Origin of the sequence: Paenibacillus sp. AD87 (assembly GCF_001659845.1) — a bacterium.
Lineage (GTDB): Bacteria > Bacillota > Bacilli > Paenibacillales > Paenibacillaceae > Paenibacillus > Paenibacillus marchantiae.
The window spans coordinates 1-57,671 of record NZ_LXQN01000021.1 but is presented as its reverse complement, the minus strand read 5'-3'; the positions used below and the strand labels follow the sequence as shown (position 1 = coordinate 57,671).

Below are 57,671 nucleotides of genomic sequence, written 5' to 3'. Positions count from 1 at the left end.
TTACCAGGTCACGGAACAAAGCTTTACGTGCGCTGGAATTACGGCCCAACTTTTGGTATGCCATTGTTTTCCCTCCTTCACTTCAAGCACTCGGCTGTCTATTCTTCTGTACGGAGTCCCAAACCAAGTTCCTCAAGCTTCTCTTGAACTTCTTCCAAAGACTTGCGTCCGAGGTTACGGACTTTCATCATGTCTTCTTCTGTTTTCGTAGTCAGCTCTTGTACGGTATTAATACCGGCACGTTTGAGGCAGTTGTAGGAACGAACAGAGAGATCCAGCTCTTCGATCGTCATTTCGAGTACTTTTTCTTTTTTGTCTTCTTCTTTTTCGACCATAATCTCTGCATCTTTCGCTTCGTCTGTAAGACCCACGAAGAGCATCAGATGCTCGGTCAAAATTTTAGCGCCAAGGCTTACAGCCTCTTCAGGACGAATACTTCCGTCAGTCCAAACTTCCAACGTGAGCTTGTCATAGTTGGTTACTTGGCCGACACGCGTATTTTCCACAGCGTAGTTAACGCGGCTGATCGGGGTGAAGATGGAATCGACTGGGATGACGCCGATCGGCTGGTCATCGCGTTTATTCCGATCTGCCTGGACGTAGCCGCGACCGCGATTGGCAAAAATACGCATGTGAAGTCTCGAACCTGGTCCGAGCGTAGCAATGTGCAAATCCGGGTTAAGGATTTCCACATCGGAATCAGCACGGATATCTCCAGCCGTAATTGCTCCTTCGCCTTCAGCATCAATCTCGAGCACTTTCTCCTCATCAGAATGAATTTTAAGCGACAAAGCTTTCAGGTTAAGAATGACCTCCGTAACATCTTCCATTACGCCAGGAACTGTAGCAAATTCATGCAGAACGCCATCGATTTGAACCGAAGACACTGCCGCACCCGGCAGTGACGAGAGCAAGATTCGGCGAAGCGAGTTTCCAAGCGTCGTACCGTATCCGCGCTCCAGCGGTTCTACTACGAATTTCCCATAGGTGCCATCATCGTTGACGTCTACCGTCTCAATTTTCGGCTTTTCGATTTCAATCACTGCAATACCCCTCCTTCAAAACGTCGGTCCTCTATGAAACATTTACCTTCTCTTGCGAAAACATGTAGTAGTATGCCTAAACAACCATTATTAGCAGATTGTGCCGGAAATATACCACACGCAGGGGCAAATCTCATTAGACACGACGACGTTTTGGAGGACGGCATCCGTTATGCGGGACTGGAGTTACGTCTTTGATCAGGTTAACTTCAAGACCAGCAGCTTGCAAAGAGCGGATCGCTGCTTCACGGCCTGCGCCTGGTCCTTTAACCATAACCTCAACGGCTTTCATCCCATGTTCCATTGCAGCTTTGGCAGCAGTCTCAGCAGCCATTTGTGCAGCAAACGGAGTCGATTTACGGGAACCTCTGAATCCGAGGCCGCCGGAGCTTGCCCACGAAATTGCGTTTCCGTGAGGGTCCGTAATGGTAACGATAGTGTTATTGAACGTGGAGCGGATATGTGCCACGCCAGATTCAATATTTTTACGGTCACGACGTTTAGTACGTACGACTTTTTTCGGTTTAGCCATTTTCTCTTATCCCCCCTTATTATTTCTTCTTGTTCGCTACAGTACGACGAGGACCTTTACGAGTACGAGCATTCGTTTTCGTACGTTGTCCACGAACAGGCAGACCACGACGATGACGAACTCCACGGTAACAACCGATCTCCGTCAAACGTTTAATATTCAAAGAGATTTCACGACGCAGGTCACCTTCTACTTTGACCTCTTTGTCGATACTTTCACGCAATTTGCTGACTTCATCTTCCGTCAAATCACGGACACGAGTGTCCCGATTGATGCCTGTTGTGCTCAGAATTTTCTGGGAAGTCGTTTTACCGATTCCGAAAATATAAGTCAAGGCGATCTCAACGCGCTTATCACGTGGCAAATCCACACCAGCTATACGTGCCATTTTACGCTACACCCCCTTCTTTAACCTTGTTTTTGTTTGTGTTTCGGATTTTCACAGATAACCATAACATTCCCTTTGCGGCGAATGACTTTGCATTTTTCGCAAATCGGCTTGACCGAAGGTCTTACCTTCATGTGAATTACCTCCTCAAAGTTTTGCTAAGCAAAACCCTCTTCGTAAGCATTGACCTTGTTTTACCATTGTAAAACCGGCTTCGAAGCTTTCGCAAGTTTTGCCGGGCAAAACCCGCTTCATAAGCTTCACAGTTCATTGCAACTGTCTACTACTATTTACGGTAAGTTATACGACCTTTTGTCAAATCATAAGGTGATAACTGAACAACTACTTTGTCTCCAGTCAGGATACGGATAAAGTGCATCCGCAACTTGCCGGAAACGTGAGCGAGAATTTGATGACCGTTCTCAAGCTCAACCTTGAACGTTGCATTCGGTAGCGGTTCGAGAACCGTACCTTCCACTTCAATGACATCTTCCTTGGCCATTAGTCAGTCTCCTTTCTCTTCAGCTTGAATGTTGGTGGATTCCAGAAACGAATGAACCGCATAGCGGAGCTTTCCGTTTGTCACCCGACCACTCTCGTTTAAACTGTTTACAACCTCGCTGCTAATCATCGGCTGGAGTTCAAGATGAAGGATATTCTTCTTCTTGGGTTGATCAAACTTACGTTTGTCCCCATCCGCAATATATACGAACTTACTGTCCGCTATAGCAACAATTACTGCGGCTTGGTCCGCATTGCGGCCTTTACGGATCTTCACAAGTTGACCGAGCTGCGGATTAGACTGATTGTTCATGCCTTATCACCTACGCATTCAGTTTTGTGAAAATTTCCATGCCTTCATGTGTAACTGCTACGGTGTGTTCAAAGTGGGCGCATAACGATCCATCAACAGTGACGACAGTCCAGTTATCTTCCAACGTTTTCACATACCGTCTACCTGCGTTAACCATCGGCTCTATGGCCAGCACCATGCCCGCTTTAAGCCGTGGTCCCCGATCAGGAAGACCATAGTTCGGAATCTGTGGTTCTTCGTGCAGATCCGCTCCTATACCGTGACCGACATATTCACGTACTACCGAGAACCCTTCATCTTCAATATATTTCTGAATCGCATGAGATATTGTAAACAAGCGAACGTCCGGTTTTACCAGCGCCAGACCTGCGTATAACGAAGCCTCGGTAACGTCCAGAAGACGACGGGCTTCTTCGGAAATACGGCCGACTGGATAAGTCCAGGCGGAATCTCCGTGATAACCCTGGTACTGCGCGCCAATGTCAAACGTAACGATATCGCCCTCGTTCAACTTTCGTTTGCCGGGAAATCCATGCACCAACTCTTCATTCACTGAAGCGCACACACTGGCAGGGAAACCGTTATAACCTTTGAAAGACGGCACAGCTCCTTGACTGCGGATGTATTGATCGGCCATATGGTCAAGTTCTCCAGTCGTAATACCGGGAGCGATATGCTCTGCCAAGAGACGATGCGTTTCCGCAACAATTCTCCCTGCTTCCCTCATCAAGCCCAGTTCCGTTTCGGACTTACCAATGATCATTCAATTAACCTCGCAGCAGGGACACGATTTCATGAGAAACTTGATCGATATCCTGCTCTCCGTCCATTTGACGAAGAAGGCCTTTGTTCTCATAAAATGTGAGGAGTGGTGCTGTTTTGTTGATATATTCGTCGAGACGTGTGCCTACGCTCTCTTCATTATCATCAGAGCGCTGGTACAAGTCACCGCCGCATTTATCACAAATACCTTCCTGCTTGGGCGGATTGAACACGACATGATATGTGGCGCCACAGTTCTTACAAATACGACGACCCGTCAAACGGGCGAGCAATTTGTTGCGGTCCACTTTCAGGTTGATTACATGATCGAGACCTGAGTTCAGTCGATCCAGAATACCATCGAGCGCTTCTGCTTGAGACAGGGTTCTTGGAAATCCATCCAAGAGGAATCCTTCTCTGCAATCAGGCTGCTGCAAACGTTCTTCAACAATGCCGATGGTTACATCATCTGGTACGAGCAATCCTTGATCCATATATTCTTTGGCTTTCAGGCCAATGGGAGTTCCCTGCTTAATCGCCAGACGAAATGCATCGCCTGTTGAAATGTGGGGAATACCGAACTCTTTCACAATGACGTCTGCTTGCGTTCCTTTTCCTGCCCCCGGAGGGCCCATGAATAGGATGTTCACGTTATGTCACTCCCTCCAAGACTACCCTACATCAACAAACAGCACAATAGGTGCCGGCAAGTAAATCTTAGCTTGACCGGTACCTATTGCCTATTTATTGATAAAACCTTTGTAGTGGCGTTTGATCAATTGGCTTTCGATTTGCTTCATGGTATCCAGCGCAACACCGATAACGATCAGGAGAGAAGTTCCTCCAATTTGCGCTGATTGAGGCAAACCAGAAAGTGCCCCCAAGATTACAGGCAGAACGGAAATTACTGCCAAGAAGATGGCACCTGCCGTTGTCAAACGAGTCATGACACGGGTCAGATATTTCTCGGTTGCTTTACCCGGACGAATGCCTGGGATGTAACCGCCGTTCTTTTTCATGTTGTCAGCCATCTGCTGTGGATTCATCTGTACAAAAGTATAGAAGAATGTGAACCCGAAAATCATCACTACATAGAGTAACATACCCAGAGGTTTGTGAGTAGTGAGATTGGCTCCGATCCACTGTGCCCACGTACGATCAGCCCAGAAGTTTGCGATGATCGATGGGAACATCAACAGAGATGAAGCAAAGATGACAGGGATAACACCTGCTGCATTAATCTTCAGCGGGATATGTGTGTTCTGTCCACCGTACATTTTGTTACCTACGACACGTTTAGCGTACTGTACAGGAATTTTCCGAATCGCCTGCTGGATGTAAATGACACCTATGATAATCAGCACAATAACAATTGCGACGATTACCCCTTTAAGAATGTTCATGAACAGTTGATCAGCTTGGATGAAGTCGGATTCGATCGTTTGTTTGATAATATTAGGTACCGTTGATAGGATACCCGCAAAGATCAAAATCGAAATCCCGTTTCCTATGCCCTTTTCGGTGATCTGCTCACCAAGCCACATTAGGAATGAAGTACCGGCCGTAAGTACAATTGCGATCAAGATATAATCTGCAAATGTTGCGTTAGGCACCATTTCTGTATTGTACAAGCGGTTGAATCCGATCGACGTACCAAACGCTTGAATCAATGCCAGACCTACCGTTAAATAACGGGTCAGTTGTGCAGATTTCTTCTTACCTTGTTCACCCTGCTTTGCCCACTCCGCTAATTTAGGAATAACGTCCATGGAAAGCAGCTGCACTATGATAGACGCAGTGATGTAAGGCACGATCCCGAGCGCAAATATCGAGAACTGGAAGAGCGCTCCACCCGAGAACGTATTGAGAAGTCCAAAAACTTCTTTACCCGCAGAATTTGTCGCTTCGAACACATCTTTGTTAACTCCCGGTACGGGAACAAAGGAGCCGATGCGGTAAATGATCAGTACAAAAAGGGTAAATAATACCCTTTTGCGCAGATCTTCAACCCGCCAGATATTCTTTAGGGTCTTGAACATTAAATCACCTCAGTTGTACCGCCGGCAGCTTCAATTTTCTCAATAGCAGATTGAGAAAACTTGTTAGCTTTAACAGTCAGCTTCACAGTGACATCACCGTTACCCAGGATTTTGATTCCGGATTTAGCGTTTTTAACTACGCCGTTCGTCATCAAGAATTCTGGAGTTACTTCAGTACCCGCAGCAAAACTGTTCAGGTCTTCAGTATTCACAACTGCATATTCTTTGCGAGTTGGGTTTACAAAACCACGTTTTGGCAAGCGACGATACAATGGATTTTGTCCACCTTCGAAGCCTGGACGTACTCCACCGCCAGAACGAGCGTTTTGTCCTTTGTGACCGCGACCTGATGTTTTACCTGTACCACTACTTGGACCGCGACCAAGACGTTTACGTTCTTTGCGGGATCCAGGAGATGGTGAAAGCTCATGTAACTTCATCGTTCGTTGCACCTCCTTAAAGATTTGTGGGATTAACCCGTTTTTAAGCTTCTACTTCTTTAACAGCAACCAAGTGGCTTACTTTGTTAATCATACCACGGATGGCAGGATTATCGTTTTGTACCACTTTGCTATTGATTTTGCGCAAACCCAATGTTTTCACAGTTGTTCTTTGCGTCTCCGGACGTCCGATCAAGCTGCGGACGAGGGTAATTTCTAATTTAGCCATGAGAATTCCCTCCTTAACCCAGAAGCTCTTCGACGGATTTTCCGCGCAGTTTAGCCACGTCTTCAGCACGCTTCAAACGGGACAAACCTTCCAAAGTCGCATTGACCATGTTCATGGAATTCGAAGAACCCAGAGATTTTGTCAAAATGTCACCTACACCAGCAAGTTCGAGAACCGCACGTACAGGACCACCAGCGATAACACCAGTACCTTCAGATGCTGGTTTCAACAGCACGCGTCCTGCGCCGAACTTACCTGTTACCAAGTGAGGAATCGATGTTCCTACGAGTGGAACGTGTACAAGGTTTTTCTTAGCGTCTTCAATACCTTTGCGAATTGCATCAGGTACTTCGCCCGCTTTACCGATACCAGCTCCAACCCAGCCGTTGCCGTCGCCGACTACAACCAGTGCGCTAAAGCTGAAACGGCGTCCGCCTTTTACTACTTTAGCTACGCGATTAATATTTACAACTCTTTCAGTCAGTTCCAAAGTATTCGGATCTACACGCAAGTCGTTAACCTCCTTTTGAAAAATATCTTAAAACTCAAGTCCTGCTTCACGAGCCGCTTCAGCCAATGCTGCGATACGACCATGGTACAGATAACCGCTACGGTCAAATACGATGTTGGAAACACCTTTGTCTTTAGCACGTTTAGCAACGAGTTCGCCAACTTTACGAGCTGATTCAACAGATGCACCATTTTTGATGTCAGTGCTCAATTCTTTGTCTACGGTAGACGCGGAAGCGATTGTTACACCAGCAACATCATCGATGATTTGAGCATACATATGTTTACCAGAACGGAATACGTTCAAACGAGGACGTGCTGCCGTTCCTTGGATTTTCTTACGAACACGCAGGTGTCTTTTCAGACGTGCCTTGTTTTTATCTGTTTTCGTAATCATCTCAGGGATTCACTCCTTTCAGGTTACCTCGCTGGCTTCAAACCGGAAGCCACGGGGTATATTAGAAACACAAGAAGCAAGCAAGCCGAAAACCGCGCAAAGGCGGTAAGAAAAATCTTATTTCTTCTTACCGGCTTTACCTTCCTTACGGATGATACGCTCGCCTTCATATTTAATACCTTTACCTTTGTACGGCTCAGGTTCACGAACGGAACGGATTTTAGCAGCGTAAGCACCTACACGCTCTTTATCGATTCCGCGAACGATGATTTTCGTATTCGAAGGAACTTCGAATTCGATTCCCGCTTCCGGTGTAATTTCAACCGGGTGAGAGTAGCCAACGTTCAGAACGATTTTATCTCCGGATTTGCTTGCACGATATCCGACCCCAACCAGCTCCAGAGATTTTGCGAATCCTTCAGTAACACCACTCACCATGTTGTTTACAACGCTACGCGTTGTGCCGTGCAAAGAACGGTGAGTTTTGTTATCGGAAGGACGCACAACTGTAATTTCGTTGTTTTCAACTGTTACCTTCATATCTTTATGAAGTTCACGAGTCAAAGATCCTTTTGGTCCTTTTACCGTAATAACGGTGTTGTCCAGTGTGATGTCCACACCACTTGGTACTGTAATTGGTTTGCGACCAATACGAGACATATGTTGCACCTCCTATCTTGTGACGTTATATTACCATACGTAGCAGACGACTTCTCCGCCGGATTTTGATTGACGAGCTTCTTTGTCCGTCATGATACCTTTGGATGTCGAGATGATAGCGATACCCAGACCACCAAGTACACGAGGTACTTCGTTGCTTTTCGTGTAAACACGAAGACCAGGTTTACTGATTCTTTTCAGACCAGTAATAACACGCTCGTTATTTTGACCGTATTTCAGGAAAACACGGATAATCCCTTGTTTGTTATCATCGATAACTTCAGCGTCACGGATGAAACCTTCACGCTTCAGGATATCGGCGATTTGTTTTTTCATTGTCGAAGCAGGCATTTCTACCGTTTCGTGACGAACTGTGTTCGCGTTACGAATACGAGTAAGCATATCTGCAATTGGATCAGACATAGTCATTGTGAGTTAACCTCCTTCCCGTTCAGGACTTTTTACCAGCTTGCTTTTTTCACGCCAGGGATCTGGCCTTTATAAGCTAATTCACGGAAGCAAATTCTGCAAATTTTGAACTTTTGCAGGACCGAATGTGGACGTCCGCAACGCTCACAGCGTGTATAAGCACGTACTTTAAACTTTGGTGTACGTTGTTGTTTAACTTTCATCGAAGTTTTTGCCACTTAGCCTGACACCTCCTAAATAATTTCGGAGAAAAGGGAGTCTTTCCAGACACCCGGAAACGTTATAGCAACATTATTTTACGAAAGGCATTCCGAGTTGCGTGAGCAATTCACGGGATTCTTCGTCTGTTTTCGCCGTTGTTACGATGACAATATCCATACCGCGGACTTTGTCTACTTTATCATACTCGATCTCTGGGAAGATCAATTGTTCTTTCAGACCCAGTGTGTAGTTACCACGTCCGTCGAAAGCTTTGCTCGATACACCGCGGAAGTCGCGGACACGAGGAAGCGTAACGTTGAGCAGTTTATCGAGGAAGAAGTACATGCGCTCGCCGCGCAATGTTACTTTCACACCGATAGGCATGTTCTCACGCAGTTTGAAACCTGCGATAGATTTTTTAGCACGAGTGATTACAGGTTTTTGACCTGCGATCAATTGCAAATCGTTTACTGCGGAATCCAACACTTTGGAGTTTTGGACAGCGTCGCCCACACCCATGTTGATAACGATTTTCTCGATTTTCGGCACTTGCATTACCGTTGTATAGTTAAACTTCTGCATCAAAGCAGGAGCAATTTCGTTCAGGTAACGTTCTTTCATTCTTGCTGCCATGAATCATAGACCTCCTTTCTCATTCGGTTCAATTAGTCGATAATTTCTCCGGAACGTTTAGCAACGCGCACTTTCTTTCCGTTATCCAACACTTTGTAACCTACACGGGTTACTTTTCCGCTCTTTGGATCGATGTGCATTACGTTGGAAACGTGAATCGGAGCTTCCTTCTCGATAATGCCGCCTTGCGGATTTTGCTGGTTAGGCTTCTGGTGTTTTTTAATCATGTTAACACCTTCCACAAGGACGCGGTTCTCACGAGGATAAGCAGCGATGACACGGCCTTTTTTACCTTTGTCTTTACCGCTGATCACCATAACTGTATCTTCTTTTTTAACATGAAGTTTATTGTTATGGGATTCCAGAACTTTTTTCACTCTTGGCATTTCGTACACCTCCTGTTTCTAACATCACGAGATTAAGCTTTAGATAACTTCTGGGGCCAAGGAAACGATTTTCATGAAGTCTTTCTCGCGAAGTTCACGAGCAACAGGTCCGAAAATACGTGTTCCACGTGGGCTTCTGTCGTCTTTTACAACAACCGCTGCATTTTCATCAAAACCGATGTAGGAACCGTCTTTACGACGTACAGAACGCTTCGTACGAACGACAACCGCTCTAACTACATCACCTTTTTTGACAACGCCGCCTGGTGTTGCTTGTTTTACAGAACAAACGATCAGATCACCGATTTGAGCTGTACGACGTCCCGTACCGCCGAGTACGCGGATACACATCAGTTCCTTCGCACCGGAGTTGTCAGCCACAGTCAAACGTGTAAATGGTTGAATCATTTAGTATTCCTCCTTTCAGCTATGCTGCTGATGCATTAGATGATAACCGCTTTTTCTACGATTTCAGTAAGTCTCCAGCGTTTATCTTTCGAAAGCGGACGAGTCTCCATGATTTTCACCGTGTCACCGATTTTCGCAGTGTTTTCTTCGTCATGCGCTTTGAATTTTTTAGTAACCTTAATGCGTTTATGGTACAAGTTGTGTTTTTTGTAAGTTTCTACAGCAACAACAATCGTTTTGTCCATTTTATCGCTGACCACTTTACCGGTTTGCACTTTACGTGCGTTACGTTCTTCGCTCATTGTTGGCCTCCTTCCTGATTACGGACGGATTATACATCCGATCCCTAATTAACCGATTCCCAATTCTCTTTCACGGATAATGGTTTTAGCACGAGCTATTTCTTTCCGCACATCACGGATTCGAGTCGGGTTATCCAGCTGACCGGTAGCGAGTTGAAAGCGGAGGTTAAAGAGTTCTTCTTTAAATCCGGCAATCTTTTGCTCGATTTCAGCAGAGGTTAGGTTGCGAAATTCACTAGCTTTCATTTGCTTCACCACCCAATTCTTCACGTTTCACAAACTTCGTTTTGATTGGCAGTTTATGAGCGGCAAGACGCATTGCTTCACGAGCAACATCCTCCGGTACACCAGCAAGTTCAAACATGATCTTACCTGGTTTCACAACTGCAACCCATTTTTCTACGTTACCTTTACCGCTACCCATCCGAACCTCGAGAGGCTTTTGAGTGATTGGTTTGTCTGGGAAGATCTTGATCCAAACTTTACCACCACGTTTGATGTAACGAGTCATCGCAATACGAGCCGCTTCGATTTGACGGTTCGTAATCCAAGCCGGTTCCGTAGCTTGCAGACCATATTCACCAAAGTTCAGCGTAGTTCCGCCTTTAGCTTGGCCCTTCATATGTCCACGTTGTTGCTTACGGTGTTTTACACGTTTTGGTACCAACATGATTAGTTGCCTCCTTCCTTAGCAGCTTGTTTCTTAGCCGTAGGAAGAACCTCTCCACGATAGATCCATACTTTCACGCCGATACGGCCGTAAGTAGTATGAGCCTCTGCTGTACCGTAGTCGATGTCGGCACGAAGCGTGTGCAGTGGAACAGTTCCTTCGCTGTAGCCTTCCGAACGAGCAATCTCAGCACCGCCAAGACGTCCGCCCACTTGAGTTTTAATACCTTTTGCACCAGAGCGCATTGTTCTTTGAATAGCTTGTTTCAGAGCACGACGGAAAGAAACACGACGTTCCAATTGTTGTGCGATGCTTTCAGCTACCAGGATTGCGTCCAGGTCTTGGTTCTTAATTTCAGAAATGTTGATGTGTACTTTTTTACCGCCTGCGATTTTCGTAATTTGATTACGCAGATTTTCAACTTCCGAACCACCCTTACCGATAACCATACCTGGTTTCGCAGTGTGAATCGTTACGTTTACGCGGTTAGCCGCTCTCTCGATTTCAACACGAGACATAGCGGAGTCTTTCAATTTATTTTTCAGGAATTCACGAATTTTCACGTCTTCCATCAAAAGATCGCCGAAGTCTTTACCTGCATACCACTTAGATTCCCAGTCACGGATAATTCCGACACGGAGTCCGACTGGATTTACCTTTTGGCCCACACATTTCCCCTCCTTCTACTTTTCAGATACCACCAAAGTGATGTGGCTAGTACGTTTGTTAATACGACTTGCACGTCCCATTGCACGAGGGCGGAAACGTTTCATTGTCGGTCCTTGGTTCACGTAAGCTTGCGAGATAACCAAGTTATTAACATCCAAAGAATAGTTATGTTCCGCATTCGCAATAGCGGAATTAAGCAACTTCTCAACGATAGGAGAAGCGGATTTCGGAGTGTGACGGAGAATGGCAACCGCCTCACCTACTTGCTTGCCGCGAATCAAGTCAACAACGAGTTGAACTTTACGAGGAGCAATCCGGATAAACTTAGCATGTGCTTTTGCTTCCATTGTGTAACCTCCTCTCAAACATTAAAGATATTCATTTATCTTCTTGTTTTCTTATCATCATCAGTATGGCCTTTGTACGTACGGGTTGGAGCGAACTCACCCAATTTGTGTCCGACCATGTCCTCAGTTACGTATACTGGTACGTGTTTACGACCGTCATATACGCCAAATGTGTGTCCGATGAATTGCGGGAAAATTGTAGAACGACGGGACCAGGTTTTAATAACAAGCTTTTTACCGGATGCTTCCATGTCTTCTACTTTTTTCAGCATGTAGCCATCAATGAATGGCCCTTTTTTCAAACTGCGACCCATGTGGAGATCCTCCCTTCAAACGTAGCTATTATGCATCCGCAGATGCCTCACGAAGTTATGCACAATGTGTATTACTTCGTGCGGCGGCGAATGATGTATTTATCAGAAGCTTTATTTTTCTTACGCGTTTTGTAACCAAGAGTAGGTTTACCCCATGGTGACATTGGCGATTTACGTCCGATTGGAGCACGACCTTCACCACCACCGTGTGGGTGATCGTTAGGGTTCATTACTACACCACGAACTTCAGGACGTTTACCCAACCAACGGCTACGACCGGCTTTACCGATTTTGATGAGCTCGTGGTCTTGGTTACCAACAGATCCAATTGTTGCGCGGCAAACTTTCAAAATACGACGAACTTCTCCGGAAGAGAGACGAACAGAAACGTATTTTTCTTCTTTACCAAGCAATTGAGCTTCTGTACCAGCAGCACGAACCAATTGTCCGCCTTTACCTGGTTTCAACTCGATGTTGTGGATAACAGTACCTACTGGAATATTTTCAAGTGGCAATGCGTTTCCGATTTTGATGTCTGATTCAGGTCCGGAGAATACTTGATCTCCAACTTTCAAACCTTTAGGAGCGATGATATAACGTTTTTCACCATCAGCATAGTGAATCAGAGCGATGTTAGATGTACGGTTCGGGTCATACTCAATCGTAGCAACGCGGCCCGGTATTCCATCTTTAGTACGTTTGAAGTCGATGATACGGTATTTACGTTTGTGTCCACCACCATGGTGACGAACTGTAATTTTACCTTGGTTGTTGCGGCCTGCTTGTTTGCTCAATGGGGCCAACAACGATTTCTCCGGCTGATCTGTGGTGATTTCCTCAAATGTAGAAACGGACATGTTCCGTCTTGCCGGGGATGTTGGTTTATACTTTTTGATTGGCACTGGGTTTCCCTCCTTACTTCAAAAATTCAATTATACAGTTTCAAAGAACTCAAGCGTTTTGCTGTCTTGTGTCAGCGTTACAAACGCTTTTTTCCATTCGCTAGTATATCCGGAATAACGTCCATACCGTTTTGGCTTAGCTGGAACACGAAGCGTGTTCACGTTTTTCACTTTTACGTTGAAAATAGCTTCCACGGCTTTCTTGATCTCGGTTTTGTTTGCACGGATATCGACTTCAAATACATATTTCAAGTCATTCATCATGTCAGCAGTACGTTCCGTAATAATCGGACGTTTTACAATATCACGAGGATCCTTCATTACGCGAGCACCTCCTCTACCTTCTGAACTGCTTCTTTCGTAATGATCAGTTTGTCGTGCGAAAGCACGTCAAGAACATTAATGCCGTCAGCAGCTACGAATTTCACGCCTGGAATATTCCGTGCGGAAAGAGCCACATTATCATCATAGCTAGGAGCTACGATCAAAGCTTTGCGTCCAACTTTCAAGTTATTCAAGATGGCTGCAAATTCTTTCGTTTTAGGTGAGCTCAGCGTGAGAGCGTCCAGAACGATAATGTCATTGTCGATCACTTTGGATGAAAGAGCTGATTTGATCGCCAAACGGCGAACTTTCTTAGGCAGTTTATACGCATAGCTCCGTGGTGTTGGACCAAATACGATACCGCCGCCTTTCCATTGTGGTGAACGAATTGAACCTTGACGAGCGCGACCTGTACCTTTTTGTTTCCAAGGCTTACGTCCACCGCCACGTACTTCAGAACGTCCTTTTACTTTGTGGGTACCTTGACGAAGGGATGCGCGTTGCATAAGAACTGCATCGTACAGAACGTGTTGGTTCGGCTCAATTCCGAAAACCGCATCGTTCAATTCAACTTCGCCTACTTGGCTACCATCTACATTGTAAACTGATACTTTTGGCATTTTGTGTTCCTCCTTTCTTCAGTGGTTATTTTTTCACTGTTTCTTTAACTTTAATGAGACTGTTTTTCGGTCCAGGAATGGAACCTTTCACGAGCAACACATTACGTTCAGCGTCTACTTTAACTACTTCAAGACGTTGGATTGTAACAGTATCATGTCCCATGTGTCCTGGCAGGCGTTTGCCTTTAGGAACGCGGTTAGCTTGGATCGAACCCATTGAACCAGGGCCACGGTGGTAACGCGAACCGTGTGACATAGGTCCAGTGCTTTGTCCCCAACGTTTGATAACGCCGGCAAAACCTTTACCTTTAGAAATACCCGTTACGTCAACGAATTCGCCTTCAGCGAAAATGTCAGCTTTCAGTTCTTGGCCAACTTCATATTCTGCGATGTTGATACCGCGAACTTCACGAACGTAGCGCTTAGGGGCAGTGTTCGCTTTTTTAGCGTGACCTGCTTCTGGCTTGTTAGCATTTTTCTCTTTCTTATCGGAATAACCGATTTGAATTGCTTCGTAGCCATCATTCTCAATGTCTTTCTTTTGCAAAACAACACAAGGGCCTGCTTCGATAACCGTTACTGGTACAACGTTACCCTCAGGTGTAAATACTTGAGTCATTCCGAGTTTTTTTCCTAAGATTGCTTTCATGTTGACACCTCTTTTCCTTTATACATGGTCTTTGTTGTAGCTTGTATTACAATTTAATTTCGATATCTACACCGGACGGCAGATCCAAGCGCATCAAGGCATCCACAGTTTGTGGAGTCGGGTTAACGATGTCGATCAAACGCTTATGTGTGCGTTGTTCGAATTGTTCCCGAGAATCCTTGTACTTGTGCACCGCACGAAGAATAGTAATGATTTGTTTTTCAGTAGGAAGCGGAATCGGACCGGATACACCTGCACCCGAACGTTTTGCTGTTTCAACAATTTTCTCCGCGGATTGATCAAGAATTCTGTGGTCGTAAGCTTTCAAACGAATACGAATTTTTTGCTTTGCCATTTTAGTCCCTCCTTCTATCGCCCAATTTTTTATCGGACATACTCCGTGAAAATTTTCTAGCCACTGTCCCATGGCAAAGGGGCCGGGTGTGCCAGTAACCTCTCACATCATCGCAACGTCACAGAACAACATTCATTATTATATAGAAAAGATGGGCATATTGCAAGCATATTTAAGAAAAACATTTAAACTTATCTTTTCTGATGAAATGACTTCGTTTAGTGCAGTGTTTATCTTCAATATACATGCTGCCTTACCAATCCATCTACATTCGTAAATGATGTTCATTTCGTATGACGCAGGTTCCGAAACTATTACATAATAAAAGAGTTCTTTATCCGATGTCGGATAAAGAACTCTTCCGAAGCTTCGTTACAATACAATGTTACTCGTTCCAGTACACTGTTGCATATGCTTTATTCAGCGTTAAGCCGAATTATTTTTGGATCGATGCTACGGAACCTGCACCTACTGTACGTCCGCCTTCACGAATGGAGAACTTAGTTCCTTCTTCAATCGCGATTGGGGAGATCAAGGAAACAGTAACCGTGATGTTATCACCAGGCATTACCATTTCAGTACCTTCAGGCAAGTTGATGATGCCTGTTACGTCAGTTGTACGGAAGTAGAACTGTGGACGGTATCCAGTGAAGAAAGGCTTGTGACGGCCACCCTCTTCTTTAGTCAAAACGTAGATTTGTGCAGTAAATTCTGTGTGTGGCTTAACAGAACCTGGTTTTGCAAGTACTTGACCGCGCTCGATTTGAGTACGATCAACACCACGCAACAATGCACCGATGTTGTCGCCCGCTTGAGCGGAGTCCAACAATTTACGGAACATTTCTACGCCCGTAACTACGGATTTTTTAGTTTCTTCAGTAATACCAACGATTTCGATCTCTTCGCCGACTTTAACAGTACCACGCTCTACACGGCCAGTAGCAACAGTACCACGACCAGTGATGGAGAATACGTCCTCGACAGGCATCAAGAAAGGTTTGTCAGTTTGACGCTCAGGCAATGGGATGTACGTATCGATCTCTTTGAACATCTCAACGATTTTTTGAGCCCACTCACCATCAGGGTTTTGCAGAGCTTCACGAGCGGATCCACGAGTGATTGGAGTATCATCACCTGGGAACTCATATTCGTTAAGAAGGTCGCGAACTTCCATCTCAACCAATTCCAACAACTCTTCGTCTTCAACCATGTCACATTTGTTCAAGAAAACAACAATGTAAGGTACGCCTACTTGACGGGAGAGCAAGATGTGCTCACGAGTTTGTGGCATTGGGCCGTCAGCTGCGGATACTACCAAAATAGCTCCGTCCATTTGTGCCGCGCCAGTGATCATGTTTTTAACATAGTCGGCGTGACCTGGGCAGTCTACGTGAGCGTAGTGACGAGTGTCAGTTTCATACTCAACGTGTGATGTTGAGATTGTGATACCGCGCTCGCGCTCTTCTGGAGCTTTATCGATTTGATCGAATGCAATTGCTGCGCCACCGTAAGTTTTAGACAATACAGTAGTGATTGCAGCAGTCAGAGTTGTTTTACCATGGTCGACGTGACCAATAGTACCAATGTTAACGTGGGGTTTATTACGTTCGTATTTAGCCTTTGCCATTTGAACGTGGCCTCCTTAAAATTATAATTTTATGTTTTCACTAAATGAAGTGCAAAGAATACATGACTCTTATGCACTTTCATTCAATGAGAGAAAACTACTCGGTTCCTTTTGTTTTGGCAACAATCTCTTCAGCGATGCTCTTAGGAACTTCTTCATAGTGAGAAAGCTCCATGGAGAATACGCCGCGTCCTTGAGTACCGGAACGAAGAGTTGTAGAGTATCCGAACATTTCAGACAAAGGTACTTTAGCACGGATGATTTGGGCTCCACTACGGGAATCCATACCTTCGATGCGGCCACGACGGGAGTTAAGCATACCCATAACGTCACCCATATACTCTTCTGGAACGGTTACTTCTACTTTCATGATTGGCTCAAGCAGAACCGGCTTACATTTGTCTTTCGCAGCTTTTAGCGCCATCGATCCGGCAATTTTAAATGCCATCTCGTTGGAATCGACATCATGGTAAGATCCGTCTACGATTGTAGCCTTAACGTCAACAAGCGGGAAGCCTGCGATAACGCCGTTTTTCATTTGCTCTTCGATACCTGCAAGAGCTGGTTGAATGTATTCTCTTGGAACAGAACCACCGACAACCTTACTTTCGAACTGGCTGCCTGTACCCGCTTCGAGAGGTTCGAACTCAACCCATACGTGACCGTATTGACCACGACCACCGGATTGACGAACGAATTTACCTTCAACACGCGCTGGTGCACGGAAAGTTTCACGGTAAGCTACTTGTGGTTTACCCACAGTAGTTTCAACCTTGAATTCACGACGCATACGGTCAATGATGATATCAAGGTGAAGCTCCCCCATACCTGCCAAGATCGTTTGGCCTGTTTCTTCATCAGTATGAGCACGAAGAGTAGGATCCTCTTCAGTCAACTTACCGAGAGCAACACCCATTTTATCTTGGTCAGCTTTGGTTTTAGGTTCAACGGCGATTTCGATAACCGGATCAGGGAAGTTCATTGACTCCAGGATAACCGGATTTTTCTCATCACACAGTGTATCACCTGTACCCGTATCTTTCAAACCTACAGCAGCTGCAATGTCACCGGAGTAAACTTCAGTGATTTCTTGACGGCTGTTTGCATGCATTTGAAGGATACGACCGATACGCTCACGTTTGTTTTTAGTTGCGTTCAATACGTAAGATCCGGATTGAAGAACACCGGAGTATACGCGGAAGAATGTCAATTTACCAACGTAAGGGTCAGTCATGATTTTGAATGCCAATGCGGAGAAAGGCTCTTCATCGGATGACTTACGAATTGCTTCAGTTCCATCTTCAAGATGACCAGTGATAGATGGAACATCTGTTGGAGCCGGCAAGTAGTCGATAACAGCATCCAACATCAGTTGAACACCTTTGTTACGATACGAGGATCCACAGATAACCGGGAAGATCTTAACATCAACAACACCTTTACGGAGGGCCGCTTTGATCTCATCAATAGTGATCTCTTCGCCTTCCAGGTATTTCATTGTCAAATCTTCGTCGAGTTCTGCAACACGCTCAACCAATTCGTTACGAAGTTCTGCAACTTGCTCAACAAATTCCGCAGGAATTTCGGTTTCTTCGATATCTTGTCCAAGGTCATCTTTGTACATATGAGCCTTTTGTGCAACGATATCAATGATACCTTTGAAATCATTTTCAGCGCCGATAGGAAGTTGAATCGCAACTGCGTTCGCTTGAAGGCGATCACGCATGTCAGATACAACGTTCAGGAAGTCAGCACCGATGATATCCATTTTGTTTACATAAGCGATACGAGGTACGCCGTACTTGTCAGCCTGTCTCCATACGGTTTCGGACTGAGGCTCAACGCCTTCTTTCGCACTGAATACACCAACTGCTCCGTCCAATACACGAAGGGAACGTTCAACTTCAACAGTGAAGTCAACGTGTCCCGGGGTATCAATGATGTTAACGCGGTGGCCTTTCCAAGCAGCGGTAGTCGCAGCGGAAGTAATTGTAATTCCGCGCTCCTGTTCCTGTTCCATCCAGTCCATTGTCGCAGCGCCTTCGTGTACTTCACCGATTTTGTGCGTACGTCCTGTGTAGAACAAGATCCGCTCAGTTGTCGTGGTTTTACCCGCATCAATATGAGCCATGATCCCGATATTACGTGTATTTTTCAAGGAGAACTCTCTTGCCATGAAATGGGTCTCCCTTCAAAATTGAAGTTATTATTGTGAACCGAATCCTACCAACGGTAGTGAGCAAACGCTTTGTTCGCTTCAGCCATTTTATGCGTATCTTCACGTTTTTTAACGGAAGCGCCTGTGTTGTTGGAAGCGTCGATGATCTCAGCCGCCAAACGCTCTTCCATTGTTTTCTCACCGCGGTTGCGGGAGTAGTTCACGAGCCAACGTAATCCCAAAGCAGTACGTCTCTCTGGTTTTACCTCGATTGGTACTTGGTAGTTGGCACCGCCGACACGGCGAGCTTTAACTTCCAGGACTGGCATGATATTTTTGATTGCTGCTTCAAATACTTCCATAGGGTCATTACCCGTACGTTCTTGAATCAACTTAAACGCATTATACAGAATGCTTTGAGCAACACCGCGTTTTCCGTCGAGCATGATGCGATTGATCAAACGAGTAACCAGCTTGCTGCTGTATACCGGATCTGGCAACACGTCTCTTTTCGTAACTGGACCTTTGCGTGGCATGGATATCCCCCTTTCTTTCTTCATGAGCACATCCTACACCTCCTGGGATTAACCCAGAAGATATTCAGGACTGCTACTTATAATATTTTAGGCTTTTTTAGCTTTTGGACGTTTAGCACCGTATTTCGAACGAGCTTGCATACGGTTGTTCACGCCTGCAGTATCAAGAGCTCCGCGAACGATGTGATAACGAACCCCTGCAAGGTCTTTAACTTTACCTCCACGGATCAACACAACACTGTGCTCTTGAAGGTTATGTCCGATACCCGGGATATAAGCTGTTACCTCGAGACGGTTCGTCAAACGAACACGGGCATACTTACGAAGTGCAGAGTTTGGTTTACGTGGAGTCATTGTACCTACACGAGTGCAGACACCACGTTTTTGTGGGGCACTGATGTTAGTTGATTCACGTTTCAAAGCATTGAACCCTTTTTGCAAAGCTGGTGATTTGGACTTATCAACTTTAGCTTGACGTCCTTTACGTACCAGTTGGTTAATAGTTGGCATGTGATTGCCACCCCCTTCCTCAATTTTTCATGTTTCTTTATAAACCTCTTACGCTAAGTCCACAGACCCAGGCGGTTCATAAAAAGACAAATGAAAAGTTTTTGCCTTGGAGAATCCCTAAAAGTTCTCGGACAAAAACGTTCCTTACCGTATTATTTTACGACAGCAGCCATTGCTGCTCCTACTCCAATCCCGCAAGCTTTGCCGAGATTTTTCATTGTGTCCACTTTCGTGCACTTCACATTGTGTTGTTCACACAAAGCAATGATTTTGGAAGTAAGCTGCGGATCACAATCTTCAGCCACATAAACTTCAGAAGCCATACCTGTCTGAACCATCCGCGTGGTCTGTTTGGTACCTATTTTGACATGAGCATCTTGCAGACCTTTTTCATTAGACATTGTTCATTCCTCCGAATAGGACCAAATACAATCAGCTACTCACGCACCTTTGATATATTAGCATCTAGCGCAAGCAATGTCAATGCTAATCCTAAAATATTTCATTTAAAGTTTTGCCTCGCCGGGAACGTCCTTCTGTATAAAACAGCCGTCGCCTCCCGGCGTACAAAACTTTAGTTCACCCTAATAATAAGGATGAATCTAGTGAAATATCTTAATCAACCGAAACTGGCTCAAGTTCTTCTACCGAAGATTGGCCATCTTCCGGCTCAGCAAATTTGATGCTGCGGTAACGGTGCATACCTGTACCTGCAGGAATCAGTTTACCGATGATTACATTCTCTTTCAGACCGAGCAACTGATCGACTTTACCTTTGATCGCTGCATCTGTCAGTACACGTGTAGTCTCTTGGAACGAAGCCGCCGAGAGGAAGGAGTCTGTTTCCAGGGATGCTTTCGTAATACCGAGCAGAATTGGTTTTGCAACCGCTGGCTCTTTATCACTCAGAATCGCTGTCTTGTTAGCTCTTTCGTACTCATGCGTATCCACGAACGATCCTGGCAACAATGTAGTGTCCCCTGCATCGACGATACGGATTTTACGCAACATTTGACGGATCATAACTTCAACGTGTTTGTCATTGATTTCTACGCCTTGGTTACGGTATACGCGTTGTACTTCCTGCAAAATGTAGTTCTGTACGCCACGTACGCCTTTAATGCGCAGCATTTCTTTTGGATCGATAGAACCATCTGTCAACTCGTCGCCTGCTTCAATTTCCATGCCTTCGCTAACGCGTACACGAGAACCGTAGGTAACAGAGTAAACTTTGGATTCTGCTTCACCTTGAATTTCAATTTCGCGACGATCTTTCGCTTCGCGAATTTCTTTAACAACACCGTCGATCTCACTGATTGTTGCTTGACCCTTAGGATTACGAGCCTCGAACAACTCCTGGATACGCGGCAAACCTTGCGTAATATCGTCTCCGGCTACACCACCGGTGTGGAATGTACGCATTGTCAGCTGTGTTCCTGGCTCACCAATGGATTGTGCTGCGATAATACCAACTGCTTCACCGATCTCCACGTGTTTACCAGTCGCCAAGTTGCGACCATAACACTTCTTGCAGACACCGTGACGTGCACGGCAGCTAAGTACGGAGCGGATTTGTAGTTTGGTTACGCCAGCTTCGATGATTGCCTCAGCTTTATCAGAGTCAATCAGTTCATTACGGTGTGCAATAATTTCTTTTGTTTCCGGATGACGAACAGTCTCGAAGCAGTATCTGCCTTCAATACGGTCGTAGAGATCCTCAATAACCTCTTTACCATCCTGGATACGACTTACGGTAAAGCCTTTATCTGTACCACAATCATCTTCACGCACGATCACGTCTTGTGCCACGTCTACGAGACGACGGGTCAGGTAACCTGAATCCGCTGTACGCAGGGCCGTATCGGCCAAACCTTTACGGGCACCGTGAGTCGAGATAAAGTACTCGAGTACCGTCAGACCTTCACGGAAGTTCGATTTGATTGGGAGTTCAATGATTCGACCGGATGGGTTGGCCATCAGACCACGCATACCGCCCAATTGGGTGATTTGCGATTTGTTACCCCGTGCTTTGGAGTCAACCATCATCATGATGGAATTGTAGCGATCCATCGATTTCATCAGAATCTCGGTGATATCATCTTTCGATTTCGACCAGATATCAATGATGCGGTCATAGCGCTCTTCGTTCGTAATCAGACCACGACGGTATTGGTTCGTAACGATTTGTGCTTTTTCCTCAGACTGTCTAAGAATTTCAAATTTCTCAGGTGGAACGATAACATCCGACACCGCTACAGTGATACCAGCGCGAGTGGAGTATGTGAATCCGAGTTGTTTGATTTTATCCAAAATAACGGCTGTTTCCGTTGTATGATAAATTTCAAAACAACGTGCGATGATAGAACCGAGATATTCTTTACCGACACCACCAGCCAAAGGAGCGTTCATAATCGCTTCTCTAAGGTCAGCACCCTTCTCATAAACAAATGAATGCTCAGCGGTACCCTGGTAGAGGTTCGCACGAGTTGCATCATTGATGTAAGGGAAGCTTGCCGGGAAGATTTCATTAAAGATGATTTTGCCGACCGTAGTCAACATCATTGCATCTTGTTGCTTATCGGTGAAGACTGTTTTGCCAAGCGCTCTAACCGGAATCGCTACACGTGCATGTAAACCTGCAGTACCACGTTGGTACGCGGATACAGCTTCATTAACCGTGCGCAAGATCATACCTGTTCCCTTTTCTTCCTTGTTGTCCATGGTCAAGTAGTAAGAACCAAGCACCATATCCTGGGAAGGGGTAACAACCGGTTTACCGTCTTTCGGGTTCAAAATGTTACCTGATGCAAGCATCAGGATACGTGCTTCTGCTTGAGCTTCAGCAGACAATGGAACGTGCACGGCCATTTGGTCACCGTCAAAGTCGGCATTGTATGCCGTACATACGAGCGGGTGAAGACGGATCGCTTTACCTTCAACGAGAATCGGTTCAAACGCTTGAATACCGAGTCTGTGAAGTGTAGGGGCACGGTTCAGCAGAACCGGGTGCTCCTTAATTACTTCTTCAAGAACATCCCATACTTCAGGACTTACACGCTCAACTTTACGTTTAGCGCTCTTGATGTTGTGGGCAAGCCCTTTATTTACAAGCTCTTTCATAACAAAAGGCTTGAACAGTTCAAGCGCCATATCTTTAGGCAGACCACACTGATACATTTTCAGGTAAGGTCCAACTACGATAACGGAACGACCGGAATAGTCAACCCGTTTACCGAGCAAGTTCTGACGGAAACGTCCTTGTTTACCTTTCAGCATGTGGCTGAGAGATTTCAAAGGACGGTTACCAGGACCCGTTACAGGGCGTCCACGACGGCCGTTGTCGATCAATGCGTCAACAGCTTCCTGCAGCATCCGTTTTTCATTTTGCACGATAATGTCTGGCGCGCCCAAGTCAAGCAAACGTTTCAGACGATTGTTCCGGTTGATTACACGGCGATACAGGTCATTCAGGTCAGACGTTGCAAAACGTCCACCATCCAGCTGTACCATTGGACGAAGTTCCGGTGGGATAACAGGAAGTACATCCATGATCATCCACTCAGGTTTATTACCCGAATTGCGGAACGCTTCGATAACTTCCAAACGTTTGATTGCACGGTTACGACGTTGTCCTTGTGCAGTGCGGAGCTCTTCCTTCAGGAATTCAAGCTCTTTATCCACATCAATGTCTTGAAGCAGTTTCTTAACCGCTTCTGCACCCATGCCAGCGTGGAATCCATATCCGTATTTCTCACGGTAGCTGCGGTATTCTTTCTCGGACAACAGCTGTTTTTTCTCCAGTGGAGTTTCTCCTGGATCAGTTACTACATATGATGCAAAATAAATAATCTCCTCGAGAGATCTTGGAGACATATCCAGAGCGAGACCCATGCGGCTCGGAATACCTTTGAAGTACCAGATATGCGATACCGGAGCAGCGAGCTCAATATGGCCCATCCGTTCGCGGCGTACTTTCGCACGTGTGACTTCAACGCCACAACGATCACAGACAACGCCTTTATAACGCACGCGTTTGTATTTACCGCAATGACATTCCCAGTCTTTTGTAGGGCCAAAAATCTTTTCGCAGAACAGCCCTTCTTTTTCCGGTTTCAACGTACGATAGTTGATCGTTTCCGGTTTTTTCACTTCTCCGCGGGACCAAGAACGAATTTTTTCTGGGGAAGCAAGCCCGATCTTCATGTATTCGAAATTGTTGACGTCCAACAAGGAGCAACCCTCCTTAACCAAGTCCTGTATTCTAGGTTACGCCCCCTCCGGCCGAAGCCGGAGCAAGACGCGAGCCTGATGAAAAACGCCGGTCATCATGCGCCCGAAGCGGTTACTCCGCTCCGACCTCTGTACCCTCAAGGTTGAGGCTGAGCTTATCGCTCGCAGCGTCATCTTCATCGTCCATTTCTTTCATTTCAATCTCTTGCTCATCTTCGCTCAAAATCTTAACGTCCATACCCAAGCTTTGCAGCTCTTTGATCAATACTTTGAATGATTCAGGAACACCTGGTTCAGGAACATTCTCGCCTTTGACGATGGATTCATACGTTTTCACCCGACCTACAACATCATCGGACTTAACAGTCAAGATTTCTTGCAGAGTATAAGCAGCACCGTATGCCTCAAGCGCCCATACTTCCATCTCCCCGAAACGCTGTCCACCAAATTGGGCTTTACCACCCAATGGCTGTTGCGTAACAAGTGAGTAAGGACCTGTGGAACGAGCATGGATTTTATCGTCAACCATGTGCGCCAGCTTGATCATATGCATGACGCCCACAGTAACTTCACGTTCGAACTCTTCTCCCGTACGACCGTCGTACAGAACGGTTTTACCATTTCGCTGCATACCTGCTTCTTCCATCGTATCGAAGACGTCATACTCCTTCGCTCCGTCGAATACAGGAGTAGCTACGTGAATACCGAGCTGCATGGCTGCCATACCCAAGTGAACTTCAAGCACTTGACCGATGTTCATCCGGGAAGGTACGCCCAGCGGGTTAAGAACGATTTGAACTGGTGTTCCGTCCGGCAGGAAAGGCATATCTTCTTCCGGCAGGATACGGGCCACGACCCCTTTGTTACCGTGACGTCCGGCCATTTTATCACCCTCGGAAATTTTCCGTTTTTGAGCGATATAGACACGAACGAGTTGGTTAACACCTGGAGGCAGTTCATCACCGTTTTCACGGGTAAAGACTTTTACATCAACTACGATACCGTCAGTACCGTGAGGTACACGCAGGGAAGTATCACGTACTTCACGCGCTTTCTCACCGAAGATCGCATGCAGGAGACGTTCTTCTGCAGTCAGTTCCGTTACACCTTTTGGTGTTACTTTACCAACCAGAATGTCACCAGCACTGATTTCAGCACCGATACGGATAATACCACGCTCATCCAGATTACGCAGCGCTTCTTCCCCTACGTTCGGGATATCACGTGTGATCTCTTCAGGTCCGAGCTTAGTATCACGTGCTTCAGACTCATATTCCTCGATATGAATGGATGTATACACATCTTCTTTAACGAGTTTTTCGCTGAGCAAGATCGCATCCTCGTAGTTGTAACCTTCCCAAGTCATGAAGGCAACCACTACGTTACGTCCCAGTGCCAATTCACCCATTTCCGTCGAAGGACCGTCTGCAAGGATGTCGCCAGCTTTGACAACAGCACCTCTTTTGACAATCGGACGTTGGTTAATGCATGTTCCTTGGTTCGAACGCATAAATTTGTGTAATTTATATTTAACGATATCGCCTTTGACTTCTTGACCATCAACTTCTTCAATACGACGCAACCAAATCTCATTCGCAGAAGAACGTTCAATAATCCCGTCATATTTGGAGACAATACATACACCGGAATCTTTCGCGGCTTTATGTTCCATACCTGTTCCGACCAGCGGAGCTTTAGGAATCAAGAGTGGAACGGCTTGCCGCTGCATGTTCGATCCCATGAGCGCACGGTTGGAGTCATCGTTCTCAAGGAACGGAATGAGCGCTGTAGCGACAGATACAACTTGCTTAGGAGATACGTCCATGTAGTCAACACGTTCACTCGGCATCGTAAGGATGTTATCCGACTGTTTGTTGTAACGTACAATGATCGCTTCTTCAGCAAAAGTACTGTCTTCATTCAGCTTCGCATTCGCTTGAGCAATTACATAGTTGTCCTCTTCGTCTGCTGTCAGGTAATCGATTTGCTCGGTTACGACACCAGTCTTCGGATCTACCCAGCGATAAGGTGCTTCAATGAATCCATATTCGTTCACACGGGCAAATGTCGACAAGGAGTTGATCAAACCAATGTTTGGTCCCTCTGGTGTCTCGATTGGACACATCCGGCCATAGTGGGATGGATGCACGTCACGGACTTCCATGCCGGCACGCTCACGTGTCAAACCACCCGGTCCGAGTGCGGACAGACGGCGTTTATGTGTCAACTCACCCAGTGGGTTTGTTTGATCCATAAACTGCGACAATTGGGAGCTACCGAAGAACTCTTTAATGGATGCGATAACAGGACGTATGTTAATCAAAGCCTGAGGCGTGATTACGTTAGCATCCTGAATGGACATTCTCTCACGAACCACACGTTCCATACGGGATAAACCGATACGGAATTGGTTTTGCAAGAGTTCACCCACCGAGCGGAGACGACGGTTACCCAGGTGATCGATATCATCTGTGCTTCCGATGCCATGCAGAAGGTTAATGAAATAACTGATGGAGGAAATGATATCAGCTGGTGTAACGTTCTTCACTGATTTATCAATGTTAGCATTGGCAATCAGTTTAACGACCTTACCATCCTCAATCGGTGAAAATACATCAATTGTTTGCATCGGGATATCATTGGCATCCAAAACGCCGTTAGCGACGTGATATGTGCGGAAACCAACACTCTTCTCCAGTTGCGGCATGATTTCATCCAACAGACGACGGTCTATCATTTGACCTGCTTCAGCGATAATTTCACCGGTTTCGGTGTCCACAAGAGACTCAGCCAAACGTTGGTTGAACAAACGGTTCTTGATGTGAAGCTTTTTGTTGATTTTGTAACGACCCACATTAGCCAGGTCATAACGTTTTGGATCAAAGAAACGCGCTACGAGCAAGCTTTTCGCATTATCCAGCGTTGGTGGCTCGCCCGGACGAAGACGCTCATAAATTTCAATCAGCGCTTTCTCCGTGGAATCCGTATTGTCTTTGTCCAGCGTATTGCGAATATATTCGTCATTACCGAGCAGATCCAGAATCTCAGCGTCTGTGCCAAAACCAAGTGCACGCAGGAGAACCGTCACCGGTATTTTACGTGTGCGGTCGATCCGGACGTAAACAACATCCTTCGCGTCCATCTCCAGTTCGAGCCAAGCGCCGCGGTTAGGAATAACTGTAGCGGTATACGTTTTTTTGGCGTTTTTATCTACTTTGGTACTGAAGTAAACGCTAGGAGAGCGAACCAACTGGCTGACAATAACCCGTTCCGCACCATTAATAATAAATGTGCCGGTGTCGGTCATCAGCGGGAAATCTCCCATGAATACTTCCTGCTCTTTGACTTCGCCGGTTTCCTTATTAATGAGCCGGACTTTGACCCGAAGCGGTGCTGCATAAGTAACGTCACGCTCTTTCGCGTCGTCTACTGTATACTTCGGTTCACCGAGACTGTAATCGATAAATTCCAAAATTAAGTTACCTGTAAAATCCTGGATCGGCGAGATATCTTGGAACATTTCGCGCAACCCTTCCTCCAAAAACCAATCGTAAGATTTTTGTTGGATCTCAATCAGGTTCGGAACTTCGAGTATCTCGTTAATTCGTGCATAACTGCGCCGAGTGCGTCGACCATATTGAACAAGATGTCCTGCCAACTTAAACTCACCCCTCAATGTCTACTCACTTTAAAAATTTCGTTGCGAACCTCTGTTTGTAACCTTATAATGGTACACATACAGAGCAAAGCAATGCATCCACAAATAAAGAAAAGCCCTTACTCGAATGTCGTTCGAAAAAAGAGCAACTTTGATCGGCGGATGTCTTTCCAAATCATACTTATCCCCAGTTTGCCCAAAATGTACATATTATACGCCAAACGTAGGCATAATAAGCCCGTTCGGCGTAAAAAAGGTTGACATTTTTAGTTAGCTAAAGCCAAATAGGGCATTTTAATACTGACATTTTACAATAATACCACGACCTGAATTTCAAGTCAATAGTCCTATTGCAAAAAAAATGCCACCCTGCTTACTTTACAAATTAGGATTTAGCCTAAAGGCGCCTCTTCCAATTTTACCGCTTTGAAAATTCGGTAGCCTTTATCCTTCGTTACTTCCTCCACTCGTCCAAAGAGAGATTCCAGCTTCGCTTTTGCCGAAGGTGCTCCCTGCTTTTTCTGAATGACAATCCATAACGCTCCGCCCATCTTCAAATGACGATATGCCTGTTCAAAGATCGTATGCACGGTTTCCTTACCCGCACGGATCGGAGGATTGGTCAGAATCGCGTCAAAGTCTTCCTTTTTAACTTCAGCCAGAAGATTGCTTTGCATAACCGTTACATTCGTTATGCCGTTCGCTTTTGCATTTTCCCTGGAAAGCTCAACCGCTCTCTCATTGATATCGATCATGGTGACATGTCCATCCGGTACAAGTTTAGCTGCTGTAAGACCAATAGGTCCATACCCGCAGCCCACATCCAGTACATGAGCTCCAGCAGGCAACTCTATAGCATCAATTAACACTCTGCTGCCGTAATCGATTCCGTTTTTGGAAAATACCCCTGCATCCGTAACGAGTCGTAATTTCCATCCGCGTAGCTCCGCTTCTGTAGCCCGTCTGTCATGTGCCACCTGCGGTTTGTCCGAATAATAATGATTGGACATGTCCTCACTCACTTTCCTTTTACAATTACAGCAACAAACCCCTTGATATAAGTCAAGGGGTTTGTTGTTTTGTTCATCTAGCTAATGAAAGCTAAATTATTTAACTTCGATTGAAGCGCCTGCTTCTTCAAGCTTAGCTTTAACCGTTTCTGCTTCTTCTTTGCTAACTTTTTCTTTCAATGCTTTTGGAGCATTGTCAACTACTTCTTTCGCTTCTTTCAGGCCAAGACCTGTGATTTCGCGAACTGCTTTGATAACGTTGATTTTGGAAGCACCAGCGCTAGTCAAGATTACGTCGAACTCGGATTGCTCAGCTTCAGCTGCAGCAGCTCCGCCACCTGCAACAGCTACTGGAGCTGCAGCAGTTACGCCGAATTCTTCTTCGATTGCTTTAACGAGATCATTCAATTCCAGTACAGTCATGCCTTTGATTGCTTCCAAGATTTGCTCTTTACTCATGATTGAACCTCCATATATAATATTATTTTTTTTGTATTTCATCACTGCCTAAGCAGCATTCAGATCAAGTTGCTTACGCGCCTTGTTCTTCTTTTTCAGCAACAGCTTTAACCGCAAGCGCGAAGTTGCGCACTGGCGCTTGAAGCACGCTGAGGAGCATGGAAAGGAGACCTTCGCGTGATGGCAATTCTGCCAACGCTTTGACTTCTTGTACTCCAATTACGCGACCTTCTACAACTGCACCTTTCAATTCCAGTGCATCGTTCTTTTTCGCGAAGTCGTTCAGAATTTTGGCTGGAGCCACTACGTCGTCTACGCTGAATGCAATTGCACTAGGACCTGTCAGTACTTCGTTAAGTTCTGTCAGTTCTGCTGCAGCTGCTGCGCGGCGAAGCAACGAGTTTTTCAGCACTTGGAATTCGATTCCGGCTTCACGAAGCTGCTTACGCAGCTCAGTTACTTGGGCAACGTTCAAACCGCGATAGTCAACAACAACACTAGTAACGCTCTCGCGCAATTTTGCTGTTACTGCATCAACGGACTCTTGTTTTGCTTGAATCACTTTTGCGTTTGCCAAACTGTACACCTCCTGATCAAATTTATCCCATTAAGAAAAGCCTCCGTAGAATCACGAAGGCTTGATATATACTCATAACCGATTTTCATCGTTCTAAGTTCTATAATCACACCTCGGCAGGAAATTAAGCCAAAATGGCACCTACTGTCTACGGCAAGCATATTCAAATGTCAACGGTCAGTCACTCGGACTCACAACTTTTATAGAATATCAGAACAGGACAAGCCTGTCAAGCGATATTATCTAAAAGATGCTGCGTTCACGCGTGCGCCAGGGCCCATCGTGGAAGAAAGACTTACATTCTTCAGATAAACACCTTTTGCTGCCGCCGGTTTAGCACGAGTCAAAGCATCCATGAGAGCTTTAAGGTTCTCATTCAATTGCTCTGTCGAGAAAGAAGCTTTACCGATCGGTGCATGAATTTGACCTGCACGATCCAGACGATATTCGATTTTACCGGCTTTAATTTCTTGAACAGCCTTGGATACATCGAAAGTTACCGTTCCGGCTTTAGGGTTAGGCATCAGACCTTTACCGCCGAGCAGTCGGCCCAATTTACCTACTTCACTCATCATGTCTGGTGTCGCTACGCAGACGTCGAATTCGAACCAGCCTTGTTGGATTTTGTTGATCATGTCTGCATCACCAACATAGTCCGCGCCAGCCGCTTCCGCTTCTTTCGCTTTGTCACCTTTTGCAAATACCAATACGCGTTGTGTTTTACCTGTGCCGTGTGGCAAGACAACAACACCACGTACTGCCTGGTCTTGTTTACGTGGGTCAACGCCCAAGCGTACTGCTGCTTCGATAGTTTCATCAAATTTTGCAGTGGCTGCCTTTTTCACAAGCTCTACAGCTTCTGAAGGCTCGTAAGTTGCTTCGCTGTCAATCAGCTTAGCAGCTTCCAGGTATTTTTTACCGTGTTTAGCCATGTTATATTCCTCCTTTGTGGTGTTAGCGGATATACCTCCCACATCAACCGGCCGCGAATCGGCCGGCTTTACGAAGCCATGTTTCAGATGAAAAATTAGTCTTCGATGGTGATACCCATGCTGCGGGCAGTACCTTCGACCATACGCATTGCAGACTCAACGTCAGCAGCATTCAGGTCAGGCATTTTTTGTTCCGCGATTTGACGTACCGCATCACGTTTAACGGTAGCGACTTTTTTCTTGTTCGGTTCGCCGGATCCTTTTTCTACTTTAGCTGCCACTTTCAACAGAACTGCTGCTGGTGGAGTTTTAGTAATGAAAGTAAAGGAACGGTCTTCGAATACTGTGATTTCAACAGGAATAATCAATCCCGCTTGATCGGCTGTACGAGCGTTGAACTCTTTACAGAATGCCATGATGTTGACACCTGCTTGACCCAAAGCTGGACCTACCGGCGGCGCTGGATTCGCTTTACCTGCTGGAATTTGCAGTTTTACCATTTTGATTACCTTTTTTGCCATGATTGACACCTCCTTGCAAAATAGTGGTTAACGGGCCTCTCAGCCCTCCCACAAGAAACTTGAAGAGACTATATCTTCTCCACTTGCGTGTATTCCAACTCAAGCGGTGTTTCCCGTCCAAACATGTTCACGTGCACTTTCAACTTGCTTTTGTCTACCAAGATTTCTTCCACGGAGCCCACAAAATTCGCAAAAGGACCAACTTTAATACGTACGGATTCCTTAATATCGAATTCAATTTTAGGCTTCGGCTCAACCATGCCCATGTGCTTCAGAATTTGTTCCACTTCTTCAGGCAGCAAGGCTGTTGGTTTGGACCCGGAACCTGTCGAACCGACAAATCCCGTAACACCTGGTGTGTTGCGAACAACATACCAAGAGTCATCCGTCTGGACCATTTCCACCAAGACATATCCGGGGTAAACTTTACGCATAACGGTTTTTTTCTTACCGTCTTTGTTTACCACTTCTTCTTCCATAGGAACAAGAACGCGGAAAATCTTGTCTTCCATGCCCATGGACTCTACGCGTTTTTCCAAATTGGCTTTGACCTTATTCTCATACCCTGAATAGGTATGAACGACGTACCATCTTTTTTCCATATCAAGCCACCTGGGACCCTTCTTAAATAATCGCTTCGATCACAGCGGAGATGCCGATATCAATGACCCAAAAAAACAGCGTCATAACCACAACAGTACCAAGAACGATCAATGTGTAGTTGGTCAGCTCTTTACGATTAGGCCAGCGAACTTTTTTAAGTTCAGCCCAGCTTTCAGAGAAAAAGGAAATCAGAGATTTGAAACTACGTTTCACGCCGACTACACCTCCAAAAAACTATCTGGTTTCGCGATGAGAAGTCTGCTCGTTACAAAACTTGCAAAATTTCTTCATCTCCATGCGGTCGGGGTGATTACGCTTGTTTTTTGTCGTAGTGTAATTTCTTTGTTTGCAGTTTGTACAAGCCAAAGTAATAATTACCCGCATGATGTACACCTCCCGAAGACTTCCACATTCAAGCGGAGTCTCTAAATTAATCCTAAAAAAAAGCCGCGAATTTAGGCCTACCTAAAACACTTTATCATAAGGGTATAACCATGTCAATGAAAGAATAGCCTTTCATCAATGGGTAAAAAGTTCCTATCAAACACATTCAGTTTCTCATCTCTGTTTTTCTCTTCTCCTGCATGGACCAAGCGATTACTAGTATAATCATTCTTTAACTTTATAAACTTGAGGCAGCAAAAAAAGACTCAAACCCCGAGCCTTTTCCGTCAACGACAACATGTGTTCAATTATCTCGAACTTCCAGGTACTTTTCAAGTTTACGCTTCACGCGCTGAAGTGCATTATCAATGGACTTTACATGCCTGTCCAAATCCACTGCAATCTCTTGATAAGATCTCCCGTCCAGATACAACATCAATACTTTACGTTCCAGATCACTCAGAATCTCAGACATCTTATCTTCCAGGCCCACAAACTCTTCCTGATTGATAATAAGTTCTTCCGGATCGCTGACCTGTGTTCCACAAATCACATCGAGTAACGTACGATCGGACTCTTCGTCATAAATAGGTTTGTCCAGTGATACATAAGAATTAAGCGGAATATGCTTCTGACGTGTTGCTGTCTTGATTGCCGTAATAATCTGTCGTGTAATACACAACTCGGCGAAGGCTTTGAAAGAAGCGAGCTTGTCCCCTTTGAAATCCCTAATGGATTTATAGAGTCCAATCATTCCTTCTTGAATGATATCTTCCCGGTCAGCCCCAATCAAAAAATAAGATCTTGCCTTGGCGCGTACAAAGTTACGATATTTGTTAATCAAAAACTCCAGCGCTTCGCTTTCACCTTCACGGACCGCTTCGACAATGTCTTCGTCACTTTGGTAATCATACTTGGATAACATGATATCTTTGAGGTCGACACTCACAGACAATCCCTCCGGCTGCAACGCAAGGTACCCCGTTACTCTACTCTATGAAATATAGGATCAGTATATATGATGGTACCTCACACCGTCAACCACGCTCTGCCTAAAAAAGAACATCAATAACATAATTGTCAAGAGTTTCAAAATTCTAATTTTTGTAAAATCGTACTGTTATTCCCGGCGCCACCGCTCAAACTGCTTCAAAACATCCGGACTTAACTTCCCGCCAAGTGTATTTCGCGTTGCTTTAGCTTGATCTTCTTCCAGACGTTTCTGTAACTCTTTTTCGTTCTGCTCTACTTCGATCAGCAATTCCCTTGCGGATACACGCAGAGCTCCCTGTCCAAAAATGACATGCTGCTCTACCATATCGCTTGTAGCCACATAGATTTGGCGTCTTCGCGTGCTTAGTTCCCGAACGAGTCTCTCAATGCATTCGTCTGCCGTCTCTTTTTCCTTTGTAAAAAAGATCTGCACTTTGCTCTGTGTAAAGGATTTACCGAGTCCAGGCACGAGGTAGGCGTCAAAAACAACAATGACTCTCAAGCCGGAGAATGCCTGATAGTCGGCTAGTCGAGATAGAAGCCTGTTGCGGGCCTCCTCCAATCCACTCTCCGCCAATCTGGATAGCTCCGGCCAGTCACCAATCATGTTGTACCCGTCTACAAGAAGCACATCACGGGAATCAGCCATATCTTCTAGTCCTGCGCTTGGCGCGAGCGGAGCACTTCATACATGACAACACCCGCTGCCACGGAAGCATTCAGGGAATTAATCTGACCTTGCATCGGCAATTTGATCAACACATCGCATTTCTCACGAATGAGTCGTCCCATTCCCTTGTTTTCGTTTCCGATTACGAGGGCTACCGGGCCTGTAAAGACGCCGTTACCAAACACGCTCTCCTGAGCTGCAACATCCGTACCTACAACCCATACGCCCTCTTCCTTGAGACGGTCAATAGTTTGACCCAGATTGCTTACACGAGCCACTGGCACGTACTCAACAGCACCTGCTGAAGTTTTGGATACAGTCACTGTAACTGCAGCTGAACGCCGTTTAGGTACAATGACACCATGCGCACCTGTGCAGTCGGCCGTCCGCAAAATCGATCCAAGATTATGTGGATCTTCGATCTCATCCAGCAAAATCAAAAATGGATGTTCATTTTTAGCAGCCGCTGCAGCAAGAATGTCTTCAACCTCCACATAAGCGTAAGGAGCCGCTTGCGCCACCACACCCTGGTGTTGAATGCCCGGCACTGTTTGATCCAGTTTACGCTTGTCTACGTGCTGAATGACAATACCTAATTTTTTTGCTTCAGTGATAATAGGCTGCGTCAAATGTTTTTGCGCTGTATCTGCAATCCATATTTTATTAATGGTCCGGCCTGAACGCAGCGCCTCCGTTACGGAGTGCTTACCGGCGATCCATTCTTCTTCCATCTTTGTTCGATCCTCTCTATAACGCCCTGTGATTTACTGCACCCTAATCGGCGCACCCTACAGAAGCGGCTTTGTTGTAATTTATATTATTTTGTCGGTGATTGCGAATGTTGTTCCGCATGCTCGATACCCCGGCGAATCAGTTCAATCATGCGATCATGCCGACCACTGCTATACAGGTAACCGATCAGACACTCCAGAGCCGTGGCATGTCTATACTCCAAAACGTCTGCGTTTTTAGGAATACTGCCAGACTTGGCATTACGACCTTGTCTGACAATGTCACGCTCTTCCTCGGTCAGCTCAGCCTCGATACCTGTGAGAATACGGCTTTGTGCCTTCGCCGATACCAAACCGGTCGCACTACGGTGCAGATGGTTAGGACGCATGTTGGCTTTGGATAACAGATACTGCCGTACTGCTACCTCATATACCGCATCACCAATGTAGGCGAGAGCGATGGGAGGAATCAACCGTGCAGGCCGGGAGGGGGGATAAGGAAACCATCCTCCCTGGTCAACGCTCAGAGACTGTTCATCTGTCTGCTGTTCATCTCGTTGCTCGGTATGCTCGACGGATTCTGACAACTTTTTCAGTTGTTCCTCGCTCATTTGCGCCGCCATCTCATTCCTTGAGCCGTATCCTCAAGCAAGATGCCCTGCGCAGACAGTTCATCCCGAATTTCATCAGCCCGCGCCCAGTTTTTGGTTTTGCGTGCTTCGTTACGTTCTACAATTAGACGTTCGATTTCTTCGTCCAAAAGCTCCGGTTCAGCCTCGGTATAGATACGAAGAACTGCATTCAACTCACTGAACAATTCCAGTAGAGCGCGAATGTCCGCAGCGTTTACCACATCTTGCTGCAACAGTTGGTTAGCTTCCCCAGCCCACTCAAACATTGCCGTAATCGCATCAGGCGTATTGAAGTCGTCCTGCATTTTCTCATGATACTGCTCACGAATCTGCTCCAGTCTCGCTGCAAACTCAGCTGACACAGCCTGATCCACGCTCACAGCCTGCAAGCGATGATTAAGGTTACCTACGGCATTTGCGATCCGGTCCACACTATTCTGTGCCTGTTCCATCGTATCTTCCGTGAAGTTCAACGGATTGCGATAGTGAGTAGACAACATGAAATAACGAATGGCTTCGCGTTTATATTGATTGCGAAGGTCTTTGACAAGCACACCGTTGCCGAGTGATTTCGACATTTTTTCGTTATCAATACGGATGAATCCGTTATGCATCCAGTAGTTTGCCAGTGGTTTACCAGTCAACACCTCGGATTGAGCGCATTCGCACTCATGGTGCGGGAACTGCAAATCCTGTCCTCCGCCGTGAATATCCAACGTATCCCCCAGGTATTCCCGTGCCATGGCAGAGCACTCGATATGCCAGCCCGGACGACCATCGCCCCATGGACTGGACCAGAAAATCTCACCCGGCTTCGCAGCTTTCCAGAGGACAAAGTCTTCTGGATGCTCTTTGCGCTCATCTACACCAATACGAATTCCAAACTGTAATTCCTGAAGGTTTTGCTTCGATAGTTTGCCGTACTCCGCAAATTTGCCTGTGCGATAATATACGTCACCGCCATTTTCATAGGCGAAGTCCTTTTCAACCAGCTCACGGATAAAATCAATAATAAGCGGCATGTTTTCGGTCACTCTTGGATTACTGCTTGCCTTCGGAATACCCAGCCCTTCGAGATCCTCGTAGTACGCTGCAATAAACTTCTCTGCGACATGAGGAACATCCGTGCCAAGCTGCTCAGCTTTACGAATGAGCTTATCATCGACATCCGTGAAGTTTACGACATAGTTCACCTCATGTCCGGTCTGTTCCAAATATCCGCGAACTGTGTCGAAAAAGATAACTGGACGTGCATTCCCGATATGAATGTAATCATATACCGTCGGCCCGCACACATACATTTTCACTTTCCCCGGCTCTTGAGGAACAAAATTCTCTTTGGTACGACTCATCGTATTGTAAATTTGAAGCGTCATAGTCACTTTCCTTTCATCCGTTTCCATCATTATTCTATTGTACCACGGGAAAACTCACTTTCACGTGTACTCTGCAAAGTACGCACTTCTTCACGTAATCGTTCGATTTCTTGCTGCATAGTGCGCAGGGAATCGATGACCGGATCGGGAAGCTGCTGATTCAGACGGTCCACCCGGCGGCCATCCTGCTTCACGATTCTGCCCGGTATGCCTACAACGGTGCTATTCGAAGGGACTTCCTTCAGCACAACCGAGTTCGCACCAATATTACATTGATCCCCCACGCTGAAGGAACCTAGCACCTTCGCTCCGGATGAGATAACCACATTATTGCCAATTGTCGGATGTCTCTTCCCTTTTTCTTTACCCGTTCCGCCAAGTGTGACCCCCTGATAGATGACAACATCGTCGCCAATTTCACACGTTTCCCCAATTACGACGCCCATGCCATGGTCAATAAACAACCGATTGCCAATCGTAGCGCCGGGATGGATTTCGATACCTGTCATAAAGCGGCTGACCTGTGAAATGAACCGTGCGAAAGAAAACCATCTCCGCTTGTATAAAAAGTGTGCCACCCGGTGCGCCCATATCGCATGCAGCCCCGAGTAGGTAAATACAACCTCAAACCATCCCCGGGCCGCCGGATCGTTTTCAAACACCGCCTGGATATCTGATCTGATCTTCTTGAACATGCTCGTTCCCCTCTTGTTCAGGTCTTCGTCCTCCGGCTTTCCGGATGGCGCGGCCCTCATGGTAGTGTACTTCTGACTCGACCTAAATAGAAAACGCCCCTGCAGCTATTTAAGCTGCAGAGGCGTTTATCGCGGTCCCACTCTGCTCGGTTCATGCCTTAACATACAAGAACTAGGCTACCTGTTATAGCTGCCTCATATCCTTGCACAAGAATGAACCCTCAACAGTTCCGTAACGGGAACCAACCGTCACAACCTATCCTGACGTTTTCCTCTCTCCTAAATAACGAGAGGCGGGGCCGGATTCGGCTATGCAGCTCACGGGTGCATTTCGACTGACGGACAGCGGATGGCTCACAGCCACCTCAGCAAAGAATCTTGTTCTTTACTGCGGGACCATCCTCTCTGAATCTGTCCGGTTCAGCCTACTTCTCCCGGTCTTTGCTGTTTTTATGATGAATGATAAAATCATACCATTTAACCTTTGTGTTGCTATTATAGCGAAAAGGTTATGGACTGACAACAATCTTCCTTCATATCGGTGGGAACGAAGTTCCATCCTTAAGTCAAAGTAGACTAAACAAGGGCGTTACTTACGCGCCTTTTACCTGAGCATGCAATCGATCAATGACCGTATCGCGGCCAAGCAGTACAATTGTTTGGTTCAGATCGCGTCCATGAGTCTGTCCTGTCAAAGCTACACGGATCGGCATAAACAGCTGTTTACCCTTAAATCCGGTCTCTTTCTGAACTTCTTTGATCAGCGCAGCCATCTTGCTTGGTGTAAATTCGTCGCTAGCCTGTACTTTATCAGCAAATGCCTTCAGAACGGTTGGTACATGCTCCTCAGCCAGTACAGCAGCCCCTTCACTTTCCAGCTCCAGGTGGGAACGGAAGAACACTTCCGACAACTCCACGATATCGGAGGCAGAATTCATTTGCTCTTGGTAGAGATGAACAAGCGTATATGCCCATTCTTTTTGTTCAGGTGAGAGCTCAGCGGCAATACGTCCCGCTTTTTGCAGATGTGGAATCGCCATTTCGGCAATGCGATCTGGTTCAGCATTTTTGATGTAGTGGTTGTTCAAGTGAGCCAGCTTGTGGGTATCAAATACCGCCGGGCTCTTGGACAGACGCTTCGTATCAAAAATGGAGATTAACTGCTCCTGCGAGAAGATCTCTTCTTCTCCTTCAGGCGACCAGCCAAGAAGGGAGATGAAGTTAAACATCGCCTCAGGCAGATAGCCGAGCTGATCATATTGTTCAATAAACTGAATAACGGATTCGTCACGTTTACTCAGCTTTTTGTGGTTTTCATTCACGATCAACGTCATATGACCGAATTGCGGCGGCTCCCAGCCAAGCGCTTCATAAATCATCAGTTGACGCGGTGTGTTAGAGATGTGATCTTCCCCACGCAGGACGTGGGAGATTTTCATCAAATGATCATCGACAGCAACTGCATAGTTGTACGTAGGAATGCCGTCTTTTTTCACAATAACGAAGTCGCCGGATTCCTTGCTATTGAATGAGATTGTTCCTTTGACCATATCATCAAACGTATAAATGCGTTCTTCCGGTACACGGAAACGAATACTCGCCACACGGCCTTCTGCTTCAAATGCACTCTGTTGCTCCGGTGTCAGATCACGGTGTTTACCCGAATAACGCGGAGTTTCTCCACGTGCTGTCTGTTCTTCACGTTCTTGCTCCAGCTCTTCTTCCGTGCAATAGCAGCGGTAAGCCAGACCTTTATCCAGCAGCTCCTGCGTATATTTACGATAGATGTCCAAACGTTCCGTCTGACGGTATGGTCCGTACTCGCCGCCGACATCAATACTTTCGTCCCACTCGATTCCGAGCCATTTCAGGTATTTCAGCTGGCTTTCCTCACCACCGGCAATGTTGCGTTTCACGTCCGTATCCTCAATACGAATAATGAATTTGCCGTTATTATGTTTGGCATACAAATAGTTAAACAGCGCCGTACGGGCGTTCCCGATATGCAGGTGTCCCGTTGGACTCGGCGCGTAGCGCACGCGAACTTCGGTGCTCATAATATCCCCTCCGTCTCTAATTGGTTGATAATATCACACGCGAACAAGGCAAACAACCGATTGGGCAGCTATACCCTCTCCCCGTCCGGGGAATCCGAGTTGCTCTGTTGTTGTCGCTTTGACATTCACCTGAGTTACATCCGCTTCAAGTGCCTTGGCAATAACTTCGGCCATCTGCGGAACATAAGGTGCCATCTTCGGTTTCTGTGCAATAATGGTTGAATCAATGTTCCCCAGACGGTATCCACGATCCTTCACCAACTGCCAGACATGCTCCAGCAGTTTCAGGCTATCAGCATCTTTGAACTCCGGATCCGTATCCGGGAAGTGTTTGCCAATATCCCCAAGTGCAAGCGCACCAAGAATGGCATCACTGATGGCATGCAGCAGCACGTCTGCGTCCGAGTGACCCAGCAGTCCTTTTTCATAAGGGATCGTTACCCCGCCAATAATGCATGGGCGTCCCTCTACCAGTTGATGTACATCGAATCCCTGTCCTACACGTATCATCGCTTCTTCTCTCCCTTGAGCAAAAACGCGGCGTATTCCAAATCTTCCGGCGTCGTTAATTTGATGTTCTTATAACTGCCTTCCACAACCTTGACCGACATTCCCTGGCGTTCAGCCAGCATTGCGTCATCCGTTCCTAGAAATCCGTCCCGGTCCGCCGATTCGTACGCAATCAGCAGGGAAGAAAGACGAAAAGCCTGCGGGGTTTGAATGCTCCACAGACTGCTGCGGTCCGGCGTCGCCGTAACGATTCCATCCGCATTTACTTGTTTGATCGTATCCTTCACTGGAACGGCCAGTACAGCTGCTCCACCCGACATAGCGGCCTTCATACACCCCATAATCTGCTCACGGTTTATAAAAGGACGTACCCCGTCGTGAACGAGGACCCAGTCTGTCCCTAGTGCCTTAAGGCCTTCGTGGACCGAATGTTGTCTCTCTTTCCCTCCGGGGATGACACGGACACGTGATTCCAGTCGGTATTCTTTTACCCAATCCTGGCAGCGTTCAACATCGGCAGCTCCCGTGACCAGCACCATTTCGCTGACCTCGTCCATAGCCGTAAACACTTCAAGCGTATGTATGAAAACGGGCTTGTCCTGCAGCAGCAGAAACTGCTTACTCTCGGTTGTTCCCATCCGGGTCCCCCGACCTGCCGCCACAATGACAACACCCCACCCTTTATCCATGCCGCAATCCCTGCCTTGTCTGTCAGTTTACCGTCCTAAGATACAAAATATCTACTATCGATATTAAATATCGTTAAACGATACACTACCCATCATACCGCTTTATTGGGCTTTTTCCAACAGTTTCGGCTTGGCAAAAATCATTCGTCCTGCTGACGTCTGCAGCACACTGGTCACCAGCACTTCCATCATCATGCCGATATACTCGCGTCCGCCTTCCACCACGATCATGGTGCCATCATCCAGATAGGCTACACCTTGACCGTGTTCCTTACCATCCTTGATAATTTGCACCATAATCTCCTCACCTGGCAATACCACCGGCTTAACAGCATTGGCGAGGTCATTGATGTTTAGCACGGATACTCCTTGCAGTTCACAGACCTTATTCAGGTTGAAGTCGTTGGTGACAACTTTACCCTGAAGCACCTTGGCGAGCTTGACCAGCTTGCTGTCCACTTCCGAAATCTCCTCGAAATCACCTTCGTAGATGAGCACTTTAACGTCCAATTCCTTCTGAATTTTATTCAGAATATCAAGCCCACGCCGTCCTCTGTTCCGTTTGAGCAAGTCCGATGAATCTGCAATGTGCTGCAATTCCTCCAGAACGAATTCCGGGATTACAATCGTGCCCTCGATAAATCCGGTTTTGCATATATCCGCGATGCGACCATCGATAATTACACTGGTATCCAAAATTTTGTGCTCTTCTAGCCGTCTTTCCTCATCCACCTCAGGATGACCCCAGCGTCCTGACATCCAAAAGGCCGCCAGATCGTCTTTCTTCGCCATGGCAAGCATATAGCCTATATAGCTACTTACGACCGTCAGTGCCACTTGCAGCACTTCTCCGGCCGTCCCCAGCCATGCTACACAAGGATATAACAGCAAGGCCACCAGCAGTCCTGCAACTGTACCCGCCGCACCCGCAGCCAATTCATTCATCGGTACTTTGGCCAACGAATCAATACTATTATGTAGTCTGGTTGCCATTAATGTTCCACCAATGTTACACACGGACATAAACAATACAGCACCTAGTAGGGTTGATACCCCAGCCCCCAATAATCCTGCTGATTGAATCCATTCAGCCATCCAAGGGACGGATTTTCCTGCCAGATGATATGCCGTGTAGCCGAACCATGCACCGCACAATCCTGTAAAAGTTAAAATGCCTTTTTTCCACATAAGTCCCTGCACCTCCTTCAATATATCTTCATCTTTATATCCAGTATGATCCAATTCTCAGATTGCTAATCCCGCTTTTGAAGAACTTTTTGGAAATGTTGCAATCGTCAGTTGAAAGAAGGTAAATTATTGGCATATAATGAATTCAATTCATATCCCGAGGTGAGTAGCAAAATGAGTACGCTAAGTTTACAGGCTTTTCAGGATCAAGTTTCCGAGCTGTTGCTGCGTCATCGCAGCCTGATTGATGTACTGTCCAAAACAGGACAAGCCGGCGCCTCTGTCAACCGTGCCGTGTCCAAGGCCATTACCGAATGCGGCTGCATTGAGCTGCACGCCACCAAGCAGAAATATGCCCCGGAGAGCGATATTGCTCAATCAAAAGGCCTGCTGGAAACGCATGTGGAAGGTGAATTGTGCGAGAATTGTAAAGAGGTAATCAGCTCTGAACTGGGGCGGAACCTGTTTTATATGTCGGCTCTCTGCAATCTGCTGGACATCAACATGGAAGAGGTCGTAAATCACGAGTCACAGAAATGTTCGACGTTAGGGATGTTCAATTTGTCGTAAACAATACGTATTTCGTTGTAATGATTAAGTTAACGTATAGATTTTAAAAACAAAAATAAGCACGTATTCTCCTGTTGAGGAGCGTACGTGCTTTCTTTTTATTTCCCGAAATGATGGAATGCCTAGCGATCGGAAGGACGGGAAGACTTCTCTTCTTTACGCTTTTTGGCTCGGTTCCGCGAGGCTGCCGTCCGCATATTATGCTTCATCCCATATAGAGCGTATAACACAAGTGGAATAAAGATCAATTTGGACAATTGTTCTGGAAACATAACAGCCACCACTACCGCGAAGACGATGACCCAAGGCGCAATCCAGATCGCTTTACGCGGTAGACCAACCTTTTTGAAATTGGGATATTTCAGCGAACTTACCATCAGATACGATAACAGCAAGGTCGCAATCATCATACTCACGGGACCGATATCCTTATTAAACAAGGATAGTGTTGCTAGTACCCCTCCAGCCGCTGGGATCGGCAAACCTGTGAAGTACCCGGGGATACCGGGGCGAACGTTAAACCGGGCTAACCGGATAGCCCCACAGATTGGAAAGCTTGCGGTTGCGATCCAGGCGAGAACCGGAGTTGCGTCCTGAAACGAGACCATGAATATAATTAGAGCTGGAGCTGCACCAAATGAAACCATATCAGACAAAGAATCCAGCTCTTTGCCAAACTCACTCTGGGCATTAAGTGCACGTGCGACACGGCCATCCAGGCCATCCAGCAACATTGCAATAATGACCAAAATGGCAGCCAAACTATACTTCCCATCAATTGCAAGCAGGATTGCCATCATTCCAAGAAACAGATTACCCAAGGTAAAGAGATTCGGAATGAATCTGGTTAACATCGTTGTTTCACCTCATTATTTTCAAGCCGTTATAGGCAAACCCTTACATTTGTCTGTCAATAAACATCTGCTCCTGCAAACGCTTGAGACCTTCCTTAATGGTTCGGGCCCGTACCTCTCCGATCCCGTCCACTTCGTCCAGCTCTTCTATTGTAGCCATAATGACATGAGGCAATTGTTCGAATTGATCCACCAGGTTATGGATGATGACATTCGGCAGGCGGGGTATCTTATTTAATACCCGATATCCCCGAGGTGCAACCGAATCTTCAGACGTAGCCGCTGACGAAGGGTATCCCAGAAGACGTACAATATGATGTGCATCCAGCAATTCATCGTCCGACAATCTTTTCAGACCAACGATAATCTCACGAATCTTGTCATCACTGTCATCACGGGCATAGTCCTTATACAGCAACCAGGCTTCCTCTTCTGTTGTACCGACGAGCTCCTCCATCTGCATGGAGATCAGACGTCCCTCGTTGCCGAGTTCATGAATGTAACGCTTGATTTCCGTTTTGATGCGCATAACCATTTCCGTACGCTGAATGACATTGACTACCTCAGGAATCGTTACCAGTTCCTCGAACTCGGCGGCGCTCAGATTCGTAAGGGACTGTGTCAATACAGCCTTGTATTTCTCCAAGGTTTGAATCGCTTGATTCGCCTTGGTCAAAATAACCCCGATTTCCTTGAGGGAATACCGTAGTGTTCCTTGGTATAAGGTGATAATATTCCGGCGCTGCGATATAGATACGACTAATTTGCCTGTTTGTTTCGCCACACGCTCAGCCGTCCGGTGACGGATCCCCGTCTCAGATGAAGAAATGGATGAGTCAGGAATGAGCTGAGTATTGGCATATAGGATACGCTTTAAATCCTCGCTAAGGATAATGGCACCGTCCATCTTCGCGAGTTCATACAGATAGTTCGGGGAGAAATCACAGTTAATCGAGAATCCCCCATCCACTACTTCCATTACTTCAGGGCTGTATCCTACAACCAGCAGTGCACCCGTCTTGGCGCGCAGCACGTTCTCCAGACCTTCGCGGAAAGGTGTACCTGGTGCAATCAGCCTTAACAATTCGTTCATATTATCCAGTTGGCTCGAATCTTTCATCTTGTTATGCCCCCTAATCTAAAGCAACCGCTAGTGCATCTGCCACGGTATTCACACCGATCAGTTGTATCCCGCGAGGATGTTTCCAGCCCTTTAAGCTTTTTTCTGGTAAAATGACACGCTTGAAGCCCAATTTCTGAGCTTCTTTCACACGTTGTTCAGCCCTTGAAACGGCCCGAACTTCACCCGTTAAACCGATTTCCCCAAAGATGACGTCATCTGGCTTGGTCGGTACATCTCTCAAGCTGGATGCGATACTTACAGCAACCGCCAAATCTACTGCCGGCTCATCTAATCTCACACCACCAGCTACGTTCAGATAAGCATCCTGCGTTTGCAAGAACATGCCCATCCGTTTCTCCAGTACCGCAATAATCAGGTTTAATCGATGGAGATCTACCCCTGTTGCCATACGCCGCGGAGAAGGGAAATGTGTGGTTGAAATCAATGCCTGCAATTCCACAAGCAGAGGACGTGTGCCCTCCATGCTGGCAACTACGGTAGAACCAGCCACACCCAGTGGACGTTCTGACAAAAAGAGCTCAGAAGGGTTGCCTACTTCACGAAGTCCATCTTCGCCCATTTCAAAAATGCCGATCTCATTGGTCGAACCAAAACGGTTCTTCACCGCACGTAAAAGGCGATACGTATGATGCCGTTCTCCTTCAAAATAAAGAACACAGTCCACCATATGTTCCAACATACGTGGACCTGCAATGGCGCCTTCTTTCGTAACATGCCCCACAAGTACGGTTGCAATGCCTCGCCCTTTGGCGATTCGCATGAACCGTGAGGTACATTCCCTTACCTGAGCTACACTGCCGGGTGCACTGGTGACTTCTGGCAGATATACGGTCTGAATAGAGTCGATGACTAGAAAATGCGGCTGGATCTGCTCTACCGCTTCCTCTACCCGCTCCATATTGGTCTCACATAGTACATATAACTCAGGAGACAGCGCACCCAGACGGTCAGCCCGCAATTTCGTTTGCTTAACTGATTCCTCACCTGAGACATATAACACACGCAAACCTGAGTGAGTCAAAGCATGAGATGTTTGTAACATCAATGTTGATTTTCCGATTCCGGGGTCTCCGCCCACCAGAACGAGAGATCCTGGAACAATTCCGCCGCCCAAAACCCGGTTCAGCTCTTCAATTCCAGTCTGTACACGCGGTTCCTGACCGCTATCTATATCTATGATGGGAAGTGGCTTATCTTTACTCTCAAAGAGAGGGGAATTTCTCCCTTGTGTTTTGACCACCGTTTCGGTTTCTTCCACCATTGAATTCCAAGACTGACAACCCGGACATTTGCCGTACCATTTGGGGGCTTCATAGCCGCATTCCGTACACTGAAACTTGGTTTTAACTTTGGCCACTTCAGCACTCCTAGGATTTATTTTATAACAGCATTTTGCATTTTTCGACGAATTTTGCCTTAATTCCCTGACGTGCAGGGTTAATAAAAGTTTACCATTGTTTGAGATTTTTCGTAAAGGATTATCGCAAACTTTACACATGTTCGTAGCACTTCAAAGTTTATTTTCTGATAAACAACAGCTCTGGGTCTCTGACTGGCACAAAAACACAAAAAAATCCTTCCCGACTAAAGCCAGGAAGGATTTTTGTTTTATACATCAGACTCAGTAGTTATGTCACTAGTTGAGTGTTACTTATTTCGTTTCGATTTCCTCAGTGGAAGGAACAACAACGTCTTTTTTAGTTACAGACAATGCTCCATTCTCTTCATCGATGAGCAACGAATCACCTTTAGTCACATTACCCGTAAGCAATTCTTCCGACAATTTGTCTTCAATATGCTTCTGGATCGCCCGACGAAGCGGACGAGCACCATAGGCTGGATCGAAGCCTGCTTTGGCAAGGAAAGCCTTGGCATTGTCTGTGAGCTCGAAGTCGACCTCGTATTCATTCAGACGTTTACGAAGCTCTTCACTCATCAGTGTAACAATCTCAGCAATGTGTTTTTCTTCAAGAGAATGGAACACGATAATTTCATCAATCCGGTTAAGGAACTCAGGACGGAAACTTTTCTTCAGCTCATCCATCACTTTACCCTTCATGTTATCGTAATCCGCACCTGCATCCACTACTGCCGTAAAGCCCAGTGTAGAGTTACGTTTGATCGCTTCTGCACCCACATTGGATGTCAAAATAATCAACGTATTCCGGAAGTCTACGACGCGACCTTTGGAGTCGGTCAGACGACCATCCTCAAGCACTTGCAGCAAGATGTTGAATACTTCAGGATGTGCTTTCTCGATTTCATCGAGCAGGACGACAGAGTAAGGTTTGCGACGAACTTTCTCTGTCAGCTGTCCACCTTCTTCATATCCCACATATCCCGGAGGCGCTCCGACGAGTCTTGAAGTGGAATGCTTCTCGCCATACTCGGACATATCAATCCGGATGACTGCATTTTCATCCCCGAACATTGCTTCTGCAAGAGCACGAGCCAGCTCGGTTTTACCTACCCCTGTAGGACCAAGGAAGATAAATGAACCCATTGGACGTTTCGGATCTTTCAATCCAGCACGAGCACGACGAACTGCACGACTGACGGACTTCACAGCCTCATCCTGACCGATGACACGTTCATGCAGAATTGATTCCAGATTCATCAAGCGTTGTGTCTCTTCTTCTTTCAGCTGATTCACCGGAATACCCGTCCAGCTGGCTACTACTTGTGCGATATCCTCAGGAGTTACCTCAGAATCCGTGCGACCTTGTTTTTCTTTCCATTGGTTCTTCGTTACATCCAGCTCTTCACGGATTTTTTGTTCCGTGTCACGCAGCGCTGCTGCCTTTTCGAACTCCTGGCTTTGAACCGCTGCGTCTTTTTCCTTCCGGATATCCTCGAGACGGCTCTCCAGTTGTTTGAGGTTAGGTGGGATCGTGTAAGAGTTCAGTCTTACTTTGGAACCCGCCTCATCAATCAGGTCAATCGCTTTGTCCGGCAGGAAACGGTCTGTAATGTACCGATCAGACAGTTTAACCGCCTGCACAATCGCTTCATCCGTAATTTTTACCCGGTGATGCGCTTCGTAACGATCACGTAAACCATGCAAAATTTGAACCGCTTCTTCTGGAGAAGGCTGATCGACCGTAATCGGTTGGAAACGACGCTCTAGCGCAGCATCCTTCTCGATATATTTGCGATATTCATCCAACGTTGTAGCACCGATGCACTGCAATTCTCCACGGGCCAAAGCCGGTTTCAAAATGTTCGAAGCATCAATTGCACCTTCCGCTCCGCCTGCACCAATCAGGGTATGCAATTCGTCGATGAACAAGACAATGTTACCCGCTTGACGAATTTCATCCATAATTTTTTTCAGACGATCTTCGAATTCACCGCGATATTTTGTACCTGCAACAACTGAACCCATATCCAATGTCATGACACGTTTGTCACGCAAAGTCTCCGGAATTTCGTTGGCGATGATTTTTTGTGCAAGTCCTTCAGCAATAGCTGTTTTACCTACACCTGGCTCACCGATCAGTACTGGGTTGTTCTTGGTACGACGGCTCAGCACCTGGATAACACGTTCGATTTCTTTACTACGTCCAATCACTGGGTCCAGGTTGTTCTCCTTGGCATACGCCGTAAGATCACGTGCCAGACTGTCCAGTGTTGGTGTGCTGACATTGGAAGGCGTACCATTATGACTGGATACAGCTTCACTGCTGCCAAGCAGTTGCAGCACTTGTTGACGTGCCTTGTTCAAACTAATACCCAGGTTGTTCAGCACACGTGCTGCAACCCCTTCGCCTTCACGAATCAATCCAAGCAGGATATGCTCTGTGCCTACATAGGTATGGCCCAATTTGCGAGCTTCATCCATAGACAATTCAATCACTTTTTTCGCACGAGGCGTATATGCAATGTTCGTAGGTTGCTCTTGGCCACGGCCAATTAGCGTCTCTACTTCATCTTGAATTTTTTCCAATCCGAGTCCCAGGCCGATCAGCGCTTTGGCTGCGATGCCTTCGCCTTCACGAATGAGGCCGAGCAAAATGTGCTCTGTACCGATGTTATTATGACCAAGACGGACAGCTTCTTCCTGCGCCAATGCGAGCACCTTTTGGGCCCGTTCCGTAAATCTTCCAAACATCATATCTCCTGCACCTCCATGGTTTTGGATAAAACGGGGGCTGTTGAAAGGATCCCACCGTATTCTTCATATCATTTTTGTTTGCAGCCGTGCTGCGAATAAAATCATTCAGCATTCATTTATAGAAATGCTCTATTATATAAAAGCCGCAGATGCGGCGTGAAACCTTTATAAACAACTATTGAACAACCTAGGATTGATTGGCTGCACTGATCGTATCACGGATCAACTGAGCCCGATATATGTCACGCTCATCTGTCCGCATGTCTTCCCCAAATGTTTTCTGCAAAAAGCCCGGCTGCGTCATCACGTTCAACTCGTTCATCACGGTAATGGACAAGCCGTCCAACAATCCGAGATCTACACCAAGTCGAACATCAGACAGACGCTGTGCAGCTTCCTTCGAATCGACGATGGCTGCATGGGACAAAATGCCGTAAGAACGCATAACCCTGTCGGTAATCCGCAATCTGGAGTCGGTAATTAACCGTTCTCTGGCGGTACGCTCATGCCCAATCATCTGTAACACAACACTATGCAGGTTATCGATGACTTCTTGTTCCGTCTGCCCCAGTGTGATCTGGTTGGAGATCTGGAACAGGTTACCCATCGCCTCACTGCCTTCACCGTAAATTCCCCGTACAGTCAGTCCGACTTGGGAGACTGCGGTTAGAATGCGGCCAATCTGCTGTGTCATCACCAGAGCGGGCAGATGCATCATGACAGATGCTCTGACACCTGTACCTACATTCGTAGGACAGCTGGTTAAATATCCTCTGCGGTCATCAAAAGCATAATCCACATGCGCTTCAAAAGCATCATCTATGGCGGAAGCTTTCTCCCAGGCTTCTTTTACCTGGAACCCCGGATAGAGGCACTGGATACGAAGATGATCCTCTTCATTAATCATAATACTGACAGATTCATCCTCACTGAGAATAACAGCACCATTTCTGGATTCGTTCGCAAGACTGGGACTGATCAAATGCTTCTCCACCAGCACCCGTTTGTCAAGGTCATCGATATCAATCAGATCCAGGGTATGAAAATCTCCAAAGGCATGAACGTCATCGTATTGAAGTACTTCGCTCAGCTTATTCAGCACTTCTTCCGATTGCTCATTGGAAGCCAGCATCGGAAACGGATAATGCTGCAGGTTGCGTGCGATCCGGACTCGGCTGCTAATGACGATTTCGGAATCAGCCGCATCACTACGCATCCAGTCGCTGAGCGCCTTCTCTGTAAAACGCAGATTAGGCATTACGCATCCCTCCTACTCATCACAAACTTTACTCCTGAGCTATTTCTTTTTCAAGTTCCCTGATCTGATCACGAATTTGAGCGGCTTCTTCAAACTCCTCTTGCGTTATGCTCTCCTGAAGATCCCGTTTCAGATCAGCAATCTGTCTTTTGACCTTGATGCGACCACCAGCTCGTGCAGGCACTTTACCCACGTGGGAAGTGCTGCCATGAACCCGTTTGAATAGCGGGTCCAGACGACTGTCAAAATATTTATAACAAGAACTACAGCCAAAGCGGCCGATTTTGCTAAACTGTGAATAGGTCATGCCGCATTCTTCACAACGAAGGGATTGCGCGGGTGTTGCTCCCGCACTGCCATTCTTGCCTGAGGGTTCAAAATCAAGCAACCCGGACAATAAGTTATGAATGGAAAATCCGTTGGATGTTCCTGGAATCATTTCCCCTTTTTCACGAGCACATGACTCACAAATATGGAATTCCGTCTTCTCTCCGTTCACGATCTTCGTGAAATGGAGTGTTGCCGGACGGTTGTTGCATTCTTGGCACAGCACAATGATGTACCCCCTTGATCCCGATAGTTTTCATTTACCGAGCAAAGATATTAACATCGCCTTTAACATTCTGGCACGAATTTGATCCCGGTAAGGAAGTTTGACCAATATAATCTCTCTCGATACAGCTGCCCGCATCAACCCGGCTTCCCTTTTGCTTAAGAAACGTGCTTCTTCCAGTTGGTAGATCAGACCTTCGGCAGCTGTCTGCCCGATCTCATCTCCAATACTATGGTGCAAATGGTTATGCAGAGCCGAGTGAGCCGGCAATTCAATCCGCTGTATGCGAACATAACCGCCGCCGCCACGTTTACTCTCTACAAGGTAACCTTTTTCGAGTGTAAATCGGGTGCTGATGACATAATTGATCTGGGAAGGCACACATGAAAATTGATCAGCCAGATCATTACGTTGAATTTCGACCAATCCTTCGGGACTTTCATGCAAAATACTCTTCAGATATTGTTCGATAATATCAGAGATATTACGCATCCACTCATCCTCCACTGTCTGAAACGTTAAGTCAATAAGGACCCACACGCCCCTACAGAGTACACCTTCTCAACCCATTTAACCAATCAAGGAAACAGCGAAACTGATCTTCAACGGTCTTCAACAGGAGAGCGAAGGACGCTCGAAGGTCCTTTAATATTGCTTTTATCCGCTGATGTGTACTACCTTTAATATGGCTCCCACCACCGGATTGCAGAAAGAAAGCTACGTAAGTATTTAACCTTTAGTTGACTTTGACTTTCTTTGACTTTATATACATTATAGCATATTTTGTGGTTTTGCCAAGAGGGAGCACTATTCATTTTTTACGATTTTACACGAAATATTCGGCTGACACAAAAAAACCTCTCCAAAATAGCTGGAGAAGTCCATTTGTCTCACACTTACGTCGTAATGCTATACAAGTTAAGTCTATGAAATTGATCCTAAAATACTCGTTACTCTATGAGGATCAGAAAAAATCAAGTAAATACGTTTCCCGTTCAGGAATCGCTTGCTCCAAAGCCTTAATCGCTCCATTCGGTCCTTCAATTCTACCTATTTGAGCCATCTCTGCGGGCCTACGATACCCCATCAGCATTGCGGTGAGCGCCTGTATGTCTACTTTAACAGTCTGATCTTTAGCTGCCGACTCAGATGTTTTCCATATCGAAGCTGTACCATTCATCGCCACATTCAACTGCCATACCCCTTCATTCCATGGTGCATGGGCATCCTCTACCTGGAGATTAATCTGTACTGGTGAGTCTGGGCTCGCAAAAGGATACTGTGAAATAAATTGTTCTACACTCACAATACGTGCCATGAAGAAAGGTACAATTTCCTGCTGAATCCGCGGATTATCTAATTGAAAAGCAAGCATATCACTGGCTGGTGCCTGTAAAGTGACTTCCTCAATCATGGAATCATGGTTGGCAATAAAGGTCCACAAACCTTGTCTTGTCTCTTCATTCAGATAAATGATCTCTTTAATGGTAAACTTTCTTTCCTTAACCTCATATAAAACATAGCCTTGTGCTTTACCAGCTTCATCATAATATACAGCCTTCTGGCTGGCGCCATTAGATAGAACTGAATTCTCCCATCTCGCATCATCCCGAATCAAGGTTCCGTTATAGCGTTCAGCGTACGCACTGTATACTTCCTTTAATATACTGAGTCCCGGATCGCCACGGCGAATTGTTCCAGGGGTTGCCTTTTTCGCAGGCAGATGAGCTGTAGGCACTTTATATCGTTTAAACTCAACATACGTCTCCCATCCATATCTCCGATAAAATGCAAAAGAAAACGGATGCAAAAACGATATACTTTGTTTGTTACGGTTCATTTCCTCCAGCGCATGCTTCAACAGCCCAGCTACCCAGCCTTTACGTCTATATTCTGGCCATGTCGCTACTCCCGCAATACCGCCCATCTCGAACGATCTCCCATGAATATAGGTTTGAAAAGGAATAATATGAAGTTTGGCACCCAATTGTCCTTCCTCAAATACACCCCATATATCCTGTGAATCAAATTGACTCCGTCTCTTCTCCGTTTGCTCTTCACTCATTACCACTTGAAAAGCATACTCGGAGAGTGCCATAGCTGGCTCAAAATCATCTACGGTTAATTTCTGAATTTCCATGTCGTCCTGCACCCCGTTCTCTAAGTTATGATATCTTTCAAATCATGGCCTGATACGTGATGTATGTATCCATTTATGAGTGTGTCAGAGGAACGGGACAAAGTCAAACAAGAGATGCACGGGCATCTCTCGGGGAATAACTTTTTTCGTGTATTATAATTGTTTCACCTATGATTTATAGTTAAAAAACGCAAATAAAAACCACCACCGAATAACATCGGCAGTGGTTCTTCGCTTGGCGGCGTCCTACTCTCCCAGGACCCTGCGGTCCAAGTACCATCGGCGCTAGAGGGCTTAACGGTCGTGTTCGGGATGGGTACGTGTGGAACCCCTCCGCCATCGCCACCAAACGCATAGCTTAGCTTACATTCAGAGTTTATTCTCTGAAAACTAGATCCGAAACGAAATGTGCGATTTACAACGTGCATATTTGGATAAGCCCTCGACCGATTAGTACTGGTCAGCTCCATGCATTGCTGCACTTCCACCCCCAGCCTATCTACCTCGTCGTCTTCAAGGGGTCTTACATACTGGGAAATCTCATCTTGAGGGGGGCTTCACGCTTAGATGCTTTCAGCGCTTATCCCTTCCGTACATAGCTACCCAGCGGTGCTCCTGGCGGAACAACTGGTACACCAGCGGTACGTCCATCCCGGTCCTCTCGTACTAAGGACAGCTCCTCTCAAATTTCCTACGCCCACGACAGATAGGGACCGAACTGTCTCACGACGTTCTGAACCCAGCTCGCGTACCGCTTTAATGGGCGAACAGCCCAACCCTTGGGACCTACTTCAGCCCCAGGATGCGATGAGCCGACATCGAGGTGCCAAACCTCCCCGTCGATGTGGACTCTTGGGGGAGATAAGCCTGTTATCCCCAGGGTAGCTTTTATCCGTTGAGCGATGGCCCTTCCATGCGGTACCACCGGATCACTAAGCCCGACTTTCGTCCCTGCTCGACTTGTAGGTCTCGCAGTCAAGCTCCCTTATGCCTTTGCACTCTTCGAATGATTTCCAACCATTCTGAGGGAACCTTTGGGCGCCTCCGTTACTCTTTAGGAGGCGACCGCCCCAGTCAAACTGCCCACCTGACACTGTCCCCGCACCGGATTACGGTACCAGGTTAGAACCTAGATACGATCAGGGTGGTATCCCAACGGTGCCTCCACGCAAGCTGGCGCTCACGTTTCAAAGGCTCCCACCTATCCTGTACAGATCGTACCCAAATTCAATATCAAGCTGCAGTAAAGCTCCATGGGGTCTTTCCGTCTTGTCGCGGGTAACCTGCATCTTCACAGGTATTAAAATTTCACCGGATCTCTCGTTGAGACAGCGCCCAAGTCGTTACGCCATTCGTGCGGGTCAGAATTTACCTGACAAGGAATTTCGCTACCTTAGGACCGTTATAGTTACGGCCGCCGTTTACTGGGCTTCGGTTCACAGCTTCGGATTGCTCCTAACCGCTCCCCTTAACCTTCCAGCACCGGGCAGGCGTCAGCCCGTATACTTCGCCTTACGGCTTCGCACAGACCTGTGTTTTTGCTAAACAGTCGCTTGGGCCTTTTCACTGCGGCCCCCTCGTGCTATTCACACTACCGGGGCACCCCTTCTCCCGAAGTTACGGGGTCATTTTGCCGAGTTCCTTAACGAGAGTTCTTCCGCGCGCCTTAGAATTCTCTTCTCGCCTACCTGTGTCGGTTTGCGGTACGGGCACCATCACCTGGCTAGAGGCTTTTCTTGGCAGTGTGAGATCATGACCTTCGCTACTATAATTTTCGCTCCCCATTACAGCCCAGCCTTAACGATGTGCGGATTTGCCTACACATCAGCCTCACTGCTTAGACGGACATCCATCAGTCCGCGTCACTACCCTGCTGCGTCCCCCCATTGCTCATAACGGCTTACGGTGGTACAGGAATTTCGACCTGTTGTCCTTCGACTACGCCTTTCGGCCTCGCCTTAGGTCCCGACTTACCCTGAGCGGACGAGCCTTCCTCAGGAACCCTTAGGCTTTCGGCGGATCAGATTCTCACTGATCTTTTCGTTACTCATACCGGCATTCTCACTTGTATAATGTCCAGCGCTCCTTACGGTACACCTTCAACCCTTATACAACGCTCCCCTACCCCTGATGCAAAGCATCAAGCCATAGCTTCGGTGGTGTGTTTAGCCCCGTTACATTTTCGGCGCAGAGTCACTCGACCAGTGAGCTATTACGCACTCTTTCAATGGTGGCTGCTTCTAAGCCAACATCCTGGTTGTCTGTGCAACTCCACATCCTTTCCCACTTAACACACACTTGGGGACCTTAGCTGATGGTCTGGGCTGTTTCCCTTTTGACAATGGATCTTAGCACTCACTGTCTGACTCCCGGAAGTAAGTCTATGGCATTCGGAGTTTGACTGAGCTTGGTAACCCTTGCGGGCCCCGCACCCAATCAGTGCTCTACCTCCACGACTCTGTTTTCCGAGGCTAGCCCTAAAGCTATTTCGGGGAGAACCAGCTATCTCCGAGTTCGATTGGAATTTCTCCGCTACCCCCACCTCATCCCCGCATTTTTCAACATGCGTGGGTTCGGGCCTCCAGTGCGTGTTACCGCACCTTCACCCTGGACAGGGGTAGATCACCCGGTTTCGGGTCTACGTCCACGTACTATGTCGCCCTATTCAGACTCGCTTTCGCTGCGGCTCCGGCTCTTCACCTTAACCTTGCACGGGAACGTAACTCGCCGGTTCATTCTACAAAAGGCACGCCATCACCCCTAAAACGGGCTCTGACTTTTTGTAAGCACACGGTTTCAGGTTCTATTTCACTCCCCTTCCGGGGTGCTTTTCACCTTTCCCTCACGGTACTGCTTCACTATCGGTCGCTAGGAAGTATTTAGCCTTGGCAGATGGTCCTGCCGGATTCATACGGGGTTTCACGTGCCCCGCACTACTCGGGATCCGTCTCGGAGGGAACAGACTTTCAACTACAGGGCTTTTACCTTCTTTGGCGGGCCTTTCCAGACCTCTTCGCTTAACCGGTTCCTTTGTAACTCCATGTGAGACGTCCCACAACCCCAAAGAGCAAGCTCTCTGGTTTGGGCTTCTCCGCGTTCGCTCGCCGCTACTGACGGAATCACTATTGTTTTCTCTTCCTCAAGGTACTTAGATGTTTCAGTTCCCTTGGTATGCCTCTACATAACCTATGTATTCAGTTATGAGTAACTGGAAATTACCCCAGCTGGGTTTCCCCATTCGGACACCCCCGGATCAAAGCTTGCTTACAGCTCCCCGAGGCAGTTTCGTTGTTCGCCACGTCCTTCATCGGCTCCTAGCGCCTAGGCATCCTCCGTGTGCTCTTAGTAGCTTAACCAGTTGCTCCGGTTTCGATGGCGCGCTCCGCTTGTTTTGGACTACGTCCAAAGCCAAAAGTCGCTTCCCATTCGATACCATCGCAATAGCATTCTACCTTATAAACACTTCACTTGTTTACACAAGTTCAGCTAGGATGATTGTTGTTTCGGTTACTTGAACCGAACAAGTATCCATCCCTAAAAGGAATGTTCTAATTCGCAATTTTCGTTTCGATATCTAGTTTTCAAAGAACAAGCTAAATAGACGAAATTCTTTGGTGGAGCCAAGCGGGATCGAACCGCTGACCTCCTGCTTGCAAGGCAGGCGCTCTCCCAGCTGAGCTATGGCCCCTCAAATTCCATCAAAACTGAACAAATGGATAAGTAACTGTGTTGCTGTTGCAGCTAAGCTGCGTATTTGAATGTTTCCACGCGGGAAACGATTCTCCATAGAAAGGAGGTGATCCAGCCGCACCTTCCGATACGGCTACCTTGTTACGACTTCACCCCAATCATCTATCCCACCTTCGGCGGCTGGCTCCTTGCGGTTACCCCACCGACTTCGGGTGTTATAAACTCTCGTGGTGTGACGGGCGGTGTGTACAAGACCCGGGAACGTATTCACCGCGGCATGCTGATCCGCGATTACTAGCAATTCCGACTTCATGCAGGCGAGTTGCAGCCTGCAATCCGAACTGAGACCGGCTTTTTAGGATTCGTTCCACCTCGCGGCTTCACAGCCCGTTGTACCGGCCATTGTAGTACGTGTGTAGCCCAGGTCATAAGGGGCATGATGATTTGACGTCATCCCCACCTTCCTCCGGTTTGTCACCGGCAGTCACCTTAGAGTGCCCATCCGAAATGCTGGCAACTAAGATCAAGGGTTGCGCTCGTTGCGGGACTTAACCCAACATCTCACGACACGAGCTGACGACAACCATGCACCACCTGTCTCCTCTGTCCCGAAGGAAAGATACATCTCTGTACCGATCAGAGGGATGTCAAGACCTGGTAAGGTTCTTCGCGTTGCTTCGAATTAAACCACATACTCCACTGCTTGTGCGGGTCCCCGTCAATTCCTTTGAGTTTCAGTCTTGCGACCGTACTCCCCAGGCGGAGTGCTTAATGTGTTAACTTCGGCACCAAGGGTATCGAAACCCCTAACACCTAGCACTCATCGTTTACGGCGTGGACTACCAGGGTATCTAATCCTGTTGCTCCCCACGCTTTCGCGCCTCAGCGTCAGTTACCAGCCCAGAGAGTCGCCTTCGCCACTGGTGTCCTCCACATATCTACGCATTTCACCGCTACACGTGGAATTCCACTCTCCTCTTCTGCACTCAAGTCACCCAGTTTCCAGTGCGATCCGGGGTTGAGCCCGGGATTAAACACCAGACTTAAATGGCCGCCTGCGCGCGCTTTACGCCCAATAATTCCGGACAACGCTTGCCCCCTACGTATTACCGCGGCTGCTGGCACGTAGTTAGCCGGGGCTTTCTTCTCAGGTACCGTCACCTTGAGAGCAGTTACTCTCCCAAGCGTTCTTCCCTGGCAACAGAGCTTTACGATCCGAAAACCTTCATCACTCACGCGGCATTGCTCCGTCAGGCTTTCGCCCATTGCGGAAGATTCCCTACTGCTGCCTCCCGTAGGAGTCTGGGCCGTGTCTCAGTCCCAGTGTGGCCGATCACCCTCTCAGGTCGGCTACGCATCGTCGCCTTGGTGAGCCGTTACCCCACCAACTAGCTAATGCGCCGCAGGCCCATCCCCAAGTGACAGATTGCTCCGTCTTTCCAGTTCTCTTCAGGAGAAGAAAACAACTATTCGGTATTAGCTACCGTTTCCGGTAGTTGTCCCAAACTTGAGGGCAGGTTGCCTACGTGTTACTCACCGTCCGCCGCTAACCATCCGAGAAGCAAGCTTCTCTTCAAGT

At 46.8% G+C, this 57,671-nt stretch carries 65 protein-coding genes, 1 tRNA gene, 3 rRNA genes and 1 other annotated feature (1 of these 70 running past the window's edge); of the genes, 1 reads left to right on the top strand and 68 read right to left on the bottom strand.

What is annotated here, in order from left to right:
• From rplQ to gpAD87_RS27820, 56 genes are all read right to left on the bottom strand, one after another.
• Nucleotides 1-64 carry the 5' portion of a 50S ribosomal protein L17 gene (rplQ, locus tag gpAD87_RS28095; RefSeq protein ID WP_017692102.1) on the bottom strand. The gene continues 302 nt to the left of window position 1, outside the view, so 64 of the gene's 366 nt are visible here — the first part of the coding sequence; the start codon lies at nt 62-64; its stop codon lies beyond the left edge, outside the window.
• 34 nt (nt 65-98) lie between these two features.
• Nucleotides 99-1,043: a DNA-directed RNA polymerase subunit alpha gene (locus gpAD87_RS28090; RefSeq protein ID WP_017692101.1), complete on the bottom strand. Its 945-nt coding sequence runs from the start codon at nt 1,041-1,043 to the stop codon at nt 99-101.
• A 136-nt stretch (nt 1,044-1,179) separates the two neighbouring features.
• Complete coding sequence (rpsK, locus tag gpAD87_RS28085) at nt 1,180-1,575, bottom strand: 30S ribosomal protein S11 (protein ID WP_017692100.1); 396 nt, start codon at nt 1,573-1,575, stop codon at nt 1,180-1,182.
• 19 nt (nt 1,576-1,594) lie between these two features.
• Nucleotides 1,595-1,963 (bottom strand): 30S ribosomal protein S13, encoded by a 369-nt coding sequence (gene rpsM, locus gpAD87_RS28080; protein ID WP_053779200.1) that lies wholly within the window; start codon nt 1,961-1,963, stop codon nt 1,595-1,597.
• Between the two features lie 20 nt (nt 1,964-1,983).
• On the bottom strand, nt 1,984-2,097 hold the full coding sequence (gene rpmJ, locus gpAD87_RS28075; protein WP_003333770.1) for a 50S ribosomal protein L36: 114 nt from the start codon (nt 2,095-2,097) through the stop codon (nt 1,984-1,986).
• 152 nt (nt 2,098-2,249) lie between these two features.
• Nucleotides 2,250-2,465 carry a translation initiation factor IF-1 gene (infA, locus tag gpAD87_RS28070; protein ID WP_017692098.1) on the bottom strand — a complete coding sequence of 72 codons (216 nt, stop codon included), beginning with the start codon at nt 2,463-2,465 and terminating at the stop codon, nt 2,250-2,252.
• Nucleotides 2,466-2,468: 3 nt separating this feature from the next.
• Nucleotides 2,469-2,777, bottom strand: coding sequence for a KOW domain-containing RNA-binding protein (locus tag gpAD87_RS28065; RefSeq protein ID WP_024633568.1), 309 nt, complete (start codon nt 2,775-2,777; stop codon nt 2,469-2,471).
• A gap of 10 nt (nt 2,778-2,787) precedes the next feature.
• A complete protein-coding gene (gene map / locus gpAD87_RS28060) occupies nt 2,788-3,540 on the bottom strand; it encodes a type I methionyl aminopeptidase (RefSeq protein ID WP_053779202.1) in 753 nt (250 codons plus the stop codon).
• Between the two features lie 4 nt (nt 3,541-3,544).
• Complete coding sequence (locus tag gpAD87_RS28055; protein ID WP_024633570.1) at nt 3,545-4,189, bottom strand: adenylate kinase; 645 nt, start codon at nt 4,187-4,189, stop codon at nt 3,545-3,547.
• Between the two features lie 90 nt (nt 4,190-4,279).
• Complete coding sequence (secY, locus tag gpAD87_RS28050; protein ID WP_063567428.1) at nt 4,280-5,578, bottom strand: preprotein translocase subunit SecY; 1,299 nt, start codon at nt 5,576-5,578, stop codon at nt 4,280-4,282.
• Nucleotides 5,578-6,018 carry a 50S ribosomal protein L15 gene (gene rplO, locus gpAD87_RS28045; RefSeq protein WP_062836188.1) on the bottom strand — a complete coding sequence of 147 codons (441 nt, stop codon included), beginning with the start codon at nt 6,016-6,018 and terminating at the stop codon, nt 5,578-5,580. The genes secY and rplO overlap by 1 nt, the downstream gene beginning before the upstream one ends.
• Before the next feature lie 43 nt (nt 6,019-6,061).
• Complete coding sequence (gene rpmD / locus gpAD87_RS28040; protein ID WP_017692092.1) at nt 6,062-6,247, bottom strand: 50S ribosomal protein L30; 186 nt, start codon at nt 6,245-6,247, stop codon at nt 6,062-6,064.
• Nucleotides 6,248-6,260: 13 nt separating this feature from the next.
• Entirely contained in the window at nt 6,261-6,758 is a 498-nt protein-coding gene (gene rpsE, locus gpAD87_RS28035; RefSeq protein WP_017692091.1) for a 30S ribosomal protein S5, read from the bottom strand.
• A 27-nt stretch (nt 6,759-6,785) separates the two neighbouring features.
• Complete coding sequence (gene rplR, locus gpAD87_RS28030; RefSeq protein WP_063567427.1) at nt 6,786-7,154, bottom strand: 50S ribosomal protein L18; 369 nt, start codon at nt 7,152-7,154, stop codon at nt 6,786-6,788.
• A gap of 117 nt (nt 7,155-7,271) precedes the next feature.
• On the bottom strand, nt 7,272-7,814 hold the full coding sequence (gene rplF / locus gpAD87_RS28025; protein WP_024633576.1) for a 50S ribosomal protein L6: 543 nt from the start codon (nt 7,812-7,814) through the stop codon (nt 7,272-7,274).
• A gap of 30 nt (nt 7,815-7,844) precedes the next feature.
• Nucleotides 7,845-8,243, bottom strand: coding sequence for a 30S ribosomal protein S8 (rpsH, locus tag gpAD87_RS28020; RefSeq protein ID WP_017692088.1), 399 nt, complete (start codon nt 8,241-8,243; stop codon nt 7,845-7,847).
• Between the two features lie 32 nt (nt 8,244-8,275).
• Nucleotides 8,276-8,461, bottom strand: coding sequence for a type Z 30S ribosomal protein S14 (locus tag gpAD87_RS28015; RefSeq protein ID WP_013312154.1), 186 nt, complete (start codon nt 8,459-8,461; stop codon nt 8,276-8,278).
• Nucleotides 8,462-8,534: 73 nt separating this feature from the next.
• Nucleotides 8,535-9,077, bottom strand: a complete 543-nt coding sequence (gene rplE / locus gpAD87_RS28010; RefSeq protein WP_024633577.1) for a 50S ribosomal protein L5 — start codon at nt 9,075-9,077, stop codon at nt 8,535-8,537.
• 32 nt (nt 9,078-9,109) lie between these two features.
• Nucleotides 9,110-9,463, bottom strand: coding sequence for a 50S ribosomal protein L24 (gene rplX, locus gpAD87_RS28005; RefSeq protein ID WP_024633578.1), 354 nt, complete (start codon nt 9,461-9,463; stop codon nt 9,110-9,112).
• Nucleotides 9,464-9,502: 39 nt separating this feature from the next.
• Nucleotides 9,503-9,871, bottom strand: a complete 369-nt coding sequence (gene rplN / locus gpAD87_RS28000) for a 50S ribosomal protein L14 (protein WP_024633579.1) — start codon at nt 9,869-9,871, stop codon at nt 9,503-9,505.
• A gap of 35 nt (nt 9,872-9,906) precedes the next feature.
• Nucleotides 9,907-10,173 carry a 30S ribosomal protein S17 gene (rpsQ, locus tag gpAD87_RS27995; protein WP_017692084.1) on the bottom strand — a complete coding sequence of 89 codons (267 nt, stop codon included), beginning with the start codon at nt 10,171-10,173 and terminating at the stop codon, nt 9,907-9,909.
• A 48-nt stretch (nt 10,174-10,221) separates the two neighbouring features.
• A complete protein-coding gene (gene rpmC, locus gpAD87_RS27990; RefSeq protein ID WP_017692083.1) occupies nt 10,222-10,419 on the bottom strand; it encodes a 50S ribosomal protein L29 in 198 nt (65 codons plus the stop codon).
• Nucleotides 10,409-10,843, bottom strand: coding sequence for a 50S ribosomal protein L16 (gene rplP, locus gpAD87_RS27985; protein WP_024633581.1), 435 nt, complete (start codon nt 10,841-10,843; stop codon nt 10,409-10,411). The genes rpmC and rplP overlap by 11 nt, the downstream gene beginning before the upstream one ends.
• 2 nt (nt 10,844-10,845) lie before the next feature.
• Nucleotides 10,846-11,511 (bottom strand): 30S ribosomal protein S3, encoded by a 666-nt coding sequence (gene rpsC, locus gpAD87_RS27980; protein WP_024633582.1) that lies wholly within the window; start codon nt 11,509-11,511, stop codon nt 10,846-10,848.
• Between the two features lie 15 nt (nt 11,512-11,526).
• A complete protein-coding gene (gene rplV / locus gpAD87_RS27975; RefSeq protein WP_024633583.1) occupies nt 11,527-11,859 on the bottom strand; it encodes a 50S ribosomal protein L22 in 333 nt (110 codons plus the stop codon).
• A gap of 35 nt (nt 11,860-11,894) precedes the next feature.
• A complete protein-coding gene (rpsS, locus tag gpAD87_RS27970; protein ID WP_053779207.1) occupies nt 11,895-12,173 on the bottom strand; it encodes a 30S ribosomal protein S19 in 279 nt (92 codons plus the stop codon).
• Between the two features lie 71 nt (nt 12,174-12,244).
• Nucleotides 12,245-13,075: a 50S ribosomal protein L2 gene (rplB, locus tag gpAD87_RS27965; protein ID WP_024633585.1), complete on the bottom strand. Its 831-nt coding sequence runs from the start codon at nt 13,073-13,075 to the stop codon at nt 12,245-12,247.
• Nucleotides 13,076-13,105: 30 nt separating this feature from the next.
• Nucleotides 13,106-13,396, bottom strand: a complete 291-nt coding sequence (gene rplW / locus gpAD87_RS27960) for a 50S ribosomal protein L23 (RefSeq protein ID WP_024633586.1) — start codon at nt 13,394-13,396, stop codon at nt 13,106-13,108.
• Complete coding sequence (rplD, locus tag gpAD87_RS27955; protein WP_063567425.1) at nt 13,396-14,019, bottom strand: 50S ribosomal protein L4; 624 nt, start codon at nt 14,017-14,019, stop codon at nt 13,396-13,398. The genes rplW and rplD overlap by 1 nt, the downstream gene beginning before the upstream one ends.
• A 25-nt stretch (nt 14,020-14,044) precedes the next feature.
• Nucleotides 14,045-14,668, bottom strand: a complete 624-nt coding sequence (gene rplC / locus gpAD87_RS27950; protein ID WP_024633587.1) for a 50S ribosomal protein L3 — start codon at nt 14,666-14,668, stop codon at nt 14,045-14,047.
• A 46-nt stretch (nt 14,669-14,714) separates the two neighbouring features.
• The gene (rpsJ, locus tag gpAD87_RS27945; RefSeq protein ID WP_017692074.1) at nt 14,715-15,023 is read right to left on the bottom strand and encodes a 30S ribosomal protein S10; all 309 of its coding nucleotides are present in this window, start codon (nt 15,021-15,023) and stop codon (nt 14,715-14,717) included.
• 436 nt (nt 15,024-15,459) lie between these two features.
• Entirely contained in the window at nt 15,460-16,650 is a 1,191-nt protein-coding gene (tuf, locus tag gpAD87_RS27940; RefSeq protein WP_024633588.1) for an elongation factor Tu, read from the bottom strand.
• A 97-nt stretch (nt 16,651-16,747) separates the two neighbouring features.
• Nucleotides 16,748-18,826: an elongation factor G gene (fusA, locus tag gpAD87_RS27935; RefSeq protein WP_063567424.1), complete on the bottom strand. Its 2,079-nt coding sequence runs from the start codon at nt 18,824-18,826 to the stop codon at nt 16,748-16,750.
• Nucleotides 18,827-18,873: 47 nt separating this feature from the next.
• The gene (gene rpsG, locus gpAD87_RS27930) at nt 18,874-19,344 is read right to left on the bottom strand and encodes a 30S ribosomal protein S7 (RefSeq protein ID WP_024633590.1); all 471 of its coding nucleotides are present in this window, start codon (nt 19,342-19,344) and stop codon (nt 18,874-18,876) included.
• 87 nt (nt 19,345-19,431) lie between these two features.
• Entirely contained in the window at nt 19,432-19,854 is a 423-nt protein-coding gene (gene rpsL, locus gpAD87_RS27925) for a 30S ribosomal protein S12 (RefSeq protein ID WP_056697677.1), read from the bottom strand.
• 152 nt (nt 19,855-20,006) lie between these two features.
• The gene (locus gpAD87_RS27920) at nt 20,007-20,255 is read right to left on the bottom strand and encodes a ribosomal L7Ae/L30e/S12e/Gadd45 family protein (RefSeq protein WP_024633591.1); all 249 of its coding nucleotides are present in this window, start codon (nt 20,253-20,255) and stop codon (nt 20,007-20,009) included.
• A gap of 214 nt (nt 20,256-20,469) precedes the next feature.
• A complete protein-coding gene (gene rpoC / locus gpAD87_RS27915) occupies nt 20,470-24,084 on the bottom strand; it encodes a DNA-directed RNA polymerase subunit beta' (RefSeq protein WP_063567423.1) in 3,615 nt (1,204 codons plus the stop codon).
• A 112-nt stretch (nt 24,085-24,196) separates the two neighbouring features.
• Nucleotides 24,197-27,742 carry a DNA-directed RNA polymerase subunit beta gene (rpoB, locus tag gpAD87_RS27910; protein ID WP_063567422.1) on the bottom strand — a complete coding sequence of 1,182 codons (3,546 nt, stop codon included), beginning with the start codon at nt 27,740-27,742 and terminating at the stop codon, nt 24,197-24,199.
• A 392-nt stretch (nt 27,743-28,134) separates the two neighbouring features.
• A complete protein-coding gene (locus gpAD87_RS27905; RefSeq protein WP_063567421.1) occupies nt 28,135-28,752 on the bottom strand; it encodes a class I SAM-dependent methyltransferase in 618 nt (205 codons plus the stop codon).
• A gap of 96 nt (nt 28,753-28,848) precedes the next feature.
• Nucleotides 28,849-29,211, bottom strand: coding sequence for a 50S ribosomal protein L7/L12 (rplL, locus tag gpAD87_RS27900; RefSeq protein WP_024633595.1), 363 nt, complete (start codon nt 29,209-29,211; stop codon nt 28,849-28,851).
• Between the two features lie 73 nt (nt 29,212-29,284).
• Nucleotides 29,285-29,788: a 50S ribosomal protein L10 gene (gene rplJ, locus gpAD87_RS27895; protein ID WP_063567419.1), complete on the bottom strand. Its 504-nt coding sequence runs from the start codon at nt 29,786-29,788 to the stop codon at nt 29,285-29,287.
• 23 nt (nt 29,789-29,811) lie between these two features.
• Nucleotides 29,812-29,960 (bottom strand) — a sequence feature (ribosomal protein L10 leader region).
• Between the two features lie 67 nt (nt 29,961-30,027).
• A complete protein-coding gene (gene rplA / locus gpAD87_RS27890; RefSeq protein WP_063567418.1) occupies nt 30,028-30,720 on the bottom strand; it encodes a 50S ribosomal protein L1 in 693 nt (230 codons plus the stop codon).
• 95 nt (nt 30,721-30,815) lie between these two features.
• Entirely contained in the window at nt 30,816-31,241 is a 426-nt protein-coding gene (gene rplK, locus gpAD87_RS27885) for a 50S ribosomal protein L11 (RefSeq protein WP_024633598.1), read from the bottom strand.
• A gap of 68 nt (nt 31,242-31,309) precedes the next feature.
• Nucleotides 31,310-31,843: a transcription termination/antitermination protein NusG gene (gene nusG, locus gpAD87_RS27880; RefSeq protein WP_024633599.1), complete on the bottom strand. Its 534-nt coding sequence runs from the start codon at nt 31,841-31,843 to the stop codon at nt 31,310-31,312.
• 22 nt (nt 31,844-31,865) lie between these two features.
• Nucleotides 31,866-32,057, bottom strand: a complete 192-nt coding sequence (secE, locus tag gpAD87_RS27875; protein ID WP_053779219.1) for a preprotein translocase subunit SecE — start codon at nt 32,055-32,057, stop codon at nt 31,866-31,868.
• A 21-nt stretch (nt 32,058-32,078) separates the two neighbouring features.
• Nucleotides 32,079-32,228, bottom strand: coding sequence for a 50S ribosomal protein L33 (rpmG, locus tag gpAD87_RS31635; protein ID WP_072735843.1), 150 nt, complete (start codon nt 32,226-32,228; stop codon nt 32,079-32,081).
• A 304-nt stretch (nt 32,229-32,532) separates the two neighbouring features.
• A complete protein-coding gene (gene sigH / locus gpAD87_RS27870; RefSeq protein WP_024633601.1) occupies nt 32,533-33,177 on the bottom strand; it encodes an RNA polymerase sporulation sigma factor SigH in 645 nt (214 codons plus the stop codon).
• Nucleotides 33,178-33,348: 171 nt separating this feature from the next.
• Entirely contained in the window at nt 33,349-33,870 is a 522-nt protein-coding gene (locus gpAD87_RS27865; protein WP_063567417.1) for an NYN domain-containing protein, read from the bottom strand.
• 5 nt (nt 33,871-33,875) lie between these two features.
• Complete coding sequence (gene rlmB / locus gpAD87_RS27860) at nt 33,876-34,622, bottom strand: 23S rRNA (guanosine(2251)-2'-O)-methyltransferase RlmB (RefSeq protein WP_064642093.1); 747 nt, start codon at nt 34,620-34,622, stop codon at nt 33,876-33,878.
• Nucleotides 34,623-34,708: 86 nt separating this feature from the next.
• Entirely contained in the window at nt 34,709-35,233 is a 525-nt protein-coding gene (locus tag gpAD87_RS27855) for a Mini-ribonuclease 3 (RefSeq protein WP_079697651.1), read from the bottom strand.
• A complete protein-coding gene (cysS, locus tag gpAD87_RS27850; protein WP_064642091.1) occupies nt 35,230-36,630 on the bottom strand; it encodes a cysteine--tRNA ligase in 1,401 nt (466 codons plus the stop codon). The genes gpAD87_RS27855 and cysS overlap by 4 nt, the downstream gene beginning before the upstream one ends.
• A 29-nt stretch (nt 36,631-36,659) precedes the next feature.
• The gene (gene cysE, locus gpAD87_RS27845; RefSeq protein ID WP_063567438.1) at nt 36,660-37,325 is read right to left on the bottom strand and encodes a serine O-acetyltransferase; all 666 of its coding nucleotides are present in this window, start codon (nt 37,323-37,325) and stop codon (nt 36,660-36,662) included.
• A gap of 593 nt (nt 37,326-37,918) precedes the next feature.
• Nucleotides 37,919-39,382 carry a glutamate--tRNA ligase gene (gene gltX, locus gpAD87_RS27835; RefSeq protein ID WP_064642087.1) on the bottom strand — a complete coding sequence of 488 codons (1,464 nt, stop codon included), beginning with the start codon at nt 39,380-39,382 and terminating at the stop codon, nt 37,919-37,921.
• Nucleotides 39,383-39,415: 33 nt separating this feature from the next.
• Nucleotides 39,416-39,892, bottom strand: a complete 477-nt coding sequence (gene ispF, locus gpAD87_RS27830; protein WP_053779226.1) for a 2-C-methyl-D-erythritol 2,4-cyclodiphosphate synthase — start codon at nt 39,890-39,892, stop codon at nt 39,416-39,418.
• Nucleotides 39,889-40,581 (bottom strand): 2-C-methyl-D-erythritol 4-phosphate cytidylyltransferase, encoded by a 693-nt coding sequence (gene ispD, locus gpAD87_RS27825; RefSeq protein WP_063567413.1) that lies wholly within the window; start codon nt 40,579-40,581, stop codon nt 39,889-39,891. The genes ispF and ispD overlap by 4 nt, the downstream gene beginning before the upstream one ends.
• Before the next feature lie 102 nt (nt 40,582-40,683).
• Nucleotides 40,684-41,769 (bottom strand): PIN/TRAM domain-containing protein, encoded by a 1,086-nt coding sequence (locus tag gpAD87_RS27820; RefSeq protein ID WP_063567412.1) that lies wholly within the window; start codon nt 41,767-41,769, stop codon nt 40,684-40,686.
• 174 nt (nt 41,770-41,943) lie between these two features.
• Here gpAD87_RS27820 and gpAD87_RS27815 point away from each other — a divergent pair, with 174 nt between their 5' ends.
• A complete protein-coding gene (locus gpAD87_RS27815) occupies nt 41,944-42,339 on the top strand; it encodes a hypothetical protein (protein WP_024633611.1) in 396 nt (131 codons plus the stop codon).
• A gap of 122 nt (nt 42,340-42,461) precedes the next feature.
• On the opposite strand, the gene pssA is transcribed toward gpAD87_RS27815, so the two are convergent.
• The 12 genes from pssA to gpAD87_RS27755 form a co-directional block, all read right to left on the bottom strand.
• Nucleotides 42,462-43,193, bottom strand: a complete 732-nt coding sequence (gene pssA, locus gpAD87_RS27810) for a CDP-diacylglycerol--serine O-phosphatidyltransferase (RefSeq protein ID WP_063567411.1) — start codon at nt 43,191-43,193, stop codon at nt 42,462-42,464.
• 43 nt (nt 43,194-43,236) lie between these two features.
• Entirely contained in the window at nt 43,237-44,313 is a 1,077-nt protein-coding gene (gene disA / locus gpAD87_RS27805) for a DNA integrity scanning diadenylate cyclase DisA (RefSeq protein ID WP_063567410.1), read from the bottom strand.
• Nucleotides 44,314-44,326: 13 nt separating this feature from the next.
• The gene (radA, locus tag gpAD87_RS27800; RefSeq protein ID WP_063567409.1) at nt 44,327-45,694 is read right to left on the bottom strand and encodes a DNA repair protein RadA; all 1,368 of its coding nucleotides are present in this window, start codon (nt 45,692-45,694) and stop codon (nt 44,327-44,329) included.
• 294 nt (nt 45,695-45,988) lie between these two features.
• Nucleotides 45,989-48,451: an ATP-dependent protease ATP-binding subunit ClpC gene (gene clpC / locus gpAD87_RS27795; protein WP_063567408.1), complete on the bottom strand. Its 2,463-nt coding sequence runs from the start codon at nt 48,449-48,451 to the stop codon at nt 45,989-45,991.
• A 187-nt stretch (nt 48,452-48,638) separates the two neighbouring features.
• Nucleotides 48,639-49,709, bottom strand: a complete 1,071-nt coding sequence (locus gpAD87_RS27790; protein ID WP_053779232.1) for a protein arginine kinase — start codon at nt 49,707-49,709, stop codon at nt 48,639-48,641.
• 28 nt (nt 49,710-49,737) lie between these two features.
• Entirely contained in the window at nt 49,738-50,262 is a 525-nt protein-coding gene (locus tag gpAD87_RS27785; RefSeq protein WP_063567406.1) for a UvrB/UvrC motif-containing protein, read from the bottom strand.
• Between the two features lie 30 nt (nt 50,263-50,292).
• Entirely contained in the window at nt 50,293-50,754 is a 462-nt protein-coding gene (locus gpAD87_RS27780; RefSeq protein ID WP_063567405.1) for a CtsR family transcriptional regulator, read from the bottom strand.
• Between the two features lie 472 nt (nt 50,755-51,226).
• The gene (locus tag gpAD87_RS27775) at nt 51,227-52,402 is read right to left on the bottom strand and encodes a GNAT family N-acetyltransferase (RefSeq protein WP_064642085.1); all 1,176 of its coding nucleotides are present in this window, start codon (nt 52,400-52,402) and stop codon (nt 51,227-51,229) included.
• A gap of 233 nt (nt 52,403-52,635) precedes the next feature.
• A 5S ribosomal RNA gene (gene rrf / locus gpAD87_RS27770) occupies nt 52,636-52,752 on the bottom strand.
• Nucleotides 52,753-52,832: 80 nt separating this feature from the next.
• A 23S ribosomal RNA gene (locus gpAD87_RS27765) occupies nt 52,833-55,758 on the bottom strand.
• Nucleotides 55,759-56,014: 256 nt separating this feature from the next.
• Nucleotides 56,015-56,090, bottom strand: a tRNA-Ala gene (locus tag gpAD87_RS27760).
• Between the two features lie 101 nt (nt 56,091-56,191).
• Nucleotides 56,192-57,671: ribosomal RNA gene (locus gpAD87_RS27755) — 16S ribosomal RNA — on the bottom strand; the annotation flags it as partial.

Bases quoted from the DNA above. Each gene is read 5' to 3' on its own strand.
- rpsL (WP_056697677.1), bottom strand. From the start codon at position 19,854: ATGCCAACTATTAACCAACTGGTACGTAAAGGACGTCAAGCTAAAGTT.
- gpAD87_RS27815 (WP_024633611.1), top strand. From the start codon at position 41,944: ATGAGTACGCTAAGTTTACAGGCTTTTCAGGATCAAGTTTCCGAGCTG.
- rplL (WP_024633595.1), bottom strand. From the start codon at position 29,211: ATGAGTAAAGAGCAAATCTTGGAAGCAATCAAAGGCATGACTGTACTG.
- gpAD87_RS27865 (WP_063567417.1), bottom strand. From the start codon at position 33,870: ATGGCTGATTCCCGTGATGTGCTTCTTGTAGACGGGTACAACATGATT.
- rplF (WP_024633576.1), bottom strand. From the start codon at position 7,814: ATGTCTCGTATTGGTCGCAAACCAATTACAGTACCAAGTGGTGTGGAC.
- rpsS (WP_053779207.1), bottom strand. From the start codon at position 12,173: ATGGGTCGCAGTTTGAAAAAAGGGCCATTCATTGATGGCTACATGCTG.
- rpsJ (WP_017692074.1), bottom strand. From the start codon at position 15,023: ATGGCAAAGCAAAAAATTCGTATTCGTTTGAAAGCTTACGACCACAGA.
- rplX (WP_024633578.1), bottom strand. From the start codon at position 9,463: ATGCCAAGAGTGAAAAAAGTTCTGGAATCCCATAACAATAAACTTCAT.
- rplA (WP_063567418.1), bottom strand. From the start codon at position 30,720: ATGGCTAAACACGGTAAAAAATACCTGGAAGCTGCTAAGCTGATTGAC.
- cysS (WP_064642091.1), bottom strand. From the start codon at position 36,630: ATGACGCTTCAAATTTACAATACGATGAGTCGTACCAAAGAGAATTTT.
- clpC (WP_063567408.1), bottom strand. From the start codon at position 48,451: ATGATGTTTGGAAGATTTACGGAACGGGCCCAAAAGGTGCTCGCATTG.
- rpmD (WP_017692092.1), bottom strand. From the start codon at position 6,247: ATGGCTAAATTAGAAATTACCCTCGTCCGCAGCTTGATCGGACGTCCG.
- rpmC (WP_017692083.1), bottom strand. From the start codon at position 10,419: ATGAAAGCTAGTGAATTTCGCAACCTAACCTCTGCTGAAATCGAGCAA.
- secY (WP_063567428.1), bottom strand. From the start codon at position 5,578: ATGTTCAAGACCCTAAAGAATATCTGGCGGGTTGAAGATCTGCGCAAA.
- fusA (WP_063567424.1), bottom strand. From the start codon at position 18,826: ATGGCAAGAGAGTTCTCCTTGAAAAATACACGTAATATCGGGATCATG.
- gpAD87_RS27790 (WP_053779232.1), bottom strand. From the start codon at position 49,709: ATGCCTAATCTGCGTTTTACAGAGAAGGCGCTCAGCGACTGGATGCGT.
- rplR (WP_063567427.1), bottom strand. From the start codon at position 7,154: ATGATTACGAAAACAGATAAAAACAAGGCACGTCTGAAAAGACACCTG.
- rpsK (WP_017692100.1), bottom strand. From the start codon at position 1,575: ATGGCTAAACCGAAAAAAGTCGTACGTACTAAACGTCGTGACCGTAAA.
- gpAD87_RS27855 (WP_079697651.1), bottom strand. From the start codon at position 35,233: ATGAGCGAGGAACAACTGAAAAAGTTGTCAGAATCCGTCGAGCATACC.
- rpsH (WP_017692088.1), bottom strand. From the start codon at position 8,243: ATGACTATGTCTGATCCAATTGCAGATATGCTTACTCGTATTCGTAAC.
- rplW (WP_024633586.1), bottom strand. From the start codon at position 13,396: ATGAAGGATCCTCGTGATATTGTAAAACGTCCGATTATTACGGAACGT.
- gpAD87_RS27920 (WP_024633591.1), bottom strand. From the start codon at position 20,255: ATGTCTAATGAAAAAGGTCTGCAAGATGCTCATGTCAAAATAGGTACC.
- rplP (WP_024633581.1), bottom strand. From the start codon at position 10,843: ATGTTGGTACCAAAACGTGTAAAACACCGTAAGCAACAACGTGGACAT.
- infA (WP_017692098.1), bottom strand. From the start codon at position 2,465: ATGGCCAAGGAAGATGTCATTGAAGTGGAAGGTACGGTTCTCGAACCG.
- rplV (WP_024633583.1), bottom strand. From the start codon at position 11,859: ATGGAAGCAAAAGCACATGCTAAGTTTATCCGGATTGCTCCTCGTAAA.
- cysE (WP_063567438.1), bottom strand. From the start codon at position 37,325: ATGTTCAAGAAGATCAGATCAGATATCCAGGCGGTGTTTGAAAACGAT.
- disA (WP_063567410.1), bottom strand. From the start codon at position 44,313: ATGAAAGATTCGAGCCAACTGGATAATATGAACGAATTGTTAAGGCTG.
- gpAD87_RS27905 (WP_063567421.1), bottom strand. From the start codon at position 28,752: ATGTCCAATCATTATTATTCGGACAAACCGCAGGTGGCACATGACAGA.
- rpsG (WP_024633590.1), bottom strand. From the start codon at position 19,344: ATGCCACGCAAAGGTCCAGTTACGAAAAGAGACGTGTTGCCAGATCCG.
- rplK (WP_024633598.1), bottom strand. From the start codon at position 31,241: ATGGCAAAAAAGGTAATCAAAATGGTAAAACTGCAAATTCCAGCAGGT.
- rplN (WP_024633579.1), bottom strand. From the start codon at position 9,871: ATGATTCAACCATTTACACGTTTGACTGTGGCTGACAACTCCGGTGCG.
- tuf (WP_024633588.1), bottom strand. From the start codon at position 16,650: ATGGCAAAGGCTAAATACGAACGTAATAAACCCCACGTTAACATTGGT.
- ispF (WP_053779226.1), bottom strand. From the start codon at position 39,892: ATGATACGTGTAGGACAGGGATTCGATGTACATCAACTGGTAGAGGGA.
- rplO (WP_062836188.1), bottom strand. From the start codon at position 6,018: ATGAAGTTACATGAGCTTTCACCATCTCCTGGATCCCGCAAAGAACGT.
- gpAD87_RS27780 (WP_063567405.1), bottom strand. From the start codon at position 50,754: ATGCGTAATATCTCTGATATTATCGAACAATATCTGAAGAGTATTTTG.
- rpmG (WP_072735843.1), bottom strand. From the start codon at position 32,228: ATGCGGGTAATTATTACTTTGGCTTGTACAAACTGCAAACAAAGAAAT.
- rpmJ (WP_003333770.1), bottom strand. From the start codon at position 2,097: ATGAAGGTAAGACCTTCGGTCAAGCCGATTTGCGAAAAATGCAAAGTC.
- rplD (WP_063567425.1), bottom strand. From the start codon at position 14,019: ATGCCAAAAGTATCAGTTTACAATGTAGATGGTAGCCAAGTAGGCGAA.
- gpAD87_RS27820 (WP_063567412.1), bottom strand. From the start codon at position 41,769: ATGTGGAAAAAAGGCATTTTAACTTTTACAGGATTGTGCGGTGCATGG.
- rplC (WP_024633587.1), bottom strand. From the start codon at position 14,668: ATGAAAGCAATCTTAGGAAAAAAACTCGGAATGACTCAAGTATTTACA.
- rpsQ (WP_017692084.1), bottom strand. From the start codon at position 10,173: ATGAGCGAAGAACGTAACGCACGTAAAGTGCAAACCGGTAAAGTGGTC.
- gltX (WP_064642087.1), bottom strand. From the start codon at position 39,382: ATGAGCACCGAAGTTCGCGTGCGCTACGCGCCGAGTCCAACGGGACAC.
- nusG (WP_024633599.1), bottom strand. From the start codon at position 31,843: ATGGAAAAAAGATGGTACGTCGTTCATACCTATTCAGGGTATGAGAAT.
- map (WP_053779202.1), bottom strand. From the start codon at position 3,540: ATGATCATTGGTAAGTCCGAAACGGAACTGGGCTTGATGAGGGAAGCA.
- rplE (WP_024633577.1), bottom strand. From the start codon at position 9,077: ATGGCAGCAAGAATGAAAGAACGTTACCTGAACGAAATTGCTCCTGCT.
- rlmB (WP_064642093.1), bottom strand. From the start codon at position 34,622: ATGGAAGAAGAATGGATCGCCGGTAAGCACTCCGTAACGGAGGCGCTG.
- gpAD87_RS27775 (WP_064642085.1), bottom strand. From the start codon at position 52,402: ATGGAAATTCAGAAATTAACCGTAGATGATTTTGAGCCAGCTATGGCA.
- pssA (WP_063567411.1), bottom strand. From the start codon at position 43,193: ATGTTAACCAGATTCATTCCGAATCTCTTTACCTTGGGTAATCTGTTT.
- rpsM (WP_053779200.1), bottom strand. From the start codon at position 1,963: ATGGCACGTATAGCTGGTGTGGATTTGCCACGTGATAAGCGCGTTGAG.
- gpAD87_RS28065 (WP_024633568.1), bottom strand. From the start codon at position 2,777: ATGAACAATCAGTCTAATCCGCAGCTCGGTCAACTTGTGAAGATCCGT.
- ispD (WP_063567413.1), bottom strand. From the start codon at position 40,581: ATGGATAAAGGGTGGGGTGTTGTCATTGTGGCGGCAGGTCGGGGGACC.